The sequence below is a fragment of the Sinorhizobium sp. GQ132 genome, from assembly GCF_059758575.1.
The window spans coordinates 625,051-681,199 of record NZ_JCAXDX010000001.1 but is presented as its reverse complement, the minus strand read 5'-3'; the positions used below and the strand labels follow the sequence as shown (position 1 = coordinate 681,199).

The window sequence follows — 56,149 nt, the reverse complement described above, 5'->3', positions numbered from 1 at the left end:
ATCGGCAGCCAGATCATCGAGGCGATCCGGGCGCATCGCCGCGTCAGCCGGCGCGCCGCCGCCGAGCGGGCGCTGGAGCTCTTGCGTCATGTCCAGATTCCCGACCCGGAAGCACGGCTCAACCAGTATCCGCATCAGCTTTCCGGCGGTCAGCGCCAGCGCGTGATGATCGCCATGGCGCTTGCCAACGATCCGGACGTGCTGATTGCCGACGAGCCGACGACGGCGCTCGACGTGACGGTGCAAGCGCAAATTCTCAACCTCATCCGCAAGCTGCAGCAGGAGCTCGGCATGGCGGTGATCCTGATCACCCATGACCTGACGGTGGTCCGCCAATTCTCCGATTACGTCTATGTCATGCAGCTCGGCGAGGTGAAGGAACACAATACGACGGAGGCGCTGTTTGCCGATCCGCAGCATGCCTATACGCGGCGGCTGCTTTCCTCCGAACCCTCCGGTTCTGCCAATCCGTTGCCGGACGACGCGCCGATCCTGCTCGACGGCCGCAATGTCCGTGTGTCCTTCACTTTGAAGAAGGGTGGGTTCTTCAGGCCGGATTTCAAAGAGCTCGTCGCGGTCGACGGGCTCAGCCTCAATCTTCGCCGGCACGAAACGCTCGGGCTGGTGGGCGAGTCCGGTTCCGGCAAGACCACTTTCGGTCAGGCCCTGATCCGGCTTCTCAACACCGATGGCGGGGAGATCTATTTCGAAGGCGAGCCGATCCACGACAAGGACCGCAAGGGCATGCGGCCGCTTCGCTCGAAGATCCAGATCGTCTTTCAGGATCCCTTCTCCTCGCTCAACCCGCGAATGTCGGTCGGCCAGATCATAGAGGAGGGTCTGATCGTCAACGGCATCGGTGAAAACCGAAAGGACAGGCTGAAGCGCGTCGAGGACGCGCTCGTCAGCGCCGGCATGCCGTCGAACATCCTTTCGCGCTTCCCGCACGAATTCTCAGGCGGCCAGCGCCAGCGCATCGCGATCGCCCGGGCCGTCGCGCTGGAACCGGAATTCATCCTGCTCGACGAGCCGACCTCGGCGCTCGACCTTTCGGTGCAGGCGCAGATCATCGAACTCCTGCGCCGGCTGCAGGACGAGCGCGGTCTGAGCTATCTCTTCATCTCCCACGACCTGAAGGTCGTGCGCGCGCTCTGCCACCGCGTGGTCGTCATGCAGGAAGGCAAGATCGTCGAAGAGGGGCCGGTGAGCGAAATCCTCAACAATCCCAAGACTGCCTACACGAAGCGGCTGGTTAAGGCCGCCTTCGAAGTGGCCGCGTGAATTCAAACAGAGGCTATCCCATGACGAGACGACCCAGGATTACTTTCATCGGCGCCGGTTCCACCGTTTTCATGAAGAACATCATCGGCGACATTTTGCAGCGGCCGGCGCTTTCGGCCGCAACCATCGCCTTGATGGACGTCAACCCCGAGCGGCTCGCCGAAAGCGAGATCGTCGCCGGCAAACTCGCGCGCACTCTTGGCGCCGATGCCAGGATCGAAACCCATTCGAACCAGCGCAAGGCTCTGGAAGGAGCGGACTTCGTCGTCGTCGCTTTCCAGATCGGCGGTTACGAGCCTTGCACCGTCACCGATTTCGAAGTGCCCAAGAAATACGGGCTGCGTCAGACGATCGCCGACACGCTGGGCGTCGGCGGCATCATGCGCGGGCTCCGCACCGTGCCGCATCTGTGGAAGATCTGCGAGGACATGCTCGAGGTCTGCCCCGAGGCGATCCTTCTGCAATATGTGAATCCGATGGCGATAAACACCTGGGCGATCGCCGAGAAATATCCGGCGATCAAACAGGTGGGCCTCTGCCATTCGGTGCAGGGCACGGCTTTCGAGCTTGCCCGGGACCTCGACATTCCAGTCGAAGAGATCCGCTACCGCGCCGCCGGCATCAATCACATGGCGTTTTATCTCAAGTTCGAGCACCGTCAGAAGGACGGCAGCTATCGCGATCTCTATCCGGACCTGATCCGCGGCTACCGCGAGGGCCGTTTCCCGAAGCCCAGCCACTGGAATCCGCGCTGCCCGAACAAGGTGCGCTACGAAATGCTGACGCGGCTCGGCTACTTCGTCACCGAGAGCTCGGAGCATTTCGCCGAGTACACGCCCTACTTCATCAAGGACGGGCGCCCCGATCTGATCGAGAAATTCGGCATTCCGCTCGATGAATATCCAAAGCGCTGCGTCGAGCAGATCGAGCGCTGGAAGGGACAGGCGGCCGCCTTCAAGGAAGCCGAGACGATCGAAGTCGCGGAGAGCCGTGAATATGCCTCCTCGATCATGAATTCGGTCTGGACCGGCGAACCTTCGGTCATCTACGGCAACCTCAGGAACAATGGCTGCATCACCTCGCTGCCGGAAAACTGTGCGGCGGAAGTGCCCTGCCTCGTCGATTCGTCCGGCATCCAGCCGACCTATATCGGCGCCTTGCCGCCGCAGCTCACGGCCCTGATCCGCACCAACATCAACGTCCAGGAGCTGACTGTCCAGGCGCTCGTCACCGAGAACCGCGAGCACCTCTATCACGCGGCGATGATGGATCCGCATACCGCCGCCGAGCTCGATCTCGACCAGATCTGGTCGCTCGTGGACGATCTGCTGGCGGCGCACCGCGACTGGATTCCGGAATGGGCGCGTGTGACGAAGAAGGTAGCGGCCGCCTGATTTCTTCTCCCGGTCAGGCGACCAGACGGCCCCGGAACCGATCGGTTCCGGGGCCGCATCGTTATGCGGACTGGCGCAACCGCCGCACTCGAGATTTCTGGGTTTTCATGGTGAAGGCCTAAGACCGGGCGCAAGCCCGTAGTCCAATAGACGTGGTCTGGGAGATGTGGGACAGCGGCTATACGGAGCGCACGCAGGCAAGATGTTTTGCGACAGGCAGCGCTTTCCGAACTGGTCTTGGCGGCTTCAAGCCTGCTTTCGACAATGCCTGACTCAAAGGCCATAACCCACAGTAAGGAAGCATTAATGATTGAACGATTCCGTAACGTCCTGATCCGCGCGACAGTTGGCGGCCTCGCTTTCAGCGCTATCGCAGTGTCCGGCGCGATGGCCGAGGAGGCCAAGGGGCAGGCTCAGGCCGAGTTCGTAAAACGCGGCACACTCTCCTGCGACATTGCGGCAGGTATCGGCCTGGTCGTGGGTTCGTCGAAAGCGCTGACGTGCGTTTTCGAAGCAGACGGACAAAAGTCGCCTTACAAATATAGCGGCACGATCGACAAGCTGGGCCTCGATATCGGCGTGACGGCGGAGAGCCGCGTCGTGTGGTCGGTCTACGCGAAGCCCAAAACCAAGCTCAAGGGCGCTCTTGCCGGCAACTATTCCGGCCTTTCCGCCGAATTCGCAGCCGGACTCGGGCTGGGCGCGAAATCCCTGGTCGGCTCGAAAAAGGAAATCGCGCTGCAGCCGGTGAAGATTGACGGCCAGACCGGACTGAATGTCGCTGTTGGAATTGCCAGCGTGAAGCTGACCCTGGTGAAATAACGGCATAAGGCCACCCGCCGCATTGGCCCTGCCGGTTGCGAACACCGCAACAGGCTCGGCACCGTTCACGCCAGCGCCGCGCATCTGATCAGACGCGCGGCGCTGGCTTTCTTTGATCTGCTGCATGTTTTTGTTCTTTAATCGGCTACGGTTTAAAAACACGCAGCGGGTGGGGCTCGGAAGGCGGTCGGATGCAGGCGAACGGCGAAAATTCGGCAGAGCAGGGCTCTAGGATCATCCGGGCAATTCTGGATGAAACGCCGCTCAGGGCCGCAAGCTTCATCGTCACCATCTATGGCGACGTGGTGGAGCCGCGCGGCGGCGCGATCTGGATCGGCAACCTGATCGAGATCTGCGCCGGAGTCGGCATCAGCGAGACGCTTGTGAGAACCGCCGTATCCCGTCTCGTCGCCGCCGGCCAGCTCGCCGGAGAGCGGGAGGGACGGCGCAGCTTCTATCGGCTGACGGATGCCGCACGCGCGGAATTCGCCGCGGCGGCGCAGGTGATCTTCGGACCTCCGGAGGAAGCGAGCTGGCACTTCGTCCAGCTGATGGGTTCGTCGGCCGAGGAGCGGATGCAGGTGCTCGAGCGCTCCGGTCACGCGCGCCTGGGCCCCCGGCTCGCGGTCGGCGTGCGGCCGTTTCCGAGCGCGATCATGCCCGCCGTCGTCTTCCGCGCGGAGCCTGCCCAGGGCGCGAGCGAGTTGAAGGCCTTTGCCTCGGACTGTTGGGACCTTGCACCTCACGCGCAGGCCTACCGGCGGTTCCTTGCCTGCTTCGGCAGGCTCGCCGATCTTCCGGATACCGCTACGGCGATTGCTCCCGCTGAGTGCCTCTCTGCACGCCTACTCATGGTACACCAGTTCCGCTTCGTGACGCTCCGCGAGCCGCGCCTGCCAGCCGAAATTCTGCCCGCCGATTGGCCGGGGGACGAAGCCCGCCGCCTGTTCGCCCGGCTGTACCGCAGCCTTTCTCCCCGGGCGGACCTGCATGTCGGGCGGAGCTGCGTCACGCTCACGGGTCCGCTGCCGAAGACGACCGGGGCGACGGAGCATCGGCTTCAAATGCTGAGCGGCGAAGCTGCGCCTGGGAAAGCCGGCGGCCCCGGTTGACCTGCCGCGCTCCTTCGTTCCTCATTCCTGCGACGCGTACGAAGACGGACGAAAATACCCGCCCCATCTCATTCATTAAATGTCACAGAAAAATGTGTAAACGACGTTGAAGTGTGACATGTCCTGCGCTAAATTCTAACCGATCGGTCAAAAGGAACTGCATCGACATCACTCCCGAACGCCCCTGGCGGAGGAGAGAGCAGCATGTATGCTCAGATGGTGAAGACGGATGCCCCGCGGGTCAAAAGCCGCGATGATATGGACCCGCAAGAGCGCGCTTTCCAGGAGCGGATCGACGCGGGTCAGAAGATCGAGCCGAAGGAAAGGATGCCCGAAGGCTATCGCAAGACGCTCATCCGCCAGATCAGCCAGCACGCCCATTCCGAGATCGTCGGCCAGCTTCCCGAAGGCAACTGGATCACCCGTGCGCCGACGCTGGAGCGCAAGGCGATCCTGCTCGCCAAGGTTCAGGACGAGGCGGGGCATGGTCTCTACCTCTACTGCGCCGCCGAGACGCTGGGGGTGAGCCGCGACGCGCTTTACGAGCAGCTCCATTCCGGCAAGGCCAAGTATTCGTCGATCTTCAATTATCCGACGCTCAGCTGGGCGGATATCGGTGCCATCGGTTGGCTCGTCGACGGCGCGGCGATCATGAATCAGGTGCCGCTGCAGCGCTGTTCCTACGGACCCTATTCGCGCGCGATGATCCGCATCTGCAAGGAAGAGAGCTTCCATCAGCGGCAGGGCTACGACATCCTGATCAAGATGATGAAGGGCACGCCTGCCCAGAAGGCCATGGTGCAGGACGCGCTGAACCGCTGGTGGTGGCCGTCGCTGATGATGTTCGGCCCGTCGGACGACGCCTCGGTCCACTCGGCCCAGTCGATGGCCTGGAAGATCAAGCAGAACTCCAACGACGAACTCAGACGGAAATTCGTCGACCAGACGGTACCACAGGCAGAATATCTCGGACTGACCATCCCCGATCCGAATCTGAAGTGGAACGAGGAAAAAGGCGGCTACGATTTCGGCGAGCCGGACTGGAACGAATTTTTCGAGGTGATCGCCGGCAATGGCCCCTGTAATGCCGAGCGTCTCGGCGCGCGCAGGACGGCCTGGGAGGAGGGCGCCTGGTTCCGGGACGGCCTGACGGCGCATGCCGAAAAGGCCGCACGTCGCGCGCAGCCGGTCGCCGCCGAATGAACATCGGGAGCGAAGCGTTATGTCCAGCGAATGGCCCCTCTGGGAAGTCTTCATCCGCGGCCAGCACGGCCTGAGCCATCGCCATGTCGGCAGCCTGCACGCGCCGGATGCCGAAATGGCGATCAACAACGCCCGTGACGTCTACACCCGCCGCAACGAGGGCGTCAGCATCTGGGTGGTGCGTTCGAGCGACATAGCGGCAAGCGCGCCCTCGGAAAAGGGCCCGTTGTTCGAACCTGCGAATGCGAAGGTCTACCGTCACCCGACTTTCTTCGACATTCCGGATGAGGCAGGGCATATGTGATGGTTCAGACAACCGCGATGCAGGCGGCCGTCGACCGGGCCGCGCTTTTCGATTTCCTGCTCGGCATGGGCGACAATACGCTGATCCTCGGCCATCGCCTTTCGGAATGGTGCGGCCACGCCCCGGCTCTCGAAGAGGACATCGCGCTCGCCAACACGGCACTCGACCTCATCGGCCAGGCGCAGCTCTGGCTCGGCCTTGCAGGCGAGGTCGAGGGAAGGGGCCGCAGCGCGGACGATCTTGCCTATCTCCGCGACGTGCGAGACTTCCGCAACCTGCTGCTTACCGAGCGGCCAAACGGCGGTTACGGCGAGACGCTGATGCGCCAGTTCCTGTTCGATGCATGGCACTATCTCGCACTGAAAGGCCTTCGCGGCTCCCGCGAGCCGCGCATTGCCGGGATAGCCGAGAAGGCGTCGAAGGAGGTGGCCTATCATCTCGAACGGAGCCGCGATCTCGTGATCCGCCTCGGCGACGGAACGGCGGAAAGCCACGCCCGGATGCAGGAGGCACTGGACGATCTCTGGGCCTATACCGGCGAGATGTTCGTGAGCGAGGCGCACGACCTCGCCCTTGCGGCTGCCGGCGTCGCGCCGGAACCGGAGAGCTTGAGGGCCGATTGGGAGGCGCTGGCCGCCGAGACACTTCGCGCGGCGACGCTCGAAAAACCGGAGGACCGCTATATGCACGGGGGCGGCAAGCGCGGCCTCCATACGGAGCATCTCGGTTATGTGCTCGCCGAGATGCAGTTCCTGCAGCGCGCCTATCCCGGCGCCAGCTGGTAGGAGGCTCACATGGCAACGGCGATACGCCCCTCGATCGCGGATGTGTGGCACTGGCTCTCGCAAGTGCCGGACCCGGAAATTCCGGTCATCTCCGTGACCGACCTCGGCATCGTCCGCAACGTCGGCTGGGATGGCGAAACGCTGGTGGTGACGGTGACGCCGACCTATTCGGGCTGTCCCGCCACGGCGGTCATCAATCTCGATATCGAGCGGCAGCTCAAGGAGAACGGCATCGTGAGTGTCAGGCTCGAACGCCAGCTCTCGCCCGCATGGACCACCGACTGGATCAGCGCCGAGGGCCGCGAAAAGCTTGAAAGCTACGGCATTGCGGCCCCCGTCGACGGCACCGGAGCCGAGGGCAGGCTGTTGAAACGGATCGAAGGCCTCTCGGGCGGCGCGGCGCAGACGGTCTCCTGTCCGCGTTGCGGCTCCGCCCGGACCGAAAAGGTCAGCCAGTTCGGATCGACGCCCTGCAAGGCGAGCTATCGCTGCCGGGACTGTCTGGAGCCCTTCGATTATTTCAAATGCATCTGAATGCGAGGCGGGAAGAACGCTCACATGGCACGCTTTTATCCTCTTCAGGTCATCGACGTCCGGCGCGATACGCGCGATGCCGTGGTCGTGACGCTCGAGTCGCGCGAGGAGGACCGCGCCGCCTTCGATTTCAAGCAGGGGCAATATCTGACGTTCCGCCGCCTCTTCGGCGGCGAGGAGCTGCGCCGTTCGTATTCGATCTGCGCCGGTCTCGACGAAGGCGCCCTGAAGGTGGGCATCAAGCGCGTCGATGACGGCTGCTTCTCCAGCTGGGCGAATGAGGAGCTCGCGCCCGGCGACACGCTGGAAGCCATGCCGCCGATGGGGGCCTTCTTCACGCCTATCGAGCCGGAGGCCGCCAGACACTATCTCGGCTTTGCGGGCGGCAGCGGCATCACGCCGGTGCTCTCGCTCATCAAGACGGTGCTCGCGCGGGAGCCGCGGTCCGCATTCACGCTTGTCTATGCCAACCGCCACTTCAGCTCCATCATGTTCCGCGAGGAACTGGACGACCTCAAGAACCTCTATCTGGGGCGGCTTTCCGTTCTGCACATCCTCGAGAACGAAGCCCAGGAGGTGGACCTGTTCAGCGGGCGCCTCGATCAGGAAAAATGCACTGCCCTCTTCCGGAGCTGGATCGATGTAAGGTCGGCCGATACCGCCTTCATCTGCGGGCCTGAGCCGATGATGCTCGCGGTTGCCGCAGCACTTCGCGCGCATGGCCTTGGCGACGATCGGATCAAGTTCGAGCTGTTCGCCTCCTCCCAGCCCGGCCGTGCCCGGCGCAAGGTCGAAAGCGCCGCCGGCGCCGATAGCCGGGCGCGCTGCGAGGCGACCGTGATACTCGACGGCGCCACGCGCAGCTTCACCTTTCCGAAAGAGGGGCTGAGCCTGCTCGAAGCGGCGCTCGAAAACAGCATGGACGCACCATTTGCCTGCAAGGCGGGGGTCTGCTCCTCATGCCGCGCCAAGGTGCTTGAAGGCGAGGTGGAGATGGAGAGCAACAACGCGCTCGAGGACTACGAGGTAGAGCAGGGCTATGTGCTGACCTGCCAATCCTATCCGCTCAGCGACCGGATCGTGGTCAGCTACGATCAGTGACCGCCGATGCCGAGCCGACGCTGAAGCTGAACTGACGGGAGGACCATCCGATGAACGCAGTGGCGGACCGGCCGCGCCGGCTCGAAAGCTATATCGCCGGCACCTGGATGCGCGGAGCGAAGGACGGCGTGACCCTTTGCGACGCCGCGACCGGCGCGCCGGTGGCGCTCGTCGATTCCGGCGGCATCGATTTCGCCGCCGCGCTTGCCTACGGACGCAAAAAGGGCGGGCCGGCGCTTCGCCGGATGTCGTTCCACGAGCGGGCGATGATGCTGAAGGCGCTTGCCCAGTCACTGATGGAGCGCAAGGAGGAATTCTATGCGCTCTCCACCGCCACCGGCGCCACGCGTGCGGACAGCTGGATCGACATCGAAGGCGGCATCGGGACACTTTTCTCCTATGCCTCGAAGGGCAGGCGGGAGCTACCGAACAGCCGCGTCCTCCTCGATGGCGGCGTCGAGGCGCTGTCACGCGACGATACGTTTTCCGCCCAACATATCCTGACACCGTTTCAGGGCATCGCGGTGCACATCAATGCCTTCAACTTTCCCTGCTGGGGCATGCTCGAAAAGCTCGCGCCGACGCTGCTGGCGGGGATGCCTGCGATCGTCAAGCCTGCGAGCCAGACCGCCTATCTCGCCGAGCTGGTGGTGCGGCGGATCGTCGACACCGGTTTGCTTCCGGAAGGCGCGCTCCAGCTCGTCTGCGGCTCCTCGGGCGATCTTCTGGATCATGTCGGCGACCAGGACGTGTTGACCTTCACCGGTTCGGCCACGACCGGGCGCAAGCTCAAGACCCATCCCGCGATCGTCGGCAATTCGGTGCGCTTCACCATGGAAGCCGATAGCCTCAATGCGGCTGTCCTTGGGCTCGATGCGGCCCCTGGAACGGAGGAATTCGATCTTTTCGTTCGCGAAGTCGCCCGCGAGATGACGTCCAAGGCCGGGCAGAAATGCACGGCCATTCGCCGGGTGATGGCGCCGCGGGGCCATTGCGACGCGCTGGTCGCCGCTCTCGGCGAGCGGCTTGCCAAGGTTCCGCTCGGCGATCCCGCCGACGAGAACGTGCGGATGGGGCCGCTCGCAAGCCTCGGCCAGCGTGAAGAGGTGAGGGCGCGCATCCGCGATCTCACAACGGATGCAGAGATCGTTGCGGGCGATCCGGCAAGGCCGCAGCTCGTCTCCGGTGATGCGGAGGCGGGGGCTTTCCTCAATCCCGTTCTTCTCTATTGCGATCGTCCCGGCGCAGCGCGGTCGGTTCACGACGTCGAGGCCTTCGGCCCCGTGAGCACGATCATGCCCTATGATACGGCGGAAGAGGCGGTTGAACTCGTCCGGCGCGGAAGGGGGAGTCTCGTCACCTCCGTCTTTACCAATGATCCCGATATTGCGCAGGAGCTGGTGATCGGCATGGCGCCCTTCCATGGCCGTGTGATGATCGGCAACCGCCTGAGCGCCAAATCTTCGACCGGGCACGGCTCGCCCTTGCCTGGTCTCGTCCATGGCGGCCCGGGCCGGGCGGGCGGCGGCGAGGAACTGGGCGGCATGCGGGGCGTCAGGCACTACATGCAGCGCACGGCCGTTCAGGGCGCGCCGGCTCTCGTCTCGGCGGTCACCGGCCGCTGGATGGAGGGTGCGCCGGCGCGAGCCGGGGGCGAGCACCCCTTCCGCAAGTCGCTGGCAGAGCTGCGGGTCGGCGACCAGATCGTCACGGCGACGCGCACCGTCAGGCTCGAAGACATCGAGCATTTCGCCGAGTTCACCGGCGATACGTTCTACGCGCATATGGACGAGGAGACCGCCCGCGCCAATCCGTTCTTCGACGGGCGCGTCGCGCATGGTTATCTCGTCGTTTCCCTGGCCGCCGGTCTCTTCGTCGATCCCGCCCCGGGGCCGGTGCTCGCAAATTACGGCGTCGACGGGCTGCGCTTCCTGACGCCCGTCTATCCCGGCGACACGCTTCAGGTCCGCCTCACCTGCAAGGAGATCAGCCCGCGAATGAATGCCGACTATGGGGAGGTGCGATGGGACTGCCGCGTCGCCAATCAGACTGGCGCAACCGTCGCCCAATATGATGTATTGACCATGGTGGCGAAGACCGGAAGCGGGGAAGAATGATGACGGAGCAGGAGACGCGGCATCTGGTGATGACCGTCCTGATGACGCCGGACATGGCGAATTTCAGCGGCAAGGTGCATGGCGGTGCGCTATTGAACCTGCTCGACCGAGTGGCCTTCTCCTGCGCGTCGCGCTTTTCCAAGCAATATGCGGTGACGCTCTCGGTCGACCAGGTGATCTTCAAGGAGCCGATCCATGTCGGCGAACTCGTCACCTTCCGCGCGGCGATCAACTATGCCGGCCGTACCTCGATGGAGGTCGGAATAAGGGTGGAGGCGGAAAACATCCGGGCGGGCACGCGGCGGCACACCAATTCCTGCTATTTCACCATGGTCGCCGTCGACGAAGCGGGCCGTCCCGTCACGGTCCCGGAGTACCATCCGGAGACGGCAACCGAAAAACGCCGCCACCAGGCGGCCGAGCTGCGCCGCACGCTTCGGCGGGAATTCGCCCATCGGCTGAAGACGGTCGCGGAAACGGGGCGGGATGTTGGGGAGTAGACGGACACCGACCGGATGGCGTCGATACCCTCTCCGCCCTGCCGATCCAATTCAGAGGGGGTGCCCGGCGTCAAGGTCCACCGCATCGGTCAGCGACCCCTGAATTTCGGGTTGCGCTTCTCCAGGAAGGCTGCCACGCCCTCTGCATAGTCGGCGCTGCGGCCGGCTTCGCGCTGCAGGTCGCGTTCGAGGGTGAGTTGTTCGTCGAAGGAATGGGTGGCGGCGGCGTGGATCGCGCGCTTGGTCAGACCGAGCCCCCTGGTCGGCCCGGCAGCGAGCCGCACGGCAAGTGCGGAGGCCTCGTCCATCAGCGCCGCGTCGTCGACGGCGCGCCAGATCAGGCCCCAGCTCGCCGCCGTGTCTGCGTCCAGCGGTTCGGCCGTCATCGCCAGCGCCTTGGCTCGCGCTTCGCCGACGAGCCGCGGCAGGCTCCAGGTTCCGCCGGAATCGGGCACCAGTCCGATTTTCGCGAAGGCCTGAATGAAGCGGGCGGAGCGGGCGGCAAGCGTGATGTCGCAGGCGAAGGCGATGTTGGCGCCGGCCCCGGCGGCAACCCCGTTGACGGCGCAGACGACCGGCTTTTCCAGGCTTCGGATCAGCTTCAGGAGCGGATTGTAGAAGGTCTCGATCGTGTGGCCGAGGTCCGGCGTGCCGCCCTTGCGGGGATCGCGGTCGCCGAGATCCTGGCCCGCGGAAAAGCCGCGTCCCGCTCCCGTCAGCATCACGGCACGCACATCGTCGTCCGATCCGGCGCGCTCGAAGCCGGCGCGCAGTGCCAGATGCATTTCCTCGTTGAAGGCATTGAGCTTGTCGGGCCGGTTGAGCGTCAGGCGCAGGACGCCGGCTTCAAGCGCCGACAGCACGGTGTCGGAATCGGACATGTTTCCTCCCTGCACCCTCTGGTCCCGCCCATAAAAGCCTTGCATGGACCGACCCGCCGGTCAATCATGACGCACGGAGGACGAGCATCGTGCCCCTCAGCATCGTGCATAGAGACGGGGTCGCCGTCGTCGCCACCGGCAACCCGCTGCGCCACGTTTATCATGCCGAGCGCGCCGCACGCCGTCCGCCGGCGCTAGCCGGCATCGAGCCGCGCCCCATCCGTTCGGCGGCGGTGATCGGCGGCGGCACCATGGGAACCGGCATCGCCGCGGTCCTGCTCAACGCCGGAGTTCCGCTCGTCCTGGTCGAACGCGACGAGGCGGCGGTGGAACGGGCGCTTGCCAGGCTGCGCGCAATCTTCAACGGCGCGGTGAAGCGCGGACGCATCTCCGTGAGGCTTGCGGCCGAGCGCCTGGCAGCCGTTACCGGCACGACGCATTATACAGCGCTCGCCGAGGCGGACCTGATCATCGAGGCGGTCTTCGAGGATCTCGACGTGAAGCGCGATGTCTTTCGAAGGCTCGCCGCCGTCTGTCGCGCTGACGCCATTCTCGCGACGAACACGTCCTATCTCGATCCCGAACGGATCGCCGCGGACATCGGGAGCCCGGAGCGGTTTCTCGGGCTGCATTTCTTCAGCCCCGCGCAGGTGATGAAGCTTCTCGAAATCGTGCCCACGCAAGCGACGGCGCCCGAGGTGCTGGCGACCGGTTTCGCGCTGGCGCGGATGCTGAACAAAATCCCCGTGCGCGCGGGTATCTCGGACGGTTTCATCGGCAACCGGATTCTCAAGGTGATGCGGGCCCAGGCCGAGCGGCTGCTGCTCGGCGGCGCGACACCCGCCGCCGTCGATGCCGCCATGCGCGCCTTCGGGCTGCCGATGGGGCCGTTCGAGGCGCAGGACCTCGGCGGGCTCGATATCGCCGCCTTCCAGCGCCGTGCCGCCCGCGCCCGCGGCGAGACGGCTTTTGCGCCGGTCGCCGACCGTCTTTCGGAGATCGGGCGCTTCGGCCAGAAGAGCGGCGGCGGCTGGTACGACTACGCGCCCGGCGACCGAACACCACGGCCCTCCGCGACGGTCGCCCGCATCATCGCGGACGAGGCTCGGGTCCGGCCCCGAAGCGTTTGGGACGAGGCCTCCATCGCCGACTGCATCTTTTGGCCGATGGTCAACGAGGCTACGCGGATTCTCGAAGACGGAACGGCTCTGAGGGCCTCCGATATCGATCTCGTGGAGATCCATGGCTACGGCTTTCCGCGCTGGCGGGGCGGGCTGATGCATCATGCCCAGGCGCACGGCCTTCACAAGGTCGCGGAGGCGCTGAGTGCGCTTGCGGAGGCGGGATTCGCCGATCCCCCTTGCGACCCGCTGCTCCAGGCTGCCGCGCGAGGCAGCTTCCTTTGACGGCGCGCCCCGCAAGGGCCACGGGGCGGGCATTTTGTCTCGGCCGGCCGAGCCGGGTTGCGCAAACGGCCACGTTTTCCTAGGAGGACCGTTTCGGATTTAAGAACAGACAGGTCCTGCCTTGATCGAGACCCCATACTACCTCATCGACAAAGCCAAGCTTACTCGCAACATGGAAAGGATCGCCCACGTGCGCGAGAAATCCGGCGCCAAGGCTTTGCTGGCGCTGAAGTGCTTCGCCACCTGGTCGGTTTTCGACCTCATGCGCGACCATATGGACGGCACCACGTCTTCCTCGCTTTTCGAGGTGAGGCTCGGCCGCGAGCGGTTCGGCAAGGAAACCCATGCCTATAGTGTCGCCTATGGCGACAACGAGATCGACGAAGTGGTCTCTCACGCCGACAAGATCATCTTCAACTCGATCTCGCAATTGGAGCGTTTTGCCGACAAGGCGGCGGGCATCGCGCGCGGACTGCGGCTCAACCCTCAGGTCAGTTCCTCGAGCTTCGACCTGGCCGATCCGGCGCGTCCCTTTAGCCGGCTCGGCGAGTGGGACGTGGCGAAGGTCGAGCGCGTCATGGACCGGATCAACGGCTTCATGATCCACAACAATTGCGAGAACAAGGATTTCGGTCTCTTCGACCGGATGCTCGCGCGGATCGAGGAAAGGTTCGGCTCGCTCATCGCCCGCGTCGATTGGGTAAGCCTCGGCGGCGGCATTCACTTCACCGGGGACGACTATCCCGTCGAGGCCTTTTCGGCGCGCCTCAGGGCATTTTCCGACCGCTACGGCGTCCAGGTCTATCTGGAGCCGGGCGAAGCGTCGATTACCAAGAGCACGACTCTCGAAGTGACGGTGCTCGACACGCTCTATAACGGCAAGAATCTCGCCATCGTCGACAGTTCGATCGAGGCGCACATGCTTGACCTGCTGATCTATCGCGAGGCGGCCAAGGTTTCGCCGAACGAGGGGCCGCATAGCTACATGATCTGCGGCAAGTCCTGCCTCGCCGGCGACGTCTTCGGCGAGTTCCGCTTCGCCGAAGAGCTGAAGGTGGGCGATCGCATCTCGTTTCAGGACGCCGCCGGCTACACCATGGTCAAGAAGAACTGGTTCAACGGCGTGAAGATGCCGGCGATCGCCATCAGGGAACTTGACGGAAGCGTCAGGACCGTCCGCGAATTCACCTACGCGGACTACGAGCAGAGCCTCTCCTGAGGCTTCGCGCAAGCAAAACGGGTAGAAGGAGATATCCCCCGAAATGAAAAAGAACGTTCTCATCATCGGCGCCGGTGGCGTGGCACAGGTCGTGGCGCACAAATGCGCCCAGAACAGCGATGTATTGGGAGATATTCATGTTGCCTCACGCACGGTCGACAAGTGCCGCAAGATCATCGACTCCGTACGCGAAAAGAACAGCCTGAAGACCGAGGTGAAGCTCGAGGCGCATGCGCTCGACGCGCTCGACGTCGAGGCGACGAAGGCGCTCATCGTGAGCACCGGCTCTCAGATCGTGATCAATGTCGGCTCCGCCTTCGTCAACATGTCGGTGCTGCGCGCATGCATGGACACGGGTGTGGCCTATATGGACACCGCGATCCACGAAGAGCCGAACAAGATCTGCGAAACGCCGCCGTGGTACGGGAACTATGAATGGAAGCGCGCCGCCGAATGCAGGGAAAAGGGCATCACCGCCATTCTCGGCGTCGGCTTCGACCCGGGCGTGGTCAATGCCTATGCGCGCCTCGCCAAGGACGAATATTTCGACAAGATCACGGATGTCGACATCGTCGATATCAATGCCGGCAACCACGGCAAATATTTCGCCACCAATTTCGATCCGGAGATCAACTTCCGGGAATTTACCGGCGTCGTCTATTCCTGGCAGAAGGGCGCCTGGCAGACGAACCGGATGTTCGAGGTCGGCAAGGAGTTCGACCTGCCCGTCGTCGGCAAGCGCAAGGCCTATATGACCGGCCATGATGAGGTTCACTCGCTGTCGAAGAACATGGACGGGGCCGACGTGCGTTTCTGGATGGGCTTCGGCGACCATTACATCAACGTCTTCACGGTTCTGAAGAACCTGGGCCTCCTGTCAGAGCAGCCGGTCAAGACGGCCGAGGGCCTCGAGGTGGTGCCGCTGAAGGTGGTCAAGGCAGTCCTGCCGGACCCGGCGTCGCTCGCGCCCGGCTACGAGGGCGAGACCTGCATCGGCGATTTCGTGAAGGGCCTCAAGGACGGCAGGGAACACGAGGTGTTCATCTACAACGTCGCCGACCACAGGCAAGCCTATGAGGAAGTGGGCTCGCAGGGCATCTCCTATACGGCCGGCGTTCCGCCGGTGGCCGCCGCGATGCTGATCGCCAGCGGCGAGTGGGATGTGAAGCAGATGGCAAATGTCGAAGAACTGCCGCCCCGGCCCTTCCTCGACCTCCTGAACCGTATCGGCCTGCCGACGCGCATCAGGGACGAGCAGGGCGACCGGGCACTCAGCTTTTCCTGAAAGACGCCGGGGCCAGAACGAGAGTCCGGTTGCAGCCCGACCGTCATATGACGGCCGGGCTGCAATCGCCGCGACGCCCCCTCATTCCCGGCCCAGGAAATGCAGGATGTGATCGGTAAATTGCTCCGGATCCTGAAGCAGCGAAAAATGGCTGACTTCCGGCTGGATCAATAAACCCGCTGCGGGAATGCTGTCCGCGATGAACAGCGTGTCTTCTCGCCTGACGACCTCCTCATGGTCACCATCCACGACCCAGACGGGAACGGCGATGCTGCCGAGAGCCTCTGCGGTGAGGTTCGGTTGCGATTCCCACATCCGGTCCATCTGCTCACGGAAGTCGCCGTAGGCGCCCGGTGTGGGAGACAGTTTCACATATTCTTCGCGCGCCCTGTCGAGATAGGCTTTGAACAACACGTTTTGGTCCAGTGGGTAGAGGCCTGACGGCTTGCTGTTCGCTGCGAAAGCGAACACCCTGCTTATGCGTTCCGCATGGTCTATCGCGAGCTTCAGGCCGATGATCGCACCGTCGCTCCAGCCGACGATGGTGGCTTTCTGCAGGCCGAGGAAATCCATCAGCGCCACCACATCGGTTGCCATGAGGTCATAGCTCAAGGGTCGTTCATCCCGGGTGCTGCGGCCATGGCCGCGGCTGTCCATGACGATGACCTGATAGGAGCCGGCGAGCGTGGAAATCTGGTTTCCCCAATAGCTCGAATTGCCGAGTCCGCCGTGGAGCATGATGACGGGCTCGCCGCTGCCGTAGACCGCATGCCAGATCTTGATGCCGTTCACCGGCGCCTCTCCCTCGCGCCCTGCTGCGGGAAGGTCCGGCGTTTCCGGCAGCATCTTCCATCTCGGCTCCGCCATCGCCGTGCCAAGCGAGGCAGCGCCCGCAATCAAAGAGTACATGATTTTCGTTCCCCAGCGCTTCCCACGACCCGACTGGGTCGGGCTCTCTATTGTCGCCATCGTTTCCCCCGCCAGCGATTGTCAGTTTTCCATTCGCAGCAGCCCGCTTATTCGAAGAAGCTCCATCTGGCTTCTAACGCCGAGCTTGCCGTAGAGGCTCTTCACCTGGGTCCTGACCGTCTCCCGCGAGATGCCGGCGGCATCGGCGATCCGCGCCGCATTCTGCCCCGAGATCAGACCCTGCATTGCCCGCAACTCCGTGGCCGTCAGACCATTCGCGCTTGCAAATCCCCTGAGATCCAGGGGCGGCTCCTTTGCTTGGGATTCGATCAGCACGATCACGGAAGGGCCTTCGAAATAGGCAGACTCGCAGTCCTTGCACGTGCGAATGAGCGTGAGCTTCGTCGAACCGAGGACGAAGGTCGTGGCCGTCTCTCCGTCGAAGCCGCGGCGGAGCATCCCATGGAGTGCCGCGTCAGCATCGCTGTCCCGGATATGCAGTTTTCCCCCGGGGGTCAGCCTCAGGACCCGTCCCGCTTCGACCATCGCCTGGCCCTGGGCGCCGAAATTGATCGCGCGAGCGCCTTCGTCGACGACGACGACGCCCAGCTCACTCTTCTGACATACGGAACGGCCAATTTCGGACGCGACGGCGCTCCGCCGGTTGGCGTACCGGAAGGCCCGCCGCAGATGCGGCGCCAACCGCGTCAGCAGATCGGCCACGTCCCGGTTCTTCTCGGGATCGGCTCTCGAGGTGGTAATCGACAGCAGCATTGACTGTCCGCGCTCTCTGGCGAGCGTCACGCCGACCGCGCTTTCCCCGACCATCGGTCGAAAGAAGTCGTTGTAGAAGGGTGTTTTCACGAATTGCTCGCGTGGCAGCATCTGCTCGGCGACGACACCGATCCCGATCTTCCGCCGAGAGGCTGCGGGCATCCACGGATTGAGCTTCGCATAGTGGCTGGCGTAGTCCGAGACGACGTCGGCCGGCAGACCCGATGTAAGCTCCCATGCCCCAGCCCCACTGTCGACGTCGTGATAGAACAAGGTCGATCGGCCGTCCGGAAGCGTAGCGGCCAAGCCGTCGAGAAAACTTTGCCACGTCGTCTCGTGAAGCAATGCGGAATAGATCCGGTCGGCAAGCCTGCTCTCGACTGCAGCTTCGATGCTCATGGCGGCCCCTCCTGCACAGTGGGCAGACCTGCTCCGGACTGCAGGTCCCCCGCCTGCAGTTCCTGAGCAGCCCAGGCTCTTACTATAGGCGATCAACCTCGACCTGGCATCACCCCGCGGGGTGAGCGTCTCGGCCGCTCGTCTGCGGAGCTCTCGGGGGAGCGTATCGTCCCGCGAAGGCCGGCTTCGCTCGCGCCGCGGACGGCTGAAGAAGATGGGCCGCAAGCGGCTGTTGCACATCACAGGCCCGCTGGAATTTACCTCCGCGGTCGAGCGTGCCGAGGCATTTCGGGCCGTCGCCGGCGGTGGCGCCGGTCCTGAGTGATGGCCTTGACAGAGTGCGAGTTTCTTGTGTTCTCGCAGGTCGTCCATGTTGATGTAGCGATTGGCCTCCATCCAGTTTTCGTGGGTTTCGGCGGCGAGCGCGCGGACGAGGCTTGCCCAAAGCCGGCTGCGGCGTCTTAGGAGCCCCGCAGCGATTCCGCGTCGATTTTAGGTTCGAGACTATCAACGTTACCGATCGGGCTTTATCTGACCGGAAGAGCCAAGGTCAATCACTGTCTTAAATACGACAGCACTTGCCATCGCACAGAGCTCTCACAATTGTGCATTTCGCAAAGCCTCGACGACCTCGATTCGCGCGACGCCGATCAATTGTTCCATTGCGTGGCGCGCGACGTCGGGCTGCCGCATCCTAATCGCTTCCAGTACATCCTGGTGCTTCGATATCGCCTGTTCGTGGGACTGGCTTGCGCGATTGGTCAGCCGGAAGCTGGCAAGCAGTGCCGCGCGGATCGCGGTGGCAAACTGTCGGTAGACCCAATTGCCGCTCGCGTTGATAATGGCGGTGTGGAAGTCGAGATCTGCGCGGCTCCATTCTTCGGTGTCACGCGCATTGGCCTCGACCATTTCCTCGAATGCTTTCGAAATCTGGAACAGCTGACGCGCCGTTGCGTTAGCGGCTGCCTGAGCTGCTGCGGCCGGTTCCAGCAACTGTCGCGCATCGATCAGCGATATGTAGAAATGTTCGTCAGCACCGAACTTGAGCGTCGCGTCCAGCACCAATGGGTCCAGATAATTCCAGTTCTCCCGTGGCAGTATTGTCGTTCCCGCCCGCGTGCGCGAGCGGACCATGCCAAGAGCAGAGAGGTATTGCATGACTTCTCGCAGTGTCGTGCGGCTGACACCGAACTTGTCAGTCAGATCGGCTTCGTTCGGCAGGATTGAGCCTTCGGCCATCTCACCGGAAATGATCATATCGACAAGTTGCTGGAGGAGTGCTTCACGAACACTTCGCTTGCCGCTGTCGGCGATGGGAAAGCCCTTGGAGGAAATCATTCCCGCCGACCGTGCCACTGTCATCTTACTCTCCCCCAGACGGCAGTCTGCCGCGTCAGGTTGCCGGCATGAAGCGCCGGGATATTGCATTCGGGGCCAATCTAAAAATAAATAGTATTTATATCAAGCCTTTTTATTCCCGCTACTGCTAAATATTTGAGCATGGTGAGCGTGTAACTAACTGACATAAATAGCAAAATTCGAGATGAACGTAAATCAGCCTACCTGCACCGATCTCGATGACGCAATCTCCAACGACTCATCGCCGTAAAATAAATCGTATTTATATTGACAATGATATGATCAACGGTATTTTAACCGCGTTCCGCCGGAGGAGCGGGATCGCGACCAATTCGACCACGCATCACAAGATAAGATTCCTTTGGAGGAGCACATGAAGCTCATGAAAACCGCCGCTTTGACGGCAATGACTGTATTGGCCTTTAGTGCGGCTGCCGCGTCCGTTTCAGCACAAGACAACGGTCTGAAAGTCGGCGCGATCTATATGGATGCGCAGGGCTTCTATGCCGGAGTGCGAAAGGGCATCCAGACCGGCGCGGCTGATGCCGGGCGCAAGCTCGAGATCATCGAGACCAACGCGCAGGGCGATGTCAGCAAGGAATCGTCCTTCATCGACGCGCTGATCTCTGCCGGCGTCCAGGCGATCATCGTTTCGCCGGTTTCGGCCGATGGGTCCTATCGCGCCATCCAGCGTGCCCATGACGCCGGTATCCCGGTCGTTTGCTACAACACCTGCCTCGGCGAAGAGGACATGAAGGAATTCGTCTCGGCCTACGCCGTCGGCGATCCCTATGACTTCGGCTTCAAGCTGGGCGATGCCGCCGCTGATTATTTCCTCGCCGAGAAAATGGACGCGCCGACCATCGGCGTTCTCAACTGCGAATTCGTCGAGGTTTGCGTCATCCGGCGCAAAGGCTTCGAGGAAGCATTGAAAGCCAAGCTGCCCGGCGCGCAGATCGTCGCCAACCAGGAGGGTGCGACGCTCGACAAGGCGGTCTCCGTCGCCAGCACCATGCTGTCGTCCCATCCGGACCTTGACGCCTTCTTCGGTGAAGCCGGTGGTGCGACGCTGGGTGCCGCCCTTGCCGTGAAAAGCCAGGGTCGTGCCGGCAAGACGGTGGTGTTCGGAGGCGACATGACGACGGAAATCGCACTGGAACTGGTCGATTTCACAGTCATCAAGGCGGTTGTTGATATCTCCGGACAGGGTCTGGGCAAGTTGGCCCTGACGCAGGCAATCAAGTCGATCGAAGGCCAGGCGCCTGCCGATATCAAGGTGCCTTACGAGATCGACCTCTACAACACAGCGGAATCCGGCAAGGCCTGGCTCGAAGCGCATTCCGACGGTATTCCTTGATTTCCCAGGCTGTGTTGCCGGAAGGCTGGCACAACTGACCTGACCGGCCGGATGGACATCTCAGTCTGTCCGGCCGGGACACGCCAAGATCGCGATGGCGAACAACTCCGATACAGGCCTTCTCATGACGAACACTGCTGCCAGCCAGAGCCATGAACGCACGATTATAGCGTCGATCGACGGTTGCACGAAACGCTACCCTGGAGTGTTGGCGCTCGACAATGCCAGTTTCGACGTGTCCGCGGGCGAAGTCCGCGCACTTCTTGGCAAAAACGGCGCCGGTAAATCCACGCTGATCCGCGATGCTGACGGGTGCGGAAATGCCGGACACCGGCACTGTGCGCATCACCGGCGAGGAATTGACCCAACACGGCTCCGCCCGCGCGCAGGAATCCTTCGCCAGGGGGGTGCGCGTCGTATATCAGGAACTGTCGCTGGTCCCCGGCATGACGCTGGCGGAAAATCTCTTTCTCGGCCGTTGGCCACGCAAAAGCGGCATCCTTAACTATTCGGATATGGAAGCGCAGGCCCAGGAGGCGATGACACGCCTTGGCCTCGACCTCCCGCCCTCCCGCCTCGTTGCCGGCCTTAGCCCCGCAGAGCGCCAGCTACTTGAGATCGCCCGTGTGCTGCTCGGCAAGCCGAAGCTCGTCATTCTCGACGAGCCGACCAGTTCGCTCGCAGCGGCGGAGGCCGAAAAGGTGATGACCGCCGTTAAGCGCATCGCCAGCGAAGGCATTGCCGTCATCTATGTCAGCCATCGGATGAACGAGATCCGCCGTATTTCGCAGTCGGCAACTGTGATGCGTGACGGCCGGATTATCGACACAGTCGATGTTGCCGGCGCCGATACGCGCGAGATCGTCCGGCTGATGCTAGGTTCGGAGGCGGCGCAGGCCGCAGTTCTCGAAACGAAGGCACGCGAGAAGCTCGTTCTTGAGGTCGCGGACCTGGCGCTGGAGCCGAAACTCTCGTCGATCTCCTTCAAGCTGCGCCAGGGCGAAGTTCTCGGCATTGCGGGCTTGCTCGGTTCAGGCCGCACCGAGCTGCTGCAATCGATCATGGGCGTCCGGCATTTCGATCGCGGGACTGTTTCGGTCGATGGAAAATCGGTCGGGCGACCGAAATACAAACGCATGCTCGACGCTGGCTTCGGCTATACGCCGGAAAGCCGCAAGGAGGAGGGCATCGTTCCCTTGCTCGGCGTCGACGAGAATACCATCGCCACCAATTTCGCAGCGGTCAGCAGCAGCGGCATTCTCTCGGCTAGCCGGATGGCGGAGGCAACGCGCAGGATTGTCCAGCGGCTCCACATCAAGGCCGCCGAAACCGATACACCGATCGGCACGCTTTCGGGCGGCAACCAGCAGAAGGTCGTCATTGGTCGCTGGGTCCATGCAGACAGCCGTGTCCTTCTGCTTGATGAGCCGACGCGCGGCGTCGACGTCGAGGCGAAGGCCCAGATCTATGGCATCATCCGCCAGCTTGCCGCCGAAGGCCGTAGCATCATCTTCGTCTCCAGCGAGATTGAGGAACTGCCGCTCGTCTGCGACCGCGTCGTGGTCCTGCGCGAAGGCACGCTGAAGGAAGAATTCACATCCCCCGATATTGATCAGGACGCCGTCATGGCCGCCTGCATCGCCGGTCACTGACGGAGAATACGGAATGTCCCTCGAACAGGCAGCACAATCACCTGCATCCCCAAAGCCCCGGCGCGGTGGATTTTCGCAGCACATGAACGAAGTCAGCCTCTTCGTCGCGATCGCCGTGCTCTACATCGTCTTTACCGCCACCGCCGGCGGCTTCATGACATTCAACAACCAGATCAACATCCTGCGCGACGCGGCAACCATCGGCATCGCCGCTTGGGCCGCCACGTTGATCATCATCTCCGGCGAGATCGATGTCAGCGTCGGTCCTATGGTCGCCTTCATCTCCGTGGCACTCGCCTATCTCCTGCAGTGGGGCATTCCGACCCCGATCGCCTTCGTGTTCGCCATCGCGATCGGGGCAGCACTTGCCTCGATCGCCGGCATCCTGCGCGCCTATTTCGACGTTCCGTCCTTCGTCGGCACACTCGGCCTGTGGAGCGCTCTGCGCGGCACGGCCCTGTTCGTCACCGACGCGCTGCCGGTTTCGATCGGGCGCAATGACATCGTCGATATGCTTGACCGGCCGGTGCTCGGCGTGCCGCCTGCGGCCATCATCATGCTGGTGCTGTTTGCCGTCTTTGCCTTCGTCAGCCGCAAGACCGCTTTCGGTCGTTCGGTCTTTGCAATCGGCGGCAATCCGCATGCTGCATTCCTGTCGGGCATCAATGTCGCTCGCATCCGCGTTGCGCTGTTTGCCATTGCCGGGGCGATGGCTGCCGTGTCCGGGATACTGCTCCTCTCGCGGCTCGGCTCGGGCAACGCGACGGCCGCCAACGGCCTGGAATTCGACGTGATTGCCGCTGTCGTTGTCGGCGGCACGGCTCTTTCCGGCGGGCGCGGTTCCATGCTCGGAACATTGCTGGGCGTCCTGGTCATCACCTTGATCGGCAACGGACTGGTGCTTCTCGGCATCAATCCCTTCTTCCAGCAGGTCGTGCGCGGCCTCATCATCGTCGTCGCGGTGCTCGCCAACATTCAGGCGATCAAGCGCGGCGCAGCGCGCAACAAGGGGTGATCCGGTGACCGTTGTCGATCTCAGCAGCGGTGAACTTTCAATCCGTATCTCCACGCGTGGCGGCATCGTGCTTGGATTTTGGTGGACGCGGGGTGGCGCGCGCGTGCCGTTGCTTCGCGAGGCTCCCGGCGACGACGTCGATGCGCTCGCATCCGGTTGCTATCCGCTCGTACCGTTTGGCAACCGGGTGAAGGACAACCAATTTCGCTTCAACGACAGGGATTACCGGCTGCGGCCGAATACTGATTGGGACAGGCACTATCTCCATGGTGAAGGATGGCAAGCTGATTGGAGCATACGCCAGCAGGACGCAACAATGGTGGAACTCGTCTTCGATCACGAAGCGGACGATGCGACGCCTTACAGCTATTCCGCAATCCAGCGGTTTTCCCTGCGGGACGGCTCCCTCGACTTGACGCTGTCCGTCACCAATCTGGGAGGGGACGCGCTTCCCTTCGGTCTCGGGTGGCATCCTTACTTCCCGATGACGCTGAAGACCACATTGCTGGCGCCAGCACGGAAATATTGGACCGAAGTGAAAGACTGGTTGCCCGGCGAAGCCATCGATATCCCCATCGACGTCGATTTCAGCGATCCCCGGGGTCTGCCCCATCGCTGGGTGAACAATGGTTTTGAAGACTGGTGTGGTAAGGCGCAAATCGTCTGGCCCGAACGAACTGCGCAACTGTCGCTGACGGCCGATCCGCTTTTCCGCCATGCCTTCGTTTTCGTGTCCGACACGCAGTTCGACCCGGCTTTCGCGCGCGATTATTTCTGTTTCGAGCCTATGACGCATCTGGCGAATGGCCACAATTTGCCCAGGCTCGGCGATCTCTCCGTGTTGCAGGCGGGTGAGACGCTCAGTGGCAGTATTCGAATGAAGCCGTCGATCTGGACGGATCAATAGCAGTTGTCGCCAATCGAAGCGGCTGGAGAATGAGACATGTCCCAAGGGACGGCATACGATTACATTATCATCGGCGGTGGCAGTTCCGCCTGCGTCGTCGCAGCGCGCCTGGTCAAGGACGGCAAGGCACGGGTGCTGATGCTGGAACGCGGGCCGCGCAAGGCCAATCCGATCATGCATTTCCCGGCTGGCTACATGAAGTTCCTCGCCAAGGACACTTACCTGTCGATGCACCAGACCAAGCCGCAGGAGCAGCTGAACGGTCGCGGCCCGATTGTGCCGCAGGGCAAGGTTCTGGGCGGCGGCAGCACGGTCAATGCCATGGTCTACATGCGTGGACAGGCAGCCGATTACGATCGCTGGAACGAAGCGGTGACCGCACCCGGCGCCAACAACGACGGTGCATGGTCCTATCGGGACATCCTGCCCTACTTCAAGGCACAGGAAGACAATGATCATCTCGGTGGCGAGTTCCACGGCGTCAGCGGACCACTGAAGATTTCGGACCTTGGCCACACCAGCCCGATGACGCGCGCCTACGTTAAGACTCTGCAGGGCATGGGCATTCCCTACAATCCCGACTTCAACGGCGCCGAACAGTTCGGCGTGGGCTTCATGCAGCATACGATCGACTGGCAGACACGTCGCCGCTGCAGCGCTGTCGATGCCTTTCTAGCGCCGGTCATGAACGATCCCCGGCTGACCATCGAAACCGAAGCAACGGTCACGCGCATCATCCTGGAAAACGGCAGGGCCATCGGTGTCGACTACGTGCGGAACGGCACGAAGAAGACCGCCAAGGTCGGCGTCGAAGTCATTCTTGCCGCCGGCGCCTATCAGACCCCCAAGCTGCTGATGCTCTCCGGCATCGGCCCGGACGACGAGCTGTCCCGCCACGGTATCAGGACCGAAATATCCCTGTCCGGCGTCGGCCAAAACCTGCAGGATCACTACGAATGCCCGGTTGTCGCGACGACAAAGGGCTCGTTCGGCTATTACGGGGCGGACCGGGGCTGGCCGATGATCAAGGCCGGGCTGCAATATTTGCTGCTCAAAACCGGTCCCGCGACCACGACGGGTGTCGAAACCTGCGCCTTCTACGACCCCGACGGCAACAATGCCGAACCGACAATCCAGATGTTCTGTGTGCCGACCGTCTATCTGGATCGCGATGTCATGGGCACCGATCCTGGTGACGGCGTGACGATCAATTCGCTGCTGCTGCGGCCGAAGGCACGCGGGAGCGTGACTCTTGCGTCCGCCGATCCGTTTATCAACCCCATTGTCGATACCCAGATTTTCAGCCATCCGGACGATCTGCGTCTGACGATTGCCAGCTTCCGCTTCGCCCGCACTGTGCTTGCGGCGTCTCCAATGCGCGAACTGATAGACAAGGAAATCTTTCCCGGCGCCGGCGTCACCAGCGACAAGGCGATCGCCGATCATTGCCGCCGCACGGTCAAGACCGGTTATCACCCCGTCGGCACTTGCCGCATGGGCCATGACCAGGATCCGGACGCGGTGTTGACGCCCGACCTCAAGGTGCGCGGCGTCGACGGGTTGCGTGTGATCGACGCGTCGATCATGCCCTCCATCGTCAGTGGAAACACCAATGCCGCGGTTCTCGGCGCCGCCGCAAAGGCCGCCGATCTCATTCTGGCCTAGTGCCATCGACAAACGGTAAACTAGTGAAATTATTAGAGTCGGTCAGCCTTAAACTGAATCGAACCGGGATTGAACCAACCCGCTGACGCAGGAGAAGTGGGGTGTTTGGAGGCTCGGTCTCCTGATGGGATGTTGGGGTTTTGAGAACCAACCCCTGACCAGGAGACCGACCGATGGCCGACGCCCCGGCAGCGGTGAACCCGCTGCGCCGCCGCATGATCGACGACATGACGATCCGCAACCTGTCGCTGGCCTCCACGCCACCTCACAAAAATCATGCTTTCGGCGGGAAAACCTTTTCCCATCTTGACTCCCGGTTTGAGAAAAGGTTTTCTCAGCTGCAGTTCTCTGGGAGGAGGCGAAACTGAATTCACAGCGCGGCAAGGGACATCGGGTCACGATTCACGATCTGGCAAGGGTTGCCGGCGTGAGCGTTTCGACCGTGTCCAAGGCTCTCAACGACAACGGCCGCATGGCCGCCGGAACGCGCGAGCGTATCAAGAATCTCGCGGCGGAAATCGGCTTTCGTCCGAACGCACTGGCGCGCGGCCTGCTCAGCAACCGCAGCTTTACAGTCGGCCTTCTGACCAACGATACCTATGGCCGCTTCACCCTTCCGGTTATGGCCGGCATTTCCGAGGCGCTGGTGGATCATGGGGTTTCGGTGTTCCTCTGCGCAATCGAGGACGACCCGGCGCTCGGGAAAATCCATGTCGACGCCATGCTGGACAAGCAGGTGGACGGCATCATCGCGACAGGCAAGCGGGTCGACAGGTCTCTCCCGGTCGATCTCGCCGGCCTGCCGGTGCCCGTCGTCTATGCTTTCACCAAGGGCGAGCCCGGCAGCGTGACGCTGACCTCCGATGACGGTCATGGCGCGAGGCTGGCGGCAGGACGGCTGCAGAAGATGGGCCGCAAGCGGCTGTTGCACATCACAGGCCCGCTGGAATTTACCTCCGCGGCCGAGCGCGCCGAGGCATTTCGGGCCGTCGCCGGCGATGGGGCGCCGGTCCTGCATGGGGTCTGGTCGGAGGCCTGGGGTCACGAGGCGATCGGCCGCATCTGGGATGCGGGCGGTGAGAGGCCCGACGGCGTCTTCTGCGGCAACGACCAGATCGCCCGCGGCGTGGTCGATGCGCTGCGCGAGCGCGGCGTCAGGGTGCCGGAGGATGTCTCCGTCATCGGCTTCGACAATTGGGAGATCATGGCGGCGCAGACGCGGCCGCCGCTGACGACCGTCGACATGAACCTCAAGGAGCTTGGGCGGGAGGCCGGGCTGATGGTGCTTGCACTTGCAGAGGGGCGGACGATCGAGCCCGGCCTGCGCAAGCTGCCCTGCCGGCTTGTCGTACGGGACTCCTGCGGAGGCGGGGGACGACAGAATTGATTGAGGAGATGGGGTCACCCGGAGTGGCCCCGCATTTGGGAGGAATGCGAAATGTTCACGAAACTGATGGCAGCGACGGCCCTCATATCGGCCAGCATGATCTCGGTCGCATCGGCCGAGACGATCAGCATGTGGGTCCGCTCGGGTATCGGCGACTCGTTCAAGGAAGTCGTCAAGGCCTACAATGCAGGTCACGAGCACAAGGTGGAGCTCACCGAGGTGCCCTTTGCCGAGCTCGTGCAGAAATATGCCACTGCGATCGCCGGCGGCCAGGCGCCGGACGCGCTTTCGCTCGACCTGATCTACACGCCGGCATTCGCCGCCGCCGGTCAGCTGGAAGACCTCACCGACTGGGCGAAGGCGCTGCCCTACTTCAATTCGCTCTCGCCCTCGCATGTGAAGCTTGGCACCTATGAGGACAAGATCTACGGCCTGCCGCTCACGGTCGAGACCTCGATCTTCGCCTGGAACAAGGACCTCTACAAAAAGGCCGGCCTCGACCCCGAAAAGGCACCGGAGACCTGGGAGGAGATCACCGCCAATGCCGAGAAAATCCGCGCGCTTGGTGGCGACACCTACGGCTTCTATTTCTCCGGGGGCGGCTGCGGCGGCTGCATGATCTTCACCTTCACGCCGCTGACCTGGGGCGCGGGCGCCGATATCCTTTCAGCCGACGGCAAGACCGCGACGCTCGACACGCCGCAAATGCGCAAGGCCGTCGATATCTACCGCAACATGGTCGAGAAGGATCTCGTTCCCGCGGGCGCCGCGAGCGACAACGGCGTGAATTTCCTCAGCTTCACCAATGGCAAGATCGGCCAGCAGAGCCTCGGCGCCTTCGCCATAGGCACGCTGGTGACGCAGCATCCGGAGATCGATTTCGGCGTGACGCTGATCCCGGGCGTCGACGGCAAGCCGTCCTCCTTTGCCGGCGGCGACAACTTCGTCGTCACCAAGGGCACGCCGAAGCTCGAAGAGGTGAAGGAATTCCTCGAATATACCTATTCGCCGGAAGGCCAGAAGATCATGGCGAAATTCGGCAGCCTGCCCACCCGCGGCGACATCGCCAATGAGGTGCTCGAAGGCCTCGACCCGCGCCTCAAGGTCGGGATGGAGGCGATCGCCGTCGCCCAGACGCCTTATACGCTGCAATTCAACGACCTGATCAACAGCGCCAACGGGCCGTGGGCGACCTTCACCAATGCTGCGATCTATGGCGATGACGTCGACGGGGCGTTCTCGAACGCACAAGACGAGATGCAGTCGATCATCGACGCCGGGCAGTAAGGCGGACACGAGGAAACTGCCGCTTCGCGGATGGCGGGTGGGGATAACCCCCTCCGCCACCAGTGCCCCGAAACTCTCGAAAGTGCATACATGACGACGTCAGCGCTCACATCCGCCAGGCACCGACGCCGCCCGAAGCGGCAACCCGGCTGGCGCGGGCTCATCTATATCGCGCCGGCGATGGCGCTCGTCACGCTCTTCTTCGTGCTGCCCGTGCTGTTCACCCTGTGGATGAGCCTGCACAAATGGCCGCTGCTCGGCGAGCCGGCCTGGATCGGCCTGCGCAACTATACGCGGATGTTCACCGATGCGCGGTTCTTCAACGCGCTCGGTTTCACCGCCCACTATACCCTGATCGTCACGATAGCGATTTTCGCCGTCGCCTTTCCGCTGGCGATTTTCGTGGAGAAACAAAGGCCGTTGGTCTCGCTCTACCGGACCATCGTCTTTCTGCCTGTCGTGGTGGGGCTCGCATCCGCCTCGCTGCTCTGGGTGTGGCTCGCCAATGTCGACAGCGGGCTTTTCGCGCCGCTCTTCGATATGCTGGGCCTCACCTCCGGACGGATCAACCTGCTCGCCAAGTTCGATACCGCGTTTCTGACCATCATCGTCATGGTGGTCTGGAAGATCGCCGGCTTCACCATGATCATCCTGCTGACGGGGCTGCAGGCCATCCCGGCCGAACTGACCGAGGCCGCGCGCATCGACGGCGCCGGCCGCTGGCAACGCTTCCGCCACCTGACGCTGCCCCTGATGCGCCGGACCATGGCGCTGGCGCTCATCCTTTCGGTCACCGGCTCGATCCTCGCCTTCGACCAGTTCTACATCATGACCAGCGGCGGCCCGCAGAACAAGATGATCTCCGTCGTCTACTATATCTTCAACCAGTCCTTCGTGTCCTTCAATCTCGGCTACGGCGCGGCACTGTCGATCGCGCTCCTCCTGATCCTGGTGACGCTCAGCGTCGTCCAGCTCTGGCTGCTCAAGGTGGGGGACGAACGCCCATGAGGACGCGCCGCGAAATCCGCGCCCGCAAGGCGCTCCGGGACAGGATCGTCTACCACGGCATCGGCATCGGCACGGCCTTCTTCTTCCTGGCGCCCTTTGCCGTTTCCTTTCTTGCCTCCTTCCGGCCGAACAGCGAGTCCGGCAGGCCGCCGCTGCCGCCATGGCCGATCTCGGGGCTGAGCTTCGACGCCTACCGGGCGCTCGACAGCTTCGGTGCCGGCATCTGGCAGCACATGTTCAATTCGCTCCTCGTGTCGATCGGAACGGTCGCCCTGACCGTCGCGGTCAGCGTGCTCGCCGGTTACGGCTTCTCCCGCTACCGCTTCCCGTTCAAGAACGCGCTTTTCGTGCTGATCATCGCGACGCTGATGATCCCGTTCCAGTCGATCCTGACGCCGCTCTTCATCATCCTGGCGCGGCTCGGGCTCAACAATTCGCTCGTCGGGCTGATGCTCGTCTATGTGACGCTGCAGCTCCCTTTCTCCGTCTTCATGATGCGCAACGCCTTCGATGCCGTGCCGAAGGAAATCGAGGAGGCGGCGCGCATCGACGGCGCCCGCGATCTGAAACTGCTCGTGCGGGTGTTGCTGCCGCTGGTCATGCCCGGGATTGCGACCGTGTCGATCTTCGCCTTCCTCAATGCCTGGAACGAATTCTTCGCCGCGCTCGTCCTTCTGTCCAGCAACGACAATTACACGCTTCCCGTTCTGATGACCGCCGTGCGCGCCGGCCGTCTCGGTGCGATCAACTGGGGCGCGGTGCAGGCCGGCGTCGCGGTGATGGTCGTTCCCTGCCTGTTCGTCTTCCTTCTTCTGCAACGCTATTACATGCGCGGGCTGATGGCCGGCGCGGTGAAATAATCCGAGAGAAAGAAACCTCATGACAAAGACCGTGAAAGACCGCCAGTTCCGCCCCGTTGCCGTTCCCGATGTCGAACTCGGCGGATTCTGGGGCAAATGGCAGGATGCCGTCTGCCAATCCACCGCCGAAACCCTGCTCGACCGCTGCGTCGAGGCTGGCATGATCAAGGCGATCGACGTCAGTGAGCCAAGCCCAGGTATCGTCATCCCCATCCAACCCTGGGGCGGTACCACCCAGATGTTCTGGGACTCCGACCTCGGCAAGTCGATCGAGACGATCGCCTATTCGCTCTACCGCCGCCCCAATCCGGAACTCGAGGCGCGTGCCGACCGGATCATCGACATGTACGAGAAGCTGCAGGACCAGGACGGATATCTCAATGCCTGGTTCCAGCGCGTTCAGCCCGACCGGCGCTGGACCAACCTGCGCGACCACCACGAGCTCTATTGCGCCGGCCATCTGATCGAGGCTGCCGTCGCCTATTACCAGGCGACCGGCAAGCGCAAGCTTCTCGACATCATGTGCCGCTTTGCGGACTATATGATTACGGTCTTCGGGCATGGCGAAGGGCAGATTCCGGGTTATTGCGGCCATGAGGAGATCGAGCTCGCTCTCGTCAAGCTTGCGCGCGTGACGGGCGAAAAGAAGTATCTCGACCTTTCGAAGTTCTTCATCGACGAGCGCGGCACCGAGCCGCATTTCTTCACCGAAGAGGCCAAAAGGGATGGCCGCGATCCGGAGAGTTTCATCCAGAAGACCTATGAATACGGTCAGGCGCATCAGCCGGTGCGCGAGCAGAAAAAGGTCGTCGGCCACGCCGTGCGCGCGATGTATCTCTATTCTGGCATGGCCGACATCGCGACCGAATACAGGGACGACAGCCTGACGGCGGCCTTGGAAACGTTGTGGGACGACCTCACCACGAAGCAGATGTACATTACCGGCGGCATCGGTCCGGCAGCCTCGAACGAGGGTTTCACCTGCTATTACGACCTGCCCAACGACACGGCCTATGCCGAGACCTGCGCCTCCGTCGGCCTTGTCTTCTGGGCGAGCCGCATGCTCGGCCGCGGCCCGAACCGCCGCTATGCCGACGTCATGGAGCAGGCGCTTTACAACGGCGCCTTGCCGGGCCTTTCGATCGACGGCAAGACCTTCTTCTACGACAACCCGCTGGAAAGCACTGGCGGGCACCACCGATGGAAGTGGCATCATTGCCCCTGCTGCCCGCCCAATATCGCGCGGCTCGTGACCTCGATCGGTTCCTATATGTATGCGGTCGCGGAGGATGAGATCGCAGTCCATCTCTACGGCGAAAGCACGGCGCGGCTGAAACTCGCGAACGGCGCCGAGGTCGAGCTCAGGCAGGAGACCAGCTACCCCTGGGAGGGGGCGATCGCCTTCACGACGAAACTCGCCAGGCCGGCGAAGTTCGCGCTGTCCTTGCGCATACCGGAATGGGCGGTCGGCGCGACGTTAAGCGTCAACGGTAGGATGCTCGATCTCTCGGCTCATTTGACCGGCGGCTATGCCCGCATCGAACGCGAATGGTCGGACGGCGACCGGGTGGCGCTTTATCTGCCGCTGGCGCTTCGGCCGCAATATGCCAATCCGAAGGTCCGGCAGGATGTCGGCCGCGTGGCGCTGATGCGCGGTCCGCTGGTCTATTGCGTCGAAGCCACGGACAATGGCGAGGATCTGAACGCAATTGTGCTTCCCCGCGAACTGCCGGCTGCCGAAACGGTCGTGCTCGATGATCTGAACGGTGCGATTGCCATCGACATTTCCGTCGAGCGCGAGGAAACGGAGGACTGGGGAAAGGCGCTTTACCGACAGACGAGGCCTGAGCGCCGCCCGCACAAAGCGCGCTTCGTGCCCTATCATCTCTGGGACAACCGGGCGCCGGGAGAGATGCTCGTCTGGGTCCAGTCGGAAAAGTAGGCGACCTCCAGGATGGCGAACGGCATCAGCAACAAGAGCGTCGTGCTCAGCGACATACGCAAGAGTTATGGCGGCCTGGAGGTTATCCATGGCATCGACCTGACGATCGAGGAAGGCGATTTCGTCGTCTTCGTCGGCCCGTCGGGCTGCGGGAAATCGACCCTGCTGCGAATGATCGCAGGGCTCGAAGAGGTGACCGAGGGGGAGATCGCAATCAAGGGCAGGGACGTGACAGACCTCGACCCCTCCGAGCGCGGCATCGCCATGGTCTTCCAGTCCTACGCGCTCTACCCGCATATGAGCGTCAGCGACAATCTCGGCTTCGGGCTCAAGATGGCGCGAACGGATTCGGCCGAAATCGAGCGCCGCGTAGCGCAGGTCTCGTCCATCCTCAAGATCGACCATCTGCTCGACCGAAGGCCCGGCCAGCTTTCCGGAGGCCAGCGCCAGCGCGTGGCGATCGGCCGGGCGATCGTGCGCAAGCCCGACGTCTTCCTGTTCGATGAGCCGCTTTCCAACCTCGATGCGGAACTGCGCGTCTCGATGCGCATCGAGATTGCCCGCCTGCACCGCGAGCTCGGCAACACGATGGTCTATGTCACACACGATCAGACGGAAGCGATGACGCTGGCCGATCAGATCGTCGTGCTTCGGGACGGCCGGATCGAGCAGGCCGGCAGCCCCCGCGACGTTTACGAGGACCCGGCCAACATGTTCGTGGCAGGCTTCATCGGTTCGCCACGGATGAATTTTCTCGATGCGCAATGGCAGGGGGACGGGACGATCCGGGTCGGCGAGACCACAGTCGAGGCAGCGATCGACGGCGGCAGCCTGAGGCACGGCGAGCGCCTGCTTTTCGGCATAAGGCCCGAACATATCGCCGTGGCGGAGCCGGGACCGGAACGGATCACTGCCCAGGTCGAGTTCTCGGAATATCTCGGTGGAACGCGCTACCTCTACTGCCAGCTCGAAGACGGCCAGAGCCTCGTCGTCGAACAGCGCGAGGGTCCGAACTGGCAGGCAGGGCAAAGACTTTCTTTCGCCGTACCCGAGGACCGAAGGCGGTTCTTCGCCGAAGACGGGCGGCGTTTGCGGTAGCGAGCCGCACCGCTCTCAACTGCCGCATGGCCGTGCTTGGTTATGCAGATGCAGGGGGCTACATTTAAAGAAGCGATCCACATGGAGGCCGGCGTGCCGATCAATGTCAGCAACCCCGAGTCGGATGCCCTGACGCGCAAATTTGCCCGCATGGCCGGCGTCAGCATCACCGACGCCATCGTCATCGCCATGAAGGAGGCGATAGAGCGCCGGCGAAACCTGGAAACGCCGCTGCAGACTGCAAGAAGGCTTCGGGAGAAGCACGGCATCGCGATCAGCGAGGCCGCGAGGAAACCGCTCCCGCGAGAGGCCTTCGACGCGATCTGGCACGAAAGCTGATGTTCGCCGGCGCATGTACCATCATCGCGTTGCTATCGGAGGAACCGGAGGCTGGCTGCGCTATCGTGTCGGGCGCCACCGCCTCAACCTCGGTGACTGTCTGCATTGCGCTTGCGCCAAATACCAAGGCGTACCGATCCTGGCCACCGACGACGAGTTTCGGCAGACCGAGACCGTGCCCTGATTGAGTGGCTAGAGCACTTCAATGTCTCATGGAAACACTGAAATGCTCTAACCCTTTGGTCCAACGCAATTCCGGACGGAAAACCGTTACACACTTTTCCCGGGTGCTCTAAGGCCTGCTGCGATTCGGGCCGCTTGCCGCCGCTTGCTTGATCGCCTCATCCCTGTGCTCGTCACAGGGATCCAGCCAGACCAAGTCCTTGGGCTGAAAGGACGCTTCCCGCGCCGCAGACGCGGCGCTGCTGGATTCCTGTGACAAGCACAGGAATGACGAAGGAGGAGAGATTGCAGTTCTCCGAAAAGCGCCGCGCGTCCTATCAGACGCGCAAAAGTCGCTGCAGCACTTTGATCTGCTGCATGTTTTTGCCCTTCAATCGCTTGCGATTAAAGGAACGTGCGGTAGGTCTACTTTGCCTCTCGCTCAGCCCTCGCCGATGGTAAATGTCGGTGCTTCTGGCGGTTCGGAGCCGCGATAGTGGCTTGGCGGCAGGCCGATCACACGCTTGAAGGCGCGGCTGAACGAGGCTTCCGAGTCATAGCCGAGGCGGCGCGCGACGACGGAGATGCGCATGCGGTCGCGGGTCAGCCATTGCCGTGCCTGATGCATGCGCACCTGCGTGAGGTAGCGGGCCGGCGTCTCGCCAACCACGGCGGCGAACTGCTGCGCGAAGCCGGAGCGCGAGGCGCCCATGAGCTTGGCGAGGGAATCCACGGTCCAGCTCTTTTCCGGATCGAGGTGCATGGCCGCGATTACGCGGCCGAGCCCGGGATGGCGGACCGCCGCCACCCAGCCATTGGTATTGCCGCATCCGTGCTCCACCCAGGAGCGGATGATGAGCGCCGCGAGCACGTCGGCCAGCCGCGCAAGCACACCGCCGGAGCCGACGCGGCTGGCGCCGACTTCCCGCGCCATGGCGTCGAGCATGTGCGGGATCGCCGGCTCGCTTGCCGTCAGGGCGTCGATGCGCATCACGTCCGGCATCATGCGCAACAACGGATGCATGGCATCCATGTTGAACCGCAGACTGCCGCAGAAAAGGATGGTGGTCTTGCCGCGCCCGCCCCCGCAGACGTCGTAGACGCAATGGCATACCTCCTGGACCGAATAGGCTTCGAGCGGCGACAGCTTCTCGCCGGGCGCACTCGCCAGCGCATGCGCGCCGCCACGCGGCAGAAGCACGGCATCGCCGCGCTTCAGTTCGATCCAGTCTCCGTCGGCCACCCGCAGCCAGCAGTCTCCGCAGATGAAGTGGAAGCGTGCCGCCTCCTGCGCCGGAAATGAAATTCCCCAGGGCGCGGTCAATTCGCAACGGACGTAATCGACGCCGTCGAGGCGCAGTCCGCGCAGAAGTTCGCTGAGAAAATCCTCCGAAGCGGAGGAGGATGTTTTGGACGAATGATCAAGCATTGCGGAATTTCTAGCATGGAATGTCCAGGGCGTCACGCCTTATCTAAGCCGGACCCTCTCAAGGAGACCGCTCTTATGACAGATACAGCGACCACTTTGGACGCCACGTTCATACCGGAAAGCGAGGAGCGAATCGATCCGGCATGGGCCGGGGTCGGCTCCCTCGCGCTCGGCGTGTTCGGCCTCGTCACCGCAGAATTCCTCCCCGTCAGCATTCTCACGCCGATGGCCGCCGATCTCGGTATAAGCACGGGCACGGCCGGCCAGGCGGTGACGGCGACCGCCGTCGTCGGCGCTGTTGCCGGGCTGACGATCGCCATCGCCACGCGCCGGTTCGACCGCCGGCTCGTGCTTTGGGGCTTCACCCTGGCGCTGATCGCCTCCAGCCTGCTTGCGGCTTTCGCCACCAATCTCGCCATGCTCCTTGCCGCACGCGTCGTCCTCGGCATCGGGCTCGGCGGCTTCTGGTCGATGATGGCGGCGATCGCCTTGCGCCTCGTGCCGATGTCGCTCGTGCCTCGTGCCATGTCGATCGTCTTCACCGGCGTCTCGGTGGCGACGGTCTGTGCGGCGCCTTTAGGCGCCTATATCGGCGATCTCTGGGGCTGGCGAGCCGCATTCCTGATGGCTGCGGCGGTCGGTGCCGTAACGCTGATCGTGCAGATGGCGACCATACCGCGGCTGCCGCCGCAGTCGGCGCCGAGCATGAAGCTTCTGTTCGACCTCATGCGCATGCCGAGCATCCGAATCGGGATCATCACCGTCCTGCTTTTCGTCTCCGGCCACTTCGCCGGCTTCACCTATGTGCGCCCGTTCCTCGAAAACGTCCCGGAGTTCGGCATCGAGGCGATCTCCCTGATCCTGCTGGCTTACGGCATCGGCGGCTTCTTCGGCAATCTGGCCGGCGGGCTCATCATCGAACGCAGCATCACGGCGGCCGTGAGCCTCGGAACGCTGCTCATCGCGGCGATGGCGTTCGCCCTCGTGACCTTCGGTTCGCTCGATGTCGTGTCGGCCGTGGCGGTGACCCTGTGGGGCTTCGCGTTCGGGGCGCTGCCCGTCGCCGTCCAGACCTGGATGGTGCGAGCCGCACCCGACCATGCGGAAAGCACAGGCGGTCTCATCGTTGCGACCTTCCAGGTCGGCATCGCCAGCGGCGCTGTTCTCGGCGGGCTCTTCGTGGACAGCTTCGGCCCGCTCGGTGCCATCACCTATTGCGCCGTCGCGACGCTCGCGAGCGGGCTCTATGTCATGGCCTCGCGGCGCAGCATAGAGGTCTGACTGCCGTCCGGTCGCGGCATCGGTTCAGCGCCGTTCCGGGAAGAGCGCTTTAAGCCCTTCCGGCGACGGCGCGGCGATGCCGCGCTCGGTGATGAGTCCGGTGATCAGGCGCGCGGGCGTCACATCGAAGGCGGGATTTGCCGCGGGACTGCCCTCCGGCGAGATGCGCACGCTGGCGATGGAGCCGTCGGACGCGCGTCCCTGCACGAAGCTCACCTCGTCGCCGGGCCGTTCCTCGATCGGAATTTCCTTGACCCCGTCATGGACCGTCCAGTCGATCGTGGGCGACGGCAGAGCGACATAGAAGGGCACGCCGTTATCCCGTGCGGCGAGGGCCTTGAGGTAGGTGCCGATCTTGTTGCAGACGTCGCCATTGGCCGTGGTGCGGTCGGTGCCGACGATCACCATGTCCACGTCGCCGTGCTGCATGAGATGGCCGCCGGCATTGTCGACGATCAGCGTGTGCGGCACGCCATGGCTGCTCATCTCCCAGGCGGTGAGATAGGCGCCCTGATTGCGCGGCCGCGTCTCGTCGACATAGACGTGCACCGGTATGCCTTCTTCAACCGCCATGTAGATTGGCGCCGTCGCGGTGCCGTAATCGACGGTTGCCAGCCAGCCGGCATTGCAATGGGTGAGGATGCGAACCGGCTCGCCCGGCCTCTTCTTTGCGGCGATTTCGCGGATGACGTTGAGGCCGTTCGCACCGATGGCGCGGTTGAGTTCGACGTCCTCTTCGGCGATTTCCGCGGCACGCTCGTAGGCGGCGTCCACGCGCCCTGCTTCCGGCAGCGGGCGCAGATGGTCCCGCATCGCGTCGAGGGCCCAACGCAGGTTGATGGCGGTCGGTCGCGTTTCGTGAAGCTCGTCCCAGACGGCATCAAGATGCACATCCGATGGGTCCTTCGCCATGGCAATGGCAACGCCGTAGGCGGCGGTGACGCCGATCAGCGGCGCGCCGCGCACCCACATGTCGCGAATGGCGACGGCCACGTCGGCGACAGTCTTCAGCGTCACGACACGCAAGTCGTGCGGCAGCCAGCGCTGGTCGATGATGTCGACGGAGCGGCCATCCTCGTTGAGCCAGATCGTGTGGTAATGACGTTCTCCGATTTTCACGCGAGTGTCTCCTTCTGAAGCCGCTCCGCCGTGGCGCGGATGTCCCTGAGGCTGTGGATGCGATGCCGGTTGACGGCGAGATGACGTCCAAGCTTCAACGCCTTGCTTTCGCAGGCGGCGCGGCGGTCGGGATCGGCAATCGTTTCGAAATCGGCATTGTGGGCGAGGCCGAGAATGCGGCGGTGGATCTCAATTCCGGCAAAGCCCAGCATCTCGCGCCAGATTTCCTCGATGACGATGTTGAGCGCCTGCTCGGCGCCGAGCGCGTCGTTCCTGTCCTCGAAAACGCGCGCCTGGTAAAGCATGCCCATGCGCTCGGTCCGCCAGAGTCGGGCAAATTCGGAGCGGAACGTTTCCCAGATCGTTTCGATCGTCTCGAGCAGATAGACGCGCATGCTGTCGCGCGCGCCGGTCGTGCTCTCCTGGCCGCTCTGCGAAAAGTAGCTCATCCAGAAATTGGCGAGAAGCATCCCCACGTCGAAGCTGATCGGTCCGTAGAAGGCGAATTCCGGGTCTATGACGCGGGTCTCGGCGTCCGTGACCATCACCGAACCGGTATGCAGGTCGCCGTGGCAGAGCGTTTCGGCCTTTGCGGAGAAGAGATGCTTCAGCCGCTGCGCCTCGACCTTGAGGTCACGGTCGGAACGGAGCTCCGTCACGATCGGGTCGAGCTGCGGCGCGGTGTGGCGGTTGAGTTCGGCTTCGAAATAGGGATCGGAAAAAACGAGATTTTCGGTGATGTCGCACAGTTCGACATTGTCCGCAAAGAGCGCCAGGTCCGCTTTCTTGTCGCGCGTCGCCATGGAAAGGTCCGAGCCGCGGAAAAGCGTGCGGGCGGCAAAGAGCCCGAGATCGCAGCCTATATTGGGCAATTCGCGTCCATCGATCAGCGCGCGGCGCAGGATGACGTGCGGCGTCAGATACTCCATGACGATCAGCGCCTGCGTCTCGTCGAAGAAGAAGATCGCCGGCACCGTACCGGGAGCACGCGCAGCCTGACGCACCAGCGCGTGGTATTCGAAGAAGGAGCGTTTCAGAGGCAGTGGCCAGCTCTCGCCGACAAGGCGCACATAAGGCAACGCCTGCTTCACGACCGCCGTGCCTTTGCTGCCGGTGACGATGAAGACGAGGTTGAGATTGCCGTCGCCGACCTCCTTGACGGTCCAATGCGAGACGTCCTCGCCGATCTTCTCCCTGAGAGCGGAATTGCCGCCGAGCCGATGCGGCAATGTTTCGGCGCTGAGCGCCTCGAAGACTTGCTTGTCCATATCGTCCTCCTCCTGCGCATGGCGCGGCCTCCACCACCCGCCGCCATGGCACAGCTAAGGCGCCATTCTGGCAAATGTCAATGACCTTGACATTTGATGAATGGCTATCCTAACGTGCAGCGTCGGGAGGAGACAATGAGCGGACAGGCAGTGTTTCGCATCGAGGGCGTGCGCAAATCCTTTGGACCCGTGCAGGTCCTCCAGGGGGTGGATCTCGATCTGAAGGCCGGCGCGGTAACGATTTTGATGGGCGCCAACGGCGCCGGAAAATCCACCCTCGTGCGCATTCTCTCCGGCGTCTATGCGCGCGACGCCGGCGCGATAACGCTTGCGGATGCAGCTTTCGAGCCGGTGACGCCCGCCGAGGCGATCCGCGCCGGCGTCGTCACCGTGCACCAGAACATCAACGACGGGGTCGTCGCCGACCTCGATGTCGCAACCAATCTGACGTTCGACCGGTTGAACGGGCGTGGCTCGCGGTTCTTCTTCAATCCGCGGCGCGTCCGGCGCGAGGCGGCCGCGGTCGCCGCCCATATGGGGCTCTCCATCGATCTTGCCGCCAACGTCAACGACCTGACGCTTGCCGACCGGCAGATGGTGGCGATTGCCCGGGCGATGTCGCATGAGCCGAAGGTGCTTATCCTCGACGAGCCGACGTCCTCCCTCTCGAGCGCCGAAGCGGACCGCCTCTTCGATCTGGTCGACCGGCTGAAGGCACGCGGCGTCGCCATTCTCTATATCTCGCACCGCATGTCGGATATCCGCCGTCTCGCCGACCGCATCGTCTCGCTTCGCGATGGCCGGATCACGGGCCGGTTCGACGGGCTCGACCTCGACTACGAGGGCGCCGTCGACGCGATGCTCGGCCGCAAGGTTTCGGCCGGCAAAATCGCGGTGCACAAGGCCGGCGGGCCGATCTTCAAGGTGCGCGGCCTGAAGCTCTCCGACCATGCGCGGCCTTTCGATTTCGATCTCCTCGACGGCGAGATCGTCGCAGTCACCGGCCTGGTGGGGGTCGGCAAGACGGCGCTTGCCGAAACGCTGTTTGGTGCGCGCACCCCGCTGGCCGGCGAAATGACCCTTGACGGCTTGCGCTATGCGCCGACGACAACCGGTCAGGCGATTGCGCGCGGCGTTTTTCTCGTTGCGAAGGATCGCGCCGAAAGCGGCATCGTGCCCGATTTCAACATCTACGAGAACATCAGCCTGCCGTTTCTGAGTAGGCTCTCCCGCTTCGGCATATCGAGCCGCAGGGCCGAAAGAGAGAAGGCGCGCGGGCAGATCACCTCGCTCGGCGTCATCTGCCGAAACGAACGCGACGAGATGCAGACACTTTCGGGCGGAAACCAGCAGAAGGTGATGGTCGGGCGCTGGCTCTGCGAGCCTTCGAGATTGCTCATCCTCGACGAGCCGTTCCAGGGCGTCGACATCGCCGCGCGCCGGGACATCGGCAACAAGCTGCGCATCTCGGCCGCGGGCCGTTCCACCATCCTCTTCCTGACCGAACTCGACGAAGCGTTCGAGGTCGCCGACCGCATCCTTGTCATGTCGGAGCAGACCATCGTCGGCGAACATCGGAACACTGAAGTCGATGTCGAGCGCCTGCTGTCGGAGATCGCCGGTCAATCCCATCAGCAGGTCATGCATCATGAGCAGTGAACAGAGCAAATCCGCCGCGGCCCCCGTACTTCCAGGCCCGTGGGGCATCAGGGAAACCGCGATCAAGTACGGCTTCCTCATGCTGCTCGCCGGCATGGTTCTTTATTTCTCGCTCGTAACCGGAGGCTTTGCCTCCCCTCAAAGCGCCGTCTTCATTTTGCAATCGGTGTCGATCACCGGCATTCTGGCCCTCGGCGTGACGGCGACGCTTGTCGTCGGTGGGTTCGACCTGTCCATAGGCTCGGTCGCCACCACGGCGATGATGGCTTCCTCCTATGTCATGGTGGTGATGGGGGGTGACGCGCTTACCGCGGCGCTCGTCTGCCTTGCCGTCGGCGCGCTCGTCGGCCTGGTCAACGGCTTCATCATCGTCTACATGCGCGTTCCGGACCTTCTGGCTACCCTCGGCATGATGTTCCTGCTGCTCGGCCTTCAGCGCATCCCGACCGAGGGCCGCTCGATTGCCGCGGGCATGACGCTGCCCGACGGTTCGGTCGCGACCGGCACTTTCAGTCCGGCTTTCCTGGCGCTCGGGCGCCACCGCTTCGATCTGGTCCTGCCGAACCTCGTGCCGGTGTCGGTCGTGGTGCTCGTGGTGCTCGCCGTGGCGATCTGGTTCTTCCTCGAATACACCCGCTTCGGCCGCATAATGTATGCGGTCGGATCCAACGAGCGCGCGGCCGCGCTCGCGGGGGCGCCGGTCAATGCCTACAAGATCTCGGCCTACGTCATTTCCGGCGTCTTCGCCTCTATCGGCGGCATTCTGCTCGCAGCACGCCTCGGCCGCGGCGATATCGCTTCCGGAAACAACCTGCTGCTCGACGCCGTCGCCGCCGCGCTGATCGGTTTTGCCGTGCTGGGTGCTGCCAAGCCGAACGCTTTCGGTACGGCCGTCGGCGCGCTTTTCGTCGGCATCCTCCTGCAGGGTCTGACGATGATGAATGCGCCGTACTACACGCAGGATTTCATCAAGGGCGCGGTGCTCGTCGTCGCCCTGATCTTTACCTTTGCGCTCTCGAAAAGAGGCAAACGCTGAGGAGACCTCGGCGGACCGTCAAAGTTCATCAGTGGAGGAGACTGACATGGACATAACTCGCAGAACCCTGGGCAGATGGACGCTCGCGCTTATGGGCGCGGCTGCCTTCGCAGTGCCGTCCCTTGCCGCCGACATGCCGAAGCCGTTCGACAAGCCCGGCGACGTGAAGATCGCGCTCGTCCGTTACCTTTCGACCGGCGATTTCTTTCAGTCCTATCTCGCGGGCGTCGAAGCGCAGGCCAAGGCGCTCGGGGTGCAGCTTCAGATCTTCGACAGCCGTCAGGACGCCGCGCTCCAGGCCGATATGGTCGATCAGGCGATAGCGCTCGGAGTGGATGGCATCATCATTCAGCACGGCCTGACCGAATCCATGAAGGAAGCTGCACAGCGCGCGGTCGATGCCGGCATCAAGGTCGTCGCCTTCGACGTGAATGTCGAGAACGAGAAGATCCCGCAGATCGAACAGTCCGACCGCGACCTCGCCCGTCTCGCCCTCGAACAGGCGATCAAGGATAACGGCGAGAGCTTCAAGGCCGGTTACGTCTACGTCGCCGGGATCGCCCCGCTCGACCGCCGCGACGAGACCTGGAAGGAATTCAAGACCAAATATTCCGGCATCGAGGAAGCTGCCCAGTTCGGCACGATGGACAACCCGATCGCAAATTCCGTCGCCAACCAGGCCCGTTCCGTGATTTCAGCCAACCCGGACATCACCGTGATGTTCGCCCCCTATGACGAATTCGCCAAGGGTGTGAAGATCGCGGTCGACGAGGCGGGCCTCTCCTCCAGCGTGAAGATCTATTCGGCCGACATCTCGACCTCGGACATCGCCGCCATGCGGGAGGCGGGCTCGGCCTGGGTGGCGACCGCCGCGACGAACCCCGCCGTCGTCGGCCAGGTCTCGGTGCGTTCGCTCGCCATGCTGCTTGCCGGCGAGGATCCCGGCCGTCAGGTGATCGTGCCGCCGACGCTGATCACCCAGAAGGACCTGAGCGATCAGGACATCAAGAACATGGAAGAACTCGGCGTGAAGCTGCCGCAATTCGCTCATGCCGACGTCGCCATGCCGGCCTGGATGCCGAAGCCCTGATTGCGTGCGCCGCGCGTCCGGATGGACGCTCGGCGCGCATTCAACGATCGCGGCTCCAGCGGTCCATGATCCGCCGCGCCATCGAGGCGGTGACGACGAGATGCGAAGCAAACCCGCCCTTCAGAGCCGCCACCAGCGGCTCGAATTTGCTGTCCTCCTGCACCACCAGCATGCGCTTCCGGATCGCGCGGATGGAGTCGAGGTCTGCCGAGATGCAGCGCCGATTATGCGCACAGTCCATCCACTGACCGTCGAGATCGATCAGTTGTCCGGCGATGACGCCGGCTGCCCCCCTTTTGCCCATGGCTTGCATGTCTTTCGCCGAAAGGGCACCGCATTTCACGAGGTGGCTGTCCTCCTCGATGCCCCCGACGGAGTAGAGCGCGAGCTTGCAGTCCGAAATCGTCGCAAGTTGCTCCCGGATGACGGGCTCGCGGCGCAACTCCTCGGCAAGCCGCTCGGATGAGAGGACGAGGGGCGCATAGAAATTGATGCCTTCCGCATTGAGACGACGGGCGATTTCCGTGGTGCACTGATCCGGGCGGTAGGAGTAGGGAGCGCCGAGATTGCCGCAGAGTTGCACGACCGACACGCCCCGAAGATCGGCAAACGGCATGACGTCCGCTATGTGATACACGGTGCGGCCCCAGGCGACCCCTATCCGGTCCCCCTTGTTGATGAGCTCCAGGAAAACCGAGGCCGCCACCACGGGCATCTCGACGGCCGGGTCCATGGCCTGCCGGTCCTCGGGGACGATCCAGACGCTCGTCAGTCCCGCGGCGTCCTCCAGCTCGCGGGCAAGGACGTCGTCGGAGAAGAGCTCCGTCGATGTGGTGATGGTGACGATGCCCATCTCGCGCGCCTTGCGCAGATACATGGCGATTGAAGCACGCGAAATTTCAAGACGTTGGGCGACTTCATCCTGGCGCAGGCCGTGCGTATAGTAGAGCCAGGCGGCCTTGTGGATGATCTGATCGTTGGCGCGGATCGGCATGAAGTTCTTTCGGACGGAGATGCTGACATAATTCATCACATGTGACAAATGTCAAGTGTCGCGGCTTCGACCCGAAATAGGATGCAGCCGTGGCAACGCACCGGTCGCCAACTGTCCAGCTCCGTTGGCGATGCCGGCGCTCTCTCTGGACACCCACCGGCACAAAGACATATGATCGCAATCCCGATTAAAGCGATACTCACATCATGAACATGGTCAAGCCGCCGTTGCCGCCAGAGAGCAGCCAGGGGGATAGAATCCAGTCCAATCCAGTGCGGCTAGGTGCGCGCTTGAGGCTCGCCCGCCAGACGCGCGGGCTCACGTTGAAGGGGCTGGCGCAGGCAGCCGACTGTTCGGAGAGCCTGCTTTCCAAGATCGAGAACGGCAAGGCTTCCCCCTCTCTCCCTATGCTGCACCGCCTAGTGAGGGCGCTCGATTCGAATATTGGCTGGATGTTCGAAGAGACAGACGGCGAGGAGGGGGTGGTGTTTCGCGCCGGCACCCGTCCGTTGATTGCACTCGACCCGCTACGGCGCGGCGAAGGCATCTCGCTCGAACGTGTCATCCCCTATTCGACCGGTCACTTGCTCCAGTGCAACATTCATCACATCGATGCTGGAGGGCAGAGCGCCGGCCCCATCCAGCACCTCGGCGAGGAAGTAGGCTATGTTCTGGTCGGGGAAATCGAGCTGATGCTCGGTGAGCAGACGTACCGGTTGTCGGCTGGCGACAGTTTCGTGTTTAATTCCGAGCTTTCTCACTGGTACCGGAACGTAGGGAAAGAACGCGCCTCGATCTTCTGGGTCAATACCCCGCCGACCTTCTGATATCTCCTGGAAACCTTTTCTCGCCCGCTTTCGCGAGGTTTATTCAAGCTACTTGACATGAATTCAAGTGGCTTGAATAATGCCTTCGCAAACGCCGTTCGAGGCTACAATCAAGGGGAACAAAAATGGGTCGAACCAGATACTTGCTCGGCTGCGCCGCAGCCGTCGTCATGACGCTCTCGGCGAGCGCTTCCAGCGCCTTCGCCGATACATTCGCCGTCGTCACCATCAACCAGCAGGCACTCTTCTTCAACCAGATAAACGAGGGTGCGAACGAGGCGGCTAAGGCGGCCGGAGTCGATCTCGTGGTCTTCAACGCCAACAATGTCCCCTCTGCCCAAAATGACGCCATCGAGACCTACATTACCCAGAAGGTGGATGGCATCATCTTGATCGCCATCGACGTCAACGGGGTGAAGCCGGCGATCACCGCGGCCAAGAACGCGGGCATTCCCGTTATAGCCATCGACGCGCAGATTCCGGAGGGCGACAACGTCTCCTTCGTAGGCGTAGACAACACCAAGGCGGGTGGCGAAATTGGCAAATTCTTCGCAGACTACGTCAAGAACGAGATGGGTGGTACAGCGAAGGTCGGCGTGATCGGCGCGCTGAACTCTTTTATCCAGAACCAGCGTCTCGACGGCTTCAAGGCTGCGGTGGAGGAAAGTGGACAGAAGATTGAATTCCTCAACACCGTCGATGGCCAGAATGTGCAGGACGTGGCGCTCTCGGCTGCCGAGAACCTGATGACCGCTAATCCGGATATGACCGCGCTTTATGCCACGGGCGAACCGGCGCTGCTGGGCGCAGTCTCCGCCGTTACCAGCCAGGGCCGTAGCGACTCCATCAAGGTGTTCGGCTGGGACCTGACCAAGTCCGCGATCGACGGTATCGATCAGGGCTTCGTTACGGCCGTGATCCAACAGGATCCGGCGGGGGAAGGCAAAGCAGCCGTCGAGGCGCTCGTCAAGCTGAAGAAAGGCGAGAAGATCGATCCGATCATCAACGTGCCGGTCACGATCGTCACCAAGGAGAACGTCGACGATTATCGCGACATGTTCAAATAAGCCGTCTGCCGCCGCTGCCCGGTCTTCAACCTGGACCGGGCGGCCGGGTTCACCGCAAGGGCCAGGGAACATGATCGAAACGCAAGTCAGCCGCGTCAGAATGACCGGCATATCGAAACGCTACGGCGCGCTGCAATCACTCGACAATGCGTCACTGAATCTTATGCCGGGAGAAGTACTCGGCCTGGTCGGCGATAACGGTGCCGGCAAATCCACCATGAGTAAGGTGCTTTCAGGCGCCGTCATTCCAGACACGGGCACGATCGAGATCGACGGCAATCCCGTATCCTTCACCTCTCCGGCGGATGCCCGCGCCGCGCGCATCGAGATGGTCTATCAGGACCTCGCGCTTTGCGACACCGTTGACGTCGCCGGCAATCTCTTTCTCGGCCGCGAGCCGAAGAGGCGGATGGCCGGCGTGCCGCTGCTCGACAAGAAGGTCATGCATGAGCGCGCGCGCGACATGCTCTCCAATTTGGGTATCGTCATCCCCGATACGCGCATGAAAGTGGAGAATCTCTCCGGCGGGCAGCGTCAGTCGATCGCAATCGGCCGCGCCGCGTCTTTCGACCCTTCCGTGCTGATCATGGACGAGCCGACGGCCGCTCTTGCGGTTGCCGAAGTCGAAGCCGTGTTGGAACTGATCCGCACGGTTTCGCAACGCGGCGTGTCCGTGATCCTGATTACGCACCGGCTGCAGGATCTCTTTCTCGTCTGCGACCGCATACAGGTGATGTACGAGGGCCGCAACGTCGCCGAACGGCGCATCGAAGAAACCGATATCGAGGAAGTCGTCAGCCTCATCGTCGGGCGAAAGTTCTCCGCCCGATCCGCTGGCCGCACCCAGGAGCGAGGCCTTCCCGAATGAGCTCGTCCGAAAGCAACACCTATGCCAGCCATCCGCCGCGCATGCGCGAGGCGACGATCCTCGACAAGCTTGTGGCGAATGGCGGCGTCATGTCGATTGCGCTGTTCTTCGTCGCCTGCTGCGTCTTCTTCTCGGCGACGACCGACGCTTTTCTGACTGCACCGAATCTTCTCAACGTGGTCCGTCAGTCCGCGCCGCTGCTCGTCGTCGCTGCGGCGATGACCTTTGTCATCACCACGGGCGGCATCGACCTGTCGGTGGGTTCGGTTCTCGCGCTTACCGCCACGCTCTCGGCAGCTGCACTCCAGGCCGGGCTTCCCTGGCCGCTGGCCATTCTGCTCATGCTCATGCTTGGCGGTATAGTGGGCGTGATCCAGGGCTATTTCATCGCCTATGAGCGTATCCCTGCGTTCATCGTCACGCTCGCCGGCCTTTCGGTCATCCGTGGCTTCGCGCTGCTGATCACCGGCGGCTATTCGATCCCAATCGACCCAGCAAGCCCGTTCGTGGCGATCGGTCGAGCCTGGGTATTCGGAATTCCCGCGCCTGCACTGATCGCGGTCGCCGTACTCGCCGCCGCCTATGTCGCCTTTAACGAAACCCATTTCGGGCGCTACGTGACCGGGGTGGGGGCCAATGCCGAAGCGACGCGGCGGGCCGGCGTCAACACGCGCCGGGTCATCCTGTGGGTCTATACGCTTTCCGGCACGTCAGCGGCGGCGGCAGGCGTGATCCTTTCCGCCCGCCTCGGCTCCGGCTCCTCGAATGCGGGGCAGGGATTCGAACTCGACGTCATCGCCGCGGTCGTGCTCGGCGGCACCAGCCTTTTCGGCGGGCGCGGCTCTCTGGTCGGTACGATCCTCGGCGCGCTTACGGTCGCGGTCCTGGCGAATGGCCTCATCCTGTCGCATCTCTCGCCCTTTTTCACACCGATTGTGACCGGCTTAATCATTCTCGTGGCGATCTGGCTCAATTTCCGGCTGTTCAGGGGCGAGGCGAAGGGACGCTGACATGCTGGAAGAACTCTTTGCCGACCAGCCGAAGAAGAGCCATCCGATCGGCGTCTTTTCCGGTACCGCCATGACTGTGACCGGCCCCGTTGCGGTCGAGGATCTCGGCGTGACGCTGATGCATGAGCACATCTTTCTCGACGGAACGCGGAGCTGGATCTGCCCGTGCCATCCGGACGAGAAGGCGATTGCCGAGCAGAAGGTCGACATCGGGATCATCGGTGAACTCCGGATGAATCCCTATATGAACCGGGACAACGTCTCGCTGGACGACGGGGATTTGGCGCTATCCGAACTCAAGCGGTTTCAGACGCTCGGCGGCTGCACCGTGGTGGAAACCACGAATTTCGGCATCGGCCGCGATGCGGCGGGGCTTGCACGCATCGCCCGCATGTCCGGTCTGCGGATCATCATGGGCACCGGATTCTATCTGGAGCATACCCATCCCGAATGGCTGAGGGAGATGGATGTCGAGGAGGTCACCCAGTTCATTGTCGAGGATGTCGGTGGCGGCGAGAGTCAGCCCGAGATCATGGCCGGGATCATCGGCGAGATCGGAGTCAGCCGCCATTTCACGGCCGAGGAGGAGAAGTCGTTGCGCGCTTCGGCGCGGGCAGCCAGGATTACCGGCCTGCCGCTGTCGATACATCTCCCCGGTTGGGAGCGCTTGGCGCACCGCGTTCTCGACGTGGTGGAGGAAGAAGGGGCCGATCCAGCCCACACCGTATTGTGCCATATGAATCCGAGTCATGGCGATCTCGACTACCAGACCTCGCTCGCCCGGCGCGGTGCCTTTTTGGAATACGACATGATCGGCATGGATTACTACTACGCCGATCAGGACGCCCAGTCGCCTTCGGACGAGGAAAATGCCCGCGCCATAGCCACGCTGATCGACAAGGGCCATGTCGGCAGACTCCTGCTGTCGCAGGACGTCTTTCTCAAGATCATGCTCACCCGCTATGGCGGTTTCGGTTACGGCTACATCCTGAAACACTTCCTGCCGCGGCTGACGCGGCACGGCGTCGATCAAGCGGCTTTCGACCGCATGCTCATAGACAATCCGAAATCCGTTTTTTCCGCCGTGCGCTGAGCCCGTCGGCCAATCGTCCAAGGAGTTCCCATGACCAAGAAGAAAGTCCTGCTCGCCGGCGAATCCTGGGTCTCGACCGCGACCCATATCAAGGGCTTCGACCAGTTCCCGACCGTGACCTATCACACGGGCGCCGACGAATTGCTGAAAGCGTTGAAGGGCAGCGACTTCGATGTCTCCTTCATGCCGGCGCACGAGGCGCAGCGGGACTTTCCGAGCACGCTCGACGGCCTTCAAGCCTACGACGCCGTTGTGCTCTCCGATATCGGCGCCAACACGCTCCTGCTTCATCCCGATACCTGGATCCATTCCCGGCGGACGCCGAACCGGCTGAAGCTCCTGCGCGACTATGTCGACAAGGGAGGCGCACTGCTGATGTTTGGCGGCTATTATTCGTTCCAGGGGATCAACGGCGGCGCGCGGTTCCGCAATACCGCCGTCGAGGAGGTTTTGCCTGTAACGTGTTTGCCGATCGATGACCGTGTGGAAGTGCCGGAAGGCTTCACGCCCGTGGTATCTGGCGACGCGTCGCACCCAATCCTTGCCGGCCTGTCCGGCGAGTTTCCCTATCTGCTCGGTTTTAACGAGGTAACGCTGAAGGAAGGCGCCAATCAGTTGATGACCGTTTCCTCCGAATACGGATCGTTGCCTCTGCTCGTCACAGGTACCTACGGAAAGGGCAAGACAGTGGTCTGGACCTCCGACGTAGGGCCGCACTGGCTGCCGCCGGAATTCATCGCGTGGCCCGGCTATAAGACGCTGTTTGAGCAGATGCTCGCCTGGGCAACGGCCTGACGAATCCTGCGGGAACGCGCTCATGACCATCCATGTCGTCGGCAATGTCTGCGTCGATACGAGCTTTCGTCTGGAGCGGCTTCCGCGGCCGGGCGAAACGCTGAATGCGACGGTTGCAGGGGAGGGCGTGGGCGGCAAGGGCGCAAATCAGGCTGTCGCTGCCGCCCGAACCGGCGCATCCGTGATGCTGTGGGCAGCGGCCGGACGCGATGCGGCGAGCGAGTGGGTCGAGAGGCGGATCGCGGCCGAGGTCCCGGCGCTCCGGTTATGCCGCCTCGATTTTCCCTGCGACCGCTCTGTAATTCTGGTCGACAGGTCCGGTGAGAATGTCATCGTCACCGCTGCCGCCTGCGCCGCCGCCTTCGATCCGCTTGCCATGACCACGCTAGGAGAGACCTGGACCGACAGTGACATGCTGCTGATGCAGGGAAACCTTCGGCCGGAGGCAACGATGGCTTGTCTCAGTGCCGCAAGGGCTGCAGGGATTTATTCCGTTTTCAATCCCAGCCCGCTGCCAACGCAATCCCTTGACCTCTCCGCGGTGTCGCTCATTGTCGTCAACCGGCCCGAGGCCGAGGCTCTCACCGGCGAAGCCGATGACGAGCGGGCAGCGCGTCGGATGCTGGCCTCTGGGGCCGGCAGTGCGATCGTGACGCTCGGTGACGCGGGCGCCCTGCTTCTCGAAACTGCGCACGCCCCGGCGATCCGTCTTCCAGCCGCGAAGATCGATGCCATTGACGCCAGCGGTGCCGGTGATTGTTTCGCGGGAACGCTGGCCGGGCTTCTGGCGCAAGGCGCATCGCTCACCTCCGCTGCAGAAGTTGCGACGGCTGCCGCGGGGTTTGCGGTGGCCCGCGCCGGCACGTTGGCTTCCTTCCCGTCGCGCGCTGAAATCGCCTCCCTGAAAAAGACAACCAAGCTGGAAGATGTGTGACCGATATGAACAACCCAATTGGACGGCAGGACAAGAATACGCTGAAGACGCTTTTTGGACGGGACAATCCGGTGATCGGCGTAGTGCATCTGCTCCCGCTACCCGGCGCTCCGCGCTATGCCGACGAGGGCGCGGAAGCGATCTATGCACGCGGCCTTTCGGACGCCCGCGCCTATCTTGCTGGCGGTTGCGACGCGTTGATAATCGAGAATCACGGTGACGTGCCATTCTCGAAGCCAGACCAGATTGGCCACGAGACTTCCGCTCACATGGCAGTGGTCGCCGATCGCATCCGCCGGGAACTCGGCCGGCCGATCGGTATCAACGTGCTCGCCAACGCGGCAATTCCCGCACTCGCCATCGCCTCCGCCGCCTCCGCCTCCTTCATCCGCGTCAACCAGTGGGCCAACGCCTATATAGCCAATGAAGGCTTCGTGGAGGGCGAGGCTGCTCGCGCGATGCGCTATCGGGCACAGCTTCGCGCACAGGGTATCCGCATTTTCGCGGATGCGCATGTCAAGCACGGCGCGCATGCGATCGTTGCGGATCGGCCGGTGGAGGAACAAGTCAAGGACCTGGTTTTTTTCGACGCCGACGTGGTCATCGCTACGGGCCAGCGAACAGGGCATGCCGCCGGACTCGATTATATCGGCATGATCAAGGAGGCGGCCAAGCTGCCGACACTGGTCGGCAGCGGCGTGACACATGAAAATGTCAAGGACATCCTCTCCGTCGCCGACGGGGTGATCATCGCAAGCGATCTCAAATACGACGGGGTTTGGTGGAATGCCGTCGATCCCCAGCGGGTCAAGCGCTTGTTCGCGAGCCTCGGACGATGAGCCAGGAACGGCTTGAGGTCATCGCCGGGCGCTTGCTGCAATCCATTTCCGATTTCGCGGCCATCGGCGCCACGCCGGCCGGCGGCGTGAACCGTCAGGCATTGAGCATCGAGGACCGCACCGCCCGCCGATTGCTCGCGGAGCGTGCCTTGGCGCGCGGTTTTACCGTGTTTCAGGACGATGCCGCGAATCTCTTCATCAGACGCGAAGGCAGGGATGCAACGCTTGCGCCACTGCTCATCGGCAGCCATCTTGACAGCCAGCCGACGGGTGGCCGCTTTGATGGCGCTCTCGGCACGCTCTGCGCTTTCGAGGTTCTGGAAGCGTTCTCCGATGCCGGCGTGGAGACGGTTCGGCCGATCGAAATCGTTGCATTCACCAACGAGGAGGGAAGCCGCTTTTCGCCAGGTTGCATGGGCTCGATGGCGTTTTGCGGCGCCGGACGCGTCGAGGACTGGCAAGCGGACGATCCCGTCTTTGCTGATGAGCTGAAAGCCACCCTGCAGGCACTGCCGGAGGCCGAGATACGCCCAACCGGTCACGCCATCTCCGCCTTTATCGAGCTGCACATCGAGCAAGGCCCGATCCTAGAACGTGAGAACGTCCCGATCGGCATCGTTACCGGCATCCAGGGTACCAAGTGGCTCGAAGTGACCTTTTCCGGCGAGGCTGCCCATGCCGGGACTACGCCGCTCGCATTCCGCAAGGACCCGATGGCGGCCGCCGCCGTTGCCATCGCGCGCATGCAGGAGGAAATCATGCCGGCCGACGAAGAGGCGCGGCTGACGATCGGTCGTATTTCCACCGAACCCGGTTCCATCAACGTCATCCCTGGCCGGGTCTCGTTCACCATCGATATTCGCCATCCGGACGCCGCCGCCCTTGCTGCCATCGAGCGACGCGTGAAGGAGCAATGTCATGCAGCCGGTAGGCGATGGGGATGCGATGCGGCAATCCGGTTGCGCGTGGACATGCCGCCCGCGCGCTTTGCGCCGTCGGTGACGGCAGTGATAGCGGATACCTGCAGATCACTTGACATCCGCAGTCGCACGATGGTTTCCGGCGCCTTCCACGACGCCCTGTTCGTCGGACGTGTCGCGCCTTCGGCGATGCTCTTCGTGCCTTGCAGGAACGGCATCAGCCACAACGAGGCGGAATTCGTATCCGACGAGCATATCGTGACCGGTGCCCGTGTTCTCCTGGGCGTTGCCCAGCGGCTGTCACAAGACCAATGTCCCAGGTCAGGATGATCGGGCGACTTCATCTCCACGCCTCCGTCTTCCGTATCCACTCCCTTGTCCTTCCCTCCGGATCGGCATTCAGCGTGATGTCCGTCACCACGGCGGCGCTGTCGGCGCCGTGCGCGAAGACGCCCTCGATCCGCTCCGTATTGAGGCCGCCGATGGCGACGAGCGGGAGCGGGTGAACGCGCTCGCGCCACCATGAAAGCCGCTCCAGCCCCTGGGGCGCCCACTTCATCTTCTTGAGGTTCGTCGGATAGATGGGTCCGAGCGCGACGTAGTCCGGTTCGGCTGCGAGCGCGTTTGCCAGTTCCGCCTCGTCATGGGTGCTGACGCCGAGCTTGAGCCCTGCGGCACGGATGGCGGCAAGATCGGCCTCCGCCAGATCCTCCTGTCCCAGATGGATGAAATCGCAGCCTTCCGCTATCGCCAACTGCCAGTAGTCGTTGACGATCAGCTGGCATTCATGGGCGGCGCAGACTGCCCTGGCGACCCGTAACTGACGGCGGATGTCTTCCTCGTCCCGGTCCTTGATGCGGAGCTGGACGAGCCTGACGCCGAGCGGCACCAGCCGCTCGATCCATTGGGCGCTGTCGACGATGAGATAGAAGGGGTCGAGCTTCACGAGAAGACTGCCTTTCCGATGACGGGGGTGGACGGGACGGCCATGTCGCGCGGCTCGAGCATGCCGGCGCCGTGAGCCGCGTGCCCGGCATCGATCGCCTTGGCGAAGGCTTCGGCCATGGCGGCGGGGTCGGCAGCGCCGGCAACGGCGGTGTTTAGCAGGACCGCGTCGTAGCCGAGCTCCATGACCGTCGTCGCATGGGACGGGCGGCCGATGCCGGCGTCGACGATCAGCGGCACGTCGGAAAATTCCGCGCGCATGGCGCGCAAGCCCTGAACGTTCTGCGGTCCCATGGCGCTGCCGATCGGCGCGCACCAGGGCATCAGCACCCGGCAGCCCGCCTCCAGCAGCCTTTCGGCGACGACGAGGTCGTCCGTCGTATAGGGAAAGACCTGGAAACCTTCCCCGGTGAGGATGCGGGCCCCCTCGACGAGGCCGAAGACGTCCGGCTGCAATGTGTCCTGGTGACCGATCACTTCGAGCTTGATCCAACTCGTGCCGAAAACCTCGCGTGCCATCTTCGCGGTCAGCACCGCCTCCGAGACCGAATGGCAGCCGGCCGTGTTCGGCAGCACGCGCACGCCGAGTTCGCGGATCAGCTCGAAGAAGGCGCCGCCCTGCCGCCCGCCGGCCGTCTCGCGGCGGAGCGAGACCGTGACGATATCGGTGCCCGACCGCCGCACCGCCTCGGCGAGCACGGTCGGCGAGGGATAGCGGGCGGTTCCGAGCAGCAGTCTCGACCGGATTTCTGTTCCATAGAATAGCGGCATCGTCAGCCTCCCTGCATCGGCGACAGAATCTCGATCCGGTCGCTGTCCTGCAGCCGGTAGCTGGATCGGTCTGCCTTCTGGACCAGTTCGCCGTTGACGGCGGTCGCCAGCCAGTCGCCCTCGAATTCGAGGCGCTGCAAGACCTCGGCGAGTGTAACGGCCAGAAGGTCGTGTTCCTCGCCATTGACGGTCAGCTTCATCGGAAATCTCCTTTGCGTGTCTCGTCGCCCAGGGCCAGCGCCGCCACTTCCCGGGCCGTGGCCGGGGAGAGCAGGAAGCCATGACGATAGAGGCCGTTGACGGTAATCCTGTTTTCGCGCCGCGAGACCCGCGGCAGGTTGTCGGCAAAGGCGGGGCGTACGCCCGTGCCGGTCTCGATCAGGCGCGCTTCGGCGAAAGCCGGATGGAGCGCATAGGCGGCGTTCAGCAGTTCCATCAGCGAGCGGGTGGTGATCGGGCCGGCGTCGTCGCTCTCGATCATCGTCGCGCCACACATGAAGAGCCCGCCGCCGCGTGGGACGATATAGAGCGGGATGCGGGGATGCAGCACGCGCACGGGGCGCGAGAGCGTCACCTCGTCCGTCTGCAGATAGGCCATCTCGCCGCGCACCCCGCGTAGCCCGTCGATCTCGCCGATCCTTGACGCGCCGGTGCAATCGACGGTGAGCGCGAAATCGCGATCGTCCATGTCCTCGCCGGCGAATACCGCGCCGCGTGCCGTCAGCCCTTGCCGGAGCGCCGAGAGTGCCCGGCGCGGGTCGAGATGCGCCTCCTGCGGAAAGAACAGCGCCTGCCGGAAACGGCCGGCGAGAGCCGGCTCCAGCGCTGTGATCTCCTCTGCATCGAGCGAGCGGAAGCCGGAGGTGCGGGAGGCGAAGCGTTTGAGTTCGGCTCCGTCACGGGGTTGCGCAACGACGAGCGTGCCGTTGCGATGCACGGAACCGGCAGGGAGCGCGGCTTCCCACCAGTCGGCGGCGCCGATCCCCAGCCTCAGGACGGTTTCCTCGGCACTTTCGCGCTCGCACCAGGGAGCGAGCATGCCGCCCGCATACCAGGAAGCGGCCCCGGTAAAGCCGGCGGCATTTTCCATGATCGTCACTGCGGCGCCGCGCCCGAGAAGTTCATGGGCGGCGGTGAGGCCGGCGACGCCGGCCCCTCTGATCAGCACGCGCATCTCATTCTCCAGCGGGCGCGGCCTTGCTTTCATCGACCGGCATATAGAGGTCGCCGCCGTCGCGATATCTGGCGGCCATTGCCTCGAGGCCCTCCTTCTGCGCCTCGGCGCGGATATCGTGGGAAATCCGCATCGAACAGAATTTAGGTCCGCACATGGAGCAGAAATGCGCGACCTTGTGCGCCTCCTTCGGCAGCGTCTCGTCGTGGAAATTGCGCGCGGTCTCGGGGTCGAGCGAGAGGTTGAACTGATCCTCCCAGCGGAACTCGAAGCGGGCTCGCGACAGCGCGTCGTCGCGGGTTCGGGCGGCCGGGTGTCCTTTGGCGAGATCGGCGGCATGAGCGGCGATCTTGTAGGTGATCACGCCGGTCTTGACGTCGTTGCGGTCGGGCAGGCCCAGATGTTCCTTCGGCGTCACGTAGCAAAGCATGGCGGTGCCGAACCAGCCGATCATAGCCGCGCCAATGCCTGACGTAATGTGGTCGTAGCCGGGCGCGATATCGGTGGTGAGCGGCCCGAGCGTATAGAAGGGCGCTTCTCCGCAGACGGCGAGCTGCTTGTCCATGTTCTCCTTGATCTTGTGCATGGGCACATGGCCCGGCCCTTCGATCATCACCTGGCAATCCTTGGCCCAGGCGATCTTCGTCAGTTCGCCGAGCGTTTCGAGCTCGGCGAACTGGGCCCGGTCGTTGGCGTCGGCGATGGAGCCGGGACGCAGGCCGTCGCCGAGCGAGAAGGAAACGTCATAGGCGCGGCAGATGTCGCAGATCTCCTCGAAATGCTCGTAGAGGAAGCTCTCGCGGTGGTGATGCAGGCACCACTTCGCCATGATCGAGCCGCCGCGCGAAACGATGCCCGTGACGCGATCCACGGTGAGCGGGATATAGTGAAGCCTGACCCCGGCATGGATGGTGAAATAGTCGACGCCCTGTTCCGCCTGCTCGATCAGCGTGTCGCGGAAGACCT

General features: G+C 63.1%; 53 protein-coding genes and 2 pseudogenes (2 of these 55 running past the window's edge). 42 read left to right on the top strand and 13 right to left on the bottom strand.

Going from position 1 to position 56,149, the window contains the following annotated elements:
- From AC6CIG_RS03105 to AC6CIG_RS03055, 11 genes are all read left to right on the top strand, one after another.
- On the top strand, positions 1 to 1,281 hold the 3' portion of the coding sequence (locus tag AC6CIG_RS03105; RefSeq protein ID WP_018096067.1) for an ABC transporter ATP-binding protein. 390 nt of this gene lie to the left of the window's left edge; only the last 1,281 of its 1,671 coding nucleotides appear in the window; the start codon falls outside the window, past its left edge; its stop codon occupies positions 1,279 to 1,281.
- A gap of 20 nt (positions 1,282 to 1,301) precedes the next feature.
- The gene (locus AC6CIG_RS03100) at positions 1,302 to 2,675 is read left to right on the top strand and encodes an alpha-glucosidase/alpha-galactosidase (protein ID WP_018096068.1); all 1,374 of its coding nucleotides are present in this window, start codon (positions 1,302 to 1,304) and stop codon (positions 2,673 to 2,675) included.
- Between the two features lie 306 nt (positions 2,676 to 2,981).
- Positions 2,982 to 3,497 carry a DUF992 domain-containing protein gene (locus AC6CIG_RS03095; RefSeq protein WP_338282121.1) on the top strand — a complete coding sequence of 172 codons (516 nt, stop codon included), beginning with the start codon at positions 2,982 to 2,984 and terminating at the stop codon, positions 3,495 to 3,497.
- 191 nt (positions 3,498 to 3,688) lie between these two features.
- Complete coding sequence (gene paaX / locus AC6CIG_RS03090; protein ID WP_018096069.1) at positions 3,689 to 4,609, top strand: phenylacetic acid degradation operon negative regulatory protein PaaX; 921 nt, start codon at positions 3,689 to 3,691, stop codon at positions 4,607 to 4,609.
- A 204-nt stretch (positions 4,610 to 4,813) separates the two neighbouring features.
- The gene (paaA, locus tag AC6CIG_RS03085) at positions 4,814 to 5,812 is read left to right on the top strand and encodes a 1,2-phenylacetyl-CoA epoxidase subunit PaaA (protein ID WP_498322288.1); all 999 of its coding nucleotides are present in this window, start codon (positions 4,814 to 4,816) and stop codon (positions 5,810 to 5,812) included.
- Positions 5,813 to 5,831: 19 nt separating this feature from the next.
- Positions 5,832 to 6,116, top strand: coding sequence for a 1,2-phenylacetyl-CoA epoxidase subunit PaaB (gene paaB, locus AC6CIG_RS03080; RefSeq protein WP_100671085.1), 285 nt, complete (start codon positions 5,832 to 5,834; stop codon positions 6,114 to 6,116).
- On the top strand, positions 6,116 to 6,901 hold the full coding sequence (paaC, locus tag AC6CIG_RS03075; protein WP_498322286.1) for a 1,2-phenylacetyl-CoA epoxidase subunit PaaC: 786 nt from the start codon (positions 6,116 to 6,118) through the stop codon (positions 6,899 to 6,901). The genes paaB and paaC overlap by 1 nt, the downstream gene beginning before the upstream one ends.
- Before the next feature lie 9 nt (positions 6,902 to 6,910).
- Entirely contained in the window at positions 6,911 to 7,435 is a 525-nt protein-coding gene (gene paaD / locus AC6CIG_RS03070) for a 1,2-phenylacetyl-CoA epoxidase subunit PaaD (RefSeq protein WP_498322285.1), read from the top strand.
- Between the two features lie 24 nt (positions 7,436 to 7,459).
- Positions 7,460 to 8,536: a 1,2-phenylacetyl-CoA epoxidase subunit PaaE gene (paaE, locus tag AC6CIG_RS03065; protein WP_498322284.1), complete on the top strand. Its 1,077-nt coding sequence runs from the start codon at positions 7,460 to 7,462 to the stop codon at positions 8,534 to 8,536.
- Between the two features lie 50 nt (positions 8,537 to 8,586).
- Complete coding sequence (gene paaZ, locus AC6CIG_RS03060) at positions 8,587 to 10,653, top strand: phenylacetic acid degradation bifunctional protein PaaZ (RefSeq protein WP_498322282.1); 2,067 nt, start codon at positions 8,587 to 8,589, stop codon at positions 10,651 to 10,653.
- Positions 10,653 to 11,153: an acyl-CoA thioesterase gene (locus AC6CIG_RS03055; RefSeq protein WP_018096076.1), complete on the top strand. Its 501-nt coding sequence runs from the start codon at positions 10,653 to 10,655 to the stop codon at positions 11,151 to 11,153. The genes paaZ and AC6CIG_RS03055 overlap by 1 nt, the downstream gene beginning before the upstream one ends.
- Before the next feature lie 89 nt (positions 11,154 to 11,242).
- Here AC6CIG_RS03055 and paaG read toward each other — a convergent pair whose 3' ends face one another.
- A complete protein-coding gene (gene paaG, locus AC6CIG_RS03050; protein WP_498322281.1) occupies positions 11,243 to 12,034 on the bottom strand; it encodes a 2-(1,2-epoxy-1,2-dihydrophenyl)acetyl-CoA isomerase PaaG in 792 nt (263 codons plus the stop codon).
- A gap of 89 nt (positions 12,035 to 12,123) precedes the next feature.
- Between paaG and AC6CIG_RS03045 the strand changes: the two genes are divergently transcribed.
- From AC6CIG_RS03045 to AC6CIG_RS03035, 3 genes are all read left to right on the top strand, one after another.
- Complete coding sequence (locus AC6CIG_RS03045) at positions 12,124 to 13,440, top strand: 3-hydroxyacyl-CoA dehydrogenase family protein (protein WP_498322279.1); 1,317 nt, start codon at positions 12,124 to 12,126, stop codon at positions 13,438 to 13,440.
- 121 nt (positions 13,441 to 13,561) lie between these two features.
- Positions 13,562 to 14,659 (top strand): carboxynorspermidine decarboxylase, encoded by a 1,098-nt coding sequence (gene nspC, locus AC6CIG_RS03040; protein WP_437405612.1) that lies wholly within the window; start codon positions 13,562 to 13,564, stop codon positions 14,657 to 14,659.
- 43 nt (positions 14,660 to 14,702) lie between these two features.
- A complete protein-coding gene (locus AC6CIG_RS03035; protein ID WP_498322278.1) occupies positions 14,703 to 15,944 on the top strand; it encodes a saccharopine dehydrogenase family protein in 1,242 nt (413 codons plus the stop codon).
- Between the two features lie 81 nt (positions 15,945 to 16,025).
- Here the strand turns inward: AC6CIG_RS03035 and AC6CIG_RS03030 are convergent, their stop codons facing one another.
- Both AC6CIG_RS03030 and AC6CIG_RS03025 read right to left on the bottom strand, forming a co-directional pair.
- Positions 16,026 to 16,853: an alpha/beta fold hydrolase gene (locus AC6CIG_RS03030; protein ID WP_498322277.1), complete on the bottom strand. Its 828-nt coding sequence runs from the start codon at positions 16,851 to 16,853 to the stop codon at positions 16,026 to 16,028.
- A gap of 81 nt (positions 16,854 to 16,934) precedes the next feature.
- Positions 16,935 to 18,026, bottom strand: a complete 1,092-nt coding sequence (locus AC6CIG_RS03025) for a helix-turn-helix transcriptional regulator (protein WP_498322276.1) — start codon at positions 18,024 to 18,026, stop codon at positions 16,935 to 16,937.
- Between the two features lie 121 nt (positions 18,027 to 18,147).
- Between AC6CIG_RS03025 and AC6CIG_RS03020 the strand changes: the two are divergent.
- Positions 18,148 to 18,339 (top strand): annotated as a pseudogene (locus AC6CIG_RS03020) (LacI family transcriptional regulator); the annotation flags it as partial.
- Positions 18,340 to 18,623: 284 nt separating this feature from the next.
- On the opposite strand, the gene AC6CIG_RS03015 reads toward AC6CIG_RS03020, so the two are convergent.
- Entirely contained in the window at positions 18,624 to 19,388 is a 765-nt protein-coding gene (locus AC6CIG_RS03015; RefSeq protein WP_498322274.1) for a FadR/GntR family transcriptional regulator, read from the bottom strand.
- A 370-nt stretch (positions 19,389 to 19,758) separates the two neighbouring features.
- Here AC6CIG_RS03015 and AC6CIG_RS03010 point away from each other — a divergent pair, with 370 nt between their 5' ends.
- The 14 genes and pseudogenes from AC6CIG_RS03010 (at position 19,759) to AC6CIG_RS02945 (ending at position 33,902) form a co-directional block, all read left to right on the top strand.
- Positions 19,759 to 20,742, top strand: a complete 984-nt coding sequence (locus tag AC6CIG_RS03010) for a substrate-binding domain-containing protein (RefSeq protein ID WP_498322273.1) — start codon at positions 19,759 to 19,761, stop codon at positions 20,740 to 20,742.
- Between the two features lie 94 nt (positions 20,743 to 20,836).
- Positions 20,837 to 21,004 (top strand): annotated as a pseudogene (locus AC6CIG_RS03005) (hypothetical protein); the annotation flags it as partial.
- Positions 21,005 to 21,044: 40 nt separating this feature from the next.
- Positions 21,045 to 22,394: a sugar ABC transporter ATP-binding protein gene (locus AC6CIG_RS03000; protein ID WP_498322271.1), complete on the top strand. Its 1,350-nt coding sequence runs from the start codon at positions 21,045 to 21,047 to the stop codon at positions 22,392 to 22,394.
- Between the two features lie 13 nt (positions 22,395 to 22,407).
- Complete coding sequence (locus AC6CIG_RS02995) at positions 22,408 to 23,409, top strand: ABC transporter permease (protein ID WP_411926500.1); 1,002 nt, start codon at positions 22,408 to 22,410, stop codon at positions 23,407 to 23,409.
- Between the two features lie 4 nt (positions 23,410 to 23,413).
- Positions 23,414 to 24,316: an aldose 1-epimerase gene (locus AC6CIG_RS02990; protein ID WP_498322269.1), complete on the top strand. Its 903-nt coding sequence runs from the start codon at positions 23,414 to 23,416 to the stop codon at positions 24,314 to 24,316.
- Between the two features lie 36 nt (positions 24,317 to 24,352).
- A complete protein-coding gene (locus AC6CIG_RS02985; RefSeq protein WP_498322268.1) occupies positions 24,353 to 25,981 on the top strand; it encodes a GMC family oxidoreductase in 1,629 nt (542 codons plus the stop codon).
- Positions 25,982 to 26,154: 173 nt separating this feature from the next.
- A complete protein-coding gene (locus AC6CIG_RS02980) occupies positions 26,155 to 26,349 on the top strand; it encodes a hypothetical protein (protein ID WP_498322266.1) in 195 nt (64 codons plus the stop codon).
- A gap of 59 nt (positions 26,350 to 26,408) precedes the next feature.
- Complete coding sequence (locus AC6CIG_RS02975; protein WP_437416644.1) at positions 26,409 to 27,368, top strand: LacI family DNA-binding transcriptional regulator; 960 nt, start codon at positions 26,409 to 26,411, stop codon at positions 27,366 to 27,368.
- Positions 27,369 to 27,419: 51 nt separating this feature from the next.
- On the top strand, positions 27,420 to 28,655 hold the full coding sequence (locus AC6CIG_RS02970; RefSeq protein WP_018096084.1) for an ABC transporter substrate-binding protein: 1,236 nt from the start codon (positions 27,420 to 27,422) through the stop codon (positions 28,653 to 28,655).
- Between the two features lie 90 nt (positions 28,656 to 28,745).
- The gene (locus AC6CIG_RS02965) at positions 28,746 to 29,663 is read left to right on the top strand and encodes a carbohydrate ABC transporter permease (protein ID WP_018096085.1); all 918 of its coding nucleotides are present in this window, start codon (positions 28,746 to 28,748) and stop codon (positions 29,661 to 29,663) included.
- Positions 29,660 to 30,523 (top strand): carbohydrate ABC transporter permease, encoded by an 864-nt coding sequence (locus AC6CIG_RS02960; RefSeq protein WP_018096086.1) that lies wholly within the window; start codon positions 29,660 to 29,662, stop codon positions 30,521 to 30,523. The genes AC6CIG_RS02965 and AC6CIG_RS02960 overlap by 4 nt, the downstream gene beginning before the upstream one ends.
- Positions 30,524 to 30,542: 19 nt before the next feature.
- Positions 30,543 to 32,465 carry a glycoside hydrolase family 127 protein gene (locus AC6CIG_RS02955; protein WP_498322263.1) on the top strand — a complete coding sequence of 641 codons (1,923 nt, stop codon included), beginning with the start codon at positions 30,543 to 30,545 and terminating at the stop codon, positions 32,463 to 32,465.
- 12 nt (positions 32,466 to 32,477) lie between these two features.
- Positions 32,478 to 33,563 (top strand): ABC transporter ATP-binding protein, encoded by a 1,086-nt coding sequence (locus tag AC6CIG_RS02950; protein ID WP_498322262.1) that lies wholly within the window; start codon positions 32,478 to 32,480, stop codon positions 33,561 to 33,563.
- A 48-nt stretch (positions 33,564 to 33,611) separates the two neighbouring features.
- Positions 33,612 to 33,902, top strand: coding sequence for a type II toxin-antitoxin system VapB family antitoxin (locus AC6CIG_RS02945; protein WP_498322260.1), 291 nt, complete (start codon positions 33,612 to 33,614; stop codon positions 33,900 to 33,902).
- A 604-nt stretch (positions 33,903 to 34,506) separates the two neighbouring features.
- Here AC6CIG_RS02945 and AC6CIG_RS02940 read toward each other — a convergent pair.
- The gene (locus AC6CIG_RS02940) at positions 34,507 to 35,493 is read right to left on the bottom strand and encodes an AraC family transcriptional regulator (protein WP_018096092.1); all 987 of its coding nucleotides are present in this window, start codon (positions 35,491 to 35,493) and stop codon (positions 34,507 to 34,509) included.
- Positions 35,494 to 35,568: 75 nt separating this feature from the next.
- On the opposite strand from AC6CIG_RS02940, the gene AC6CIG_RS02935 reads away from it, so the two are divergent.
- A complete protein-coding gene (locus AC6CIG_RS02935; protein WP_275599517.1) occupies positions 35,569 to 36,774 on the top strand; it encodes an MFS transporter in 1,206 nt (401 codons plus the stop codon).
- A 24-nt stretch (positions 36,775 to 36,798) separates the two neighbouring features.
- Here the strand turns inward: AC6CIG_RS02935 and mtnA are convergent, their stop codons facing one another.
- Both mtnA and mtnK read right to left on the bottom strand, forming a co-directional pair.
- Positions 36,799 to 37,893, bottom strand: a complete 1,095-nt coding sequence (gene mtnA, locus AC6CIG_RS02930; protein ID WP_437407494.1) for an S-methyl-5-thioribose-1-phosphate isomerase — start codon at positions 37,891 to 37,893, stop codon at positions 36,799 to 36,801.
- The gene (mtnK, locus tag AC6CIG_RS02925; protein WP_411926511.1) at positions 37,890 to 39,161 is read right to left on the bottom strand and encodes an S-methyl-5-thioribose kinase; all 1,272 of its coding nucleotides are present in this window, start codon (positions 39,159 to 39,161) and stop codon (positions 37,890 to 37,892) included. The genes mtnA and mtnK overlap by 4 nt, the downstream gene beginning before the upstream one ends.
- 135 nt (positions 39,162 to 39,296) lie before the next feature.
- On the opposite strand from mtnK, the gene AC6CIG_RS02920 reads away from it, so the two are divergent.
- From AC6CIG_RS02920 to AC6CIG_RS02910, 3 genes are read left to right on the top strand one after another with little or no spacing between them, the layout of a single operon-like run.
- Positions 39,297 to 40,820 (top strand): sugar ABC transporter ATP-binding protein, encoded by a 1,524-nt coding sequence (locus AC6CIG_RS02920; protein WP_498322258.1) that lies wholly within the window; start codon positions 39,297 to 39,299, stop codon positions 40,818 to 40,820.
- A complete protein-coding gene (locus AC6CIG_RS02915) occupies positions 40,810 to 41,856 on the top strand; it encodes an ABC transporter permease (RefSeq protein WP_498322256.1) in 1,047 nt (348 codons plus the stop codon). The genes AC6CIG_RS02920 and AC6CIG_RS02915 overlap by 11 nt, the downstream gene beginning before the upstream one ends.
- Positions 41,857 to 41,902: 46 nt before the next feature.
- A complete protein-coding gene (locus tag AC6CIG_RS02910) occupies positions 41,903 to 42,946 on the top strand; it encodes a substrate-binding domain-containing protein (RefSeq protein WP_437407497.1) in 1,044 nt (347 codons plus the stop codon).
- A 40-nt stretch (positions 42,947 to 42,986) separates the two neighbouring features.
- Here AC6CIG_RS02910 and AC6CIG_RS02905 read toward each other — a convergent pair whose 3' ends face one another.
- The gene (locus AC6CIG_RS02905; RefSeq protein WP_102763725.1) at positions 42,987 to 43,976 is read right to left on the bottom strand and encodes a sugar-binding transcriptional regulator; all 990 of its coding nucleotides are present in this window, start codon (positions 43,974 to 43,976) and stop codon (positions 42,987 to 42,989) included.
- Between the two features lie 176 nt (positions 43,977 to 44,152).
- Between AC6CIG_RS02905 and AC6CIG_RS02900 the strand changes: the two genes are divergently transcribed.
- The 9 genes from AC6CIG_RS02900 (at position 44,153) to AC6CIG_RS02860 (ending at position 52,623) form a co-directional block, all read left to right on the top strand.
- Complete coding sequence (locus AC6CIG_RS02900; protein WP_102763854.1) at positions 44,153 to 44,767, top strand: cupin domain-containing protein; 615 nt, start codon at positions 44,153 to 44,155, stop codon at positions 44,765 to 44,767.
- A gap of 125 nt (positions 44,768 to 44,892) precedes the next feature.
- Positions 44,893 to 45,834, top strand: a complete 942-nt coding sequence (locus AC6CIG_RS02895; RefSeq protein ID WP_102763724.1) for an ABC transporter substrate-binding protein — start codon at positions 44,893 to 44,895, stop codon at positions 45,832 to 45,834.
- A gap of 70 nt (positions 45,835 to 45,904) precedes the next feature.
- Positions 45,905 to 46,702 (top strand): ATP-binding cassette domain-containing protein, encoded by a 798-nt coding sequence (locus AC6CIG_RS02890; RefSeq protein ID WP_498322254.1) that lies wholly within the window; start codon positions 45,905 to 45,907, stop codon positions 46,700 to 46,702.
- Positions 46,703 to 46,743: 41 nt separating this feature from the next.
- The gene (locus AC6CIG_RS02885; protein WP_411926823.1) at positions 46,744 to 47,712 is read left to right on the top strand and encodes an ABC transporter permease; all 969 of its coding nucleotides are present in this window, start codon (positions 46,744 to 46,746) and stop codon (positions 47,710 to 47,712) included.
- 1 nt (position 47,713) lies between these two features.
- Entirely contained in the window at positions 47,714 to 48,805 is a 1,092-nt protein-coding gene (locus AC6CIG_RS02880; RefSeq protein ID WP_437407499.1) for a phosphotriesterase family protein, read from the top strand.
- Positions 48,806 to 48,835: 30 nt separating this feature from the next.
- Positions 48,836 to 49,600, top strand: coding sequence for a glutamine amidotransferase (locus tag AC6CIG_RS02875; protein WP_437407500.1), 765 nt, complete (start codon positions 48,836 to 48,838; stop codon positions 49,598 to 49,600).
- Positions 49,601 to 49,622: 22 nt separating this feature from the next.
- The gene (locus AC6CIG_RS02870) at positions 49,623 to 50,534 is read left to right on the top strand and encodes a PfkB family carbohydrate kinase (protein ID WP_437407501.1); all 912 of its coding nucleotides are present in this window, start codon (positions 49,623 to 49,625) and stop codon (positions 50,532 to 50,534) included.
- A 5-nt stretch (positions 50,535 to 50,539) separates the two neighbouring features.
- Positions 50,540 to 51,373: a BtpA/SgcQ family protein gene (locus tag AC6CIG_RS02865; protein WP_437407502.1), complete on the top strand. Its 834-nt coding sequence runs from the start codon at positions 50,540 to 50,542 to the stop codon at positions 51,371 to 51,373.
- Positions 51,370 to 52,623: a Zn-dependent hydrolase gene (locus tag AC6CIG_RS02860; protein ID WP_437407503.1), complete on the top strand. Its 1,254-nt coding sequence runs from the start codon at positions 51,370 to 51,372 to the stop codon at positions 52,621 to 52,623. The genes AC6CIG_RS02865 and AC6CIG_RS02860 overlap by 4 nt, the downstream gene beginning before the upstream one ends.
- A gap of 10 nt (positions 52,624 to 52,633) precedes the next feature.
- Here AC6CIG_RS02860 and AC6CIG_RS02855 read toward each other — a convergent pair whose 3' ends face one another.
- The 5 genes in view from AC6CIG_RS02855 to thiC are tightly spaced (at most 2 nt apart) and all read right to left on the bottom strand, a layout consistent with a single transcriptional unit that may run on beyond the window.
- Entirely contained in the window at positions 52,634 to 53,239 is a 606-nt protein-coding gene (locus AC6CIG_RS02855; RefSeq protein ID WP_498322252.1) for a thiamine phosphate synthase, read from the bottom strand.
- Positions 53,236 to 54,009: a thiazole synthase gene (locus AC6CIG_RS02850; RefSeq protein ID WP_498322251.1), complete on the bottom strand. Its 774-nt coding sequence runs from the start codon at positions 54,007 to 54,009 to the stop codon at positions 53,236 to 53,238. The genes AC6CIG_RS02855 and AC6CIG_RS02850 overlap by 4 nt, the downstream gene beginning before the upstream one ends.
- 2 nt (positions 54,010 to 54,011) lie before the next feature.
- The gene (thiS, locus tag AC6CIG_RS02845; protein ID WP_498322249.1) at positions 54,012 to 54,209 is read right to left on the bottom strand and encodes a sulfur carrier protein ThiS; all 198 of its coding nucleotides are present in this window, start codon (positions 54,207 to 54,209) and stop codon (positions 54,012 to 54,014) included.
- The gene (thiO, locus tag AC6CIG_RS02840; protein WP_498322248.1) at positions 54,206 to 55,183 is read right to left on the bottom strand and encodes a glycine oxidase ThiO; all 978 of its coding nucleotides are present in this window, start codon (positions 55,181 to 55,183) and stop codon (positions 54,206 to 54,208) included. The genes thiS and thiO overlap by 4 nt, the downstream gene beginning before the upstream one ends.
- A 1-nt stretch (position 55,184) precedes the next feature.
- Positions 55,185 to 56,149, bottom strand: partial view of a phosphomethylpyrimidine synthase ThiC gene (gene thiC, locus AC6CIG_RS02835; protein WP_498322247.1) — the 3' portion only. The gene runs 871 nt beyond the window's last position; the window shows 965 of its 1,836 coding nt (coding positions 872-1,836); the start codon falls outside the window, past its right edge; the stop codon is at positions 55,185 to 55,187.

What these genes read in the sequence shown, in the direction of transcription:
- AC6CIG_RS03100 (WP_018096068.1), top strand. Translation starts at nt 1,302, where the DNA reads ATGACGAGACGACCCAGGATTACTTTCATCGGCGCCGGTTCCACCGTT.
- AC6CIG_RS03095 (WP_338282121.1), top strand. Translation starts at nt 2,982, where the DNA reads ATGATTGAACGATTCCGTAACGTCCTGATCCGCGCGACAGTTGGCGGC.
- paaX (WP_018096069.1), top strand. Translation starts at nt 3,689, where the DNA reads ATGCAGGCGAACGGCGAAAATTCGGCAGAGCAGGGCTCTAGGATCATC.
- paaA (WP_498322288.1), top strand. Translation starts at nt 4,814, where the DNA reads ATGTATGCTCAGATGGTGAAGACGGATGCCCCGCGGGTCAAAAGCCGC.
- paaB (WP_100671085.1), top strand. Translation starts at nt 5,832, where the DNA reads ATGTCCAGCGAATGGCCCCTCTGGGAAGTCTTCATCCGCGGCCAGCAC.
- paaC (WP_498322286.1), top strand. Translation starts at nt 6,116, where the DNA reads ATGGTTCAGACAACCGCGATGCAGGCGGCCGTCGACCGGGCCGCGCTT.
- paaD (WP_498322285.1), top strand. Translation starts at nt 6,911, where the DNA reads ATGGCAACGGCGATACGCCCCTCGATCGCGGATGTGTGGCACTGGCTC.
- paaE (WP_498322284.1), top strand. Translation starts at nt 7,460, where the DNA reads ATGGCACGCTTTTATCCTCTTCAGGTCATCGACGTCCGGCGCGATACG.
- paaZ (WP_498322282.1), top strand. Translation starts at nt 8,587, where the DNA reads ATGAACGCAGTGGCGGACCGGCCGCGCCGGCTCGAAAGCTATATCGCC.
- AC6CIG_RS03055 (WP_018096076.1), top strand. Translation starts at nt 10,653, where the DNA reads ATGACGGAGCAGGAGACGCGGCATCTGGTGATGACCGTCCTGATGACG.
- paaG (WP_498322281.1), bottom strand. Translation starts at nt 12,034, where the DNA reads ATGTCCGATTCCGACACCGTGCTGTCGGCGCTTGAAGCCGGCGTCCTG.
- AC6CIG_RS03035 (WP_498322278.1), top strand. Translation starts at nt 14,703, where the DNA reads ATGAAAAAGAACGTTCTCATCATCGGCGCCGGTGGCGTGGCACAGGTC.
- AC6CIG_RS03030 (WP_498322277.1), bottom strand. Translation starts at nt 16,853, where the DNA reads ATGTACTCTTTGATTGCGGGCGCTGCCTCGCTTGGCACGGCGATGGCG.
- AC6CIG_RS03025 (WP_498322276.1), bottom strand. Translation starts at nt 18,026, where the DNA reads ATGAGCATCGAAGCTGCAGTCGAGAGCAGGCTTGCCGACCGGATCTAT.
- AC6CIG_RS03015 (WP_498322274.1), bottom strand. Translation starts at nt 19,388, where the DNA reads ATGACAGTGGCACGGTCGGCGGGAATGATTTCCTCCAAGGGCTTTCCC.
- AC6CIG_RS03010 (WP_498322273.1), top strand. Translation starts at nt 19,759, where the DNA reads ATGAAGCTCATGAAAACCGCCGCTTTGACGGCAATGACTGTATTGGCC.
- AC6CIG_RS03000 (WP_498322271.1), top strand. Translation starts at nt 21,045, where the DNA reads ATGCTGACGGGTGCGGAAATGCCGGACACCGGCACTGTGCGCATCACC.
- AC6CIG_RS02995 (WP_411926500.1), top strand. Translation starts at nt 22,408, where the DNA reads ATGTCCCTCGAACAGGCAGCACAATCACCTGCATCCCCAAAGCCCCGG.
- AC6CIG_RS02985 (WP_498322268.1), top strand. Translation starts at nt 24,353, where the DNA reads ATGTCCCAAGGGACGGCATACGATTACATTATCATCGGCGGTGGCAGT.
- AC6CIG_RS02980 (WP_498322266.1), top strand. Translation starts at nt 26,155, where the DNA reads ATGGCCGACGCCCCGGCAGCGGTGAACCCGCTGCGCCGCCGCATGATC.
- AC6CIG_RS02970 (WP_018096084.1), top strand. Translation starts at nt 27,420, where the DNA reads ATGTTCACGAAACTGATGGCAGCGACGGCCCTCATATCGGCCAGCATG.
- AC6CIG_RS02965 (WP_018096085.1), top strand. Translation starts at nt 28,746, where the DNA reads ATGACGACGTCAGCGCTCACATCCGCCAGGCACCGACGCCGCCCGAAG.
- AC6CIG_RS02960 (WP_018096086.1), top strand. Translation starts at nt 29,660, where the DNA reads ATGAGGACGCGCCGCGAAATCCGCGCCCGCAAGGCGCTCCGGGACAGG.
- AC6CIG_RS02955 (WP_498322263.1), top strand. Translation starts at nt 30,543, where the DNA reads ATGACAAAGACCGTGAAAGACCGCCAGTTCCGCCCCGTTGCCGTTCCC.
- AC6CIG_RS02950 (WP_498322262.1), top strand. Translation starts at nt 32,478, where the DNA reads ATGGCGAACGGCATCAGCAACAAGAGCGTCGTGCTCAGCGACATACGC.
- AC6CIG_RS02945 (WP_498322260.1), top strand. Translation starts at nt 33,612, where the DNA reads ATGCAGGGGGCTACATTTAAAGAAGCGATCCACATGGAGGCCGGCGTG.
- AC6CIG_RS02940 (WP_018096092.1), bottom strand. Translation starts at nt 35,493, where the DNA reads ATGCTTGATCATTCGTCCAAAACATCCTCCTCCGCTTCGGAGGATTTT.
- AC6CIG_RS02935 (WP_275599517.1), top strand. Translation starts at nt 35,569, where the DNA reads ATGACAGATACAGCGACCACTTTGGACGCCACGTTCATACCGGAAAGC.
- mtnK (WP_411926511.1), bottom strand. Translation starts at nt 39,161, where the DNA reads ATGGACAAGCAAGTCTTCGAGGCGCTCAGCGCCGAAACATTGCCGCAT.
- AC6CIG_RS02920 (WP_498322258.1), top strand. Translation starts at nt 39,297, where the DNA reads ATGAGCGGACAGGCAGTGTTTCGCATCGAGGGCGTGCGCAAATCCTTT.
- AC6CIG_RS02915 (WP_498322256.1), top strand. Translation starts at nt 40,810, where the DNA reads ATGAGCAGTGAACAGAGCAAATCCGCCGCGGCCCCCGTACTTCCAGGC.
- AC6CIG_RS02910 (WP_437407497.1), top strand. Translation starts at nt 41,903, where the DNA reads ATGGACATAACTCGCAGAACCCTGGGCAGATGGACGCTCGCGCTTATG.
- AC6CIG_RS02905 (WP_102763725.1), bottom strand. Translation starts at nt 43,976, where the DNA reads ATGAATTATGTCAGCATCTCCGTCCGAAAGAACTTCATGCCGATCCGC.
- AC6CIG_RS02900 (WP_102763854.1), top strand. Translation starts at nt 44,153, where the DNA reads ATGGTCAAGCCGCCGTTGCCGCCAGAGAGCAGCCAGGGGGATAGAATC.
- AC6CIG_RS02895 (WP_102763724.1), top strand. Translation starts at nt 44,893, where the DNA reads ATGGGTCGAACCAGATACTTGCTCGGCTGCGCCGCAGCCGTCGTCATG.
- AC6CIG_RS02890 (WP_498322254.1), top strand. Translation starts at nt 45,905, where the DNA reads ATGATCGAAACGCAAGTCAGCCGCGTCAGAATGACCGGCATATCGAAA.
- AC6CIG_RS02885 (WP_411926823.1), top strand. Translation starts at nt 46,744, where the DNA reads ATGCGCGAGGCGACGATCCTCGACAAGCTTGTGGCGAATGGCGGCGTC.
- AC6CIG_RS02880 (WP_437407499.1), top strand. Translation starts at nt 47,714, where the DNA reads ATGCTGGAAGAACTCTTTGCCGACCAGCCGAAGAAGAGCCATCCGATC.
- AC6CIG_RS02875 (WP_437407500.1), top strand. Translation starts at nt 48,836, where the DNA reads ATGACCAAGAAGAAAGTCCTGCTCGCCGGCGAATCCTGGGTCTCGACC.
- AC6CIG_RS02870 (WP_437407501.1), top strand. Translation starts at nt 49,623, where the DNA reads ATGACCATCCATGTCGTCGGCAATGTCTGCGTCGATACGAGCTTTCGT.
- AC6CIG_RS02865 (WP_437407502.1), top strand. Translation starts at nt 50,540, where the DNA reads ATGAACAACCCAATTGGACGGCAGGACAAGAATACGCTGAAGACGCTT.
- AC6CIG_RS02860 (WP_437407503.1), top strand. Translation starts at nt 51,370, where the DNA reads ATGAGCCAGGAACGGCTTGAGGTCATCGCCGGGCGCTTGCTGCAATCC.
- AC6CIG_RS02850 (WP_498322251.1), bottom strand. Translation starts at nt 54,009, where the DNA reads ATGCCGCTATTCTATGGAACAGAAATCCGGTCGAGACTGCTGCTCGGA.
- thiS (WP_498322249.1), bottom strand. Translation starts at nt 54,209, where the DNA reads ATGAAGCTGACCGTCAATGGCGAGGAACACGACCTTCTGGCCGTTACA.
- thiO (WP_498322248.1), bottom strand. Translation starts at nt 55,183, where the DNA reads ATGCGCGTGCTGATCAGAGGGGCCGGCGTCGCCGGCCTCACCGCCGCC.